We start from the raw sequence: 57047 nt of genomic DNA on the forward strand, positions 1-57047 counted from the left end.
GGATAATCCATCCATCACTCGTGATGTTTCGGGAGAAGGCGTGCAACAAGCCTTGTTGAAATTATTGGAAGGTACGGTTGTCAATGTTCCGCCAAAAGGAGGAAGAAAACATCCGGACCAGAAATTCGTAGAAGTCAATACACAAAATATTTTGTTTATTGCCGGGGGTGCTTTTGATGGCATCGAACGAATCATTTCAAAAAGATTGAACCGTCAGGCTGTTGGATACAGTACCTCAAAAAATGTGGACAATATTGACAAAGACAATTTACTGCAATACATCATTCCGAAAGACATCAAGGATTTTGGATTGATTCCTGAAATTATAGGTCGTTTGCCAGTGTTAACACACATGGATCCTTTGGACAGAGAAACCTTAAGAGCCATTTTGACGGAACCTAAAAATGCCTTGATCAAACAATATCAAAAATTATTTTTGATGGATGATGTTGAGTTTACGATTACCGAAGAAGCTTTGGATTTTGTTGTAGATAAAGCTTTGGAGTACAAATTAGGCGCTCGTGGATTACGTTCTTTATGTGAAGCTATCCTTACCGATGCGATGTATGATTTGCCAAGTTCTGACGAGAAAATTTTGACTATCGACAGAGAATATGCCCAACACACGCTCAGTAAAAATTTATTGAAACGATTGGAAATTGCTTCATAAATAACATTTTATAAAAAACAAAAAATCCTGCAATTGCAGGATTTTTTTATGAATTAAACAGATGAATTTTTATTGAATGATAAATTCTACACGTCGGTCAGCATCTAACTCAGTTATGGTGCAGTTTTCTTTGCAGTTAGACAATGATTGCGTTTCGCCTAACCCTTTTGCGTTAACTCTGGTGCCATCAATCCCGTTTTTAATAAGGTAAAGTTTGGTTTCCTGCGCTCTTTTTTCTGATAGTACTAAATTATATTTATCAGAACCTTTATTATCAGTATGTGCATTGATATTGATTTTCATTGCTGGATTTTCAGACAATACTTTCACGATTTTGTTCAAAGACAAAGTGGATTCTTTTTTTAGAGTTGATTTATCAAAATCAAAATAAATTTTCTCAATTGAAATAATCGTTTTGTTTTCTGTTACAACAATTAAAGGTTTGTCTTGATTTAAGGCAATGTCAATTCTTGAATCTCCTTTGTCAGAAGTAATAATCGGTTTTTCAAATTTTTCATAGCCATCCTTATTTGCAACGATGGTATATTTTTGTGAAGGCTCAATGTCAAAATTGAAAATACCATTTTCACCAACTGTTTGATCGTCAACTACCGTTCCTTCATCATCCAGTAAAGTGATTTTAGCATTTGGTAAAGCTATTTTACTTATAGTTTCATGAACAATTCCGCTTAGTTTTAAGTCGATTTCCACAAATTCAAATTTGTAAATATCAAATGATCCAACTGTATTTACTCTGTTAGAAGAAACGTAGCCATAGCTTTTTGAAGCCAAAATAAATGCAATTTCGTCACCAGCAGTATTGATGGTTTTGCCTAAATTTAAAGGAACAGTAAAGCCATTTTTTTTAATTTTTGAAAAAAACACATCCTGTCCACCAAAACCATTGTGGCCATTTGAAGAAAAATAAATGGTTTTTAAATTTCGAGAAATATATGGATGGGTCTCATTACCAGAAGTATTGATGTCTTTTCCTAAGTTGATTGGATTTTCAGGATCTCCAAATTCATTGATTTCAGCTACATATATATCATAACCACCAAAACCGCCTGGCATATTTGATGAAAAATACATTTTTTTTCCATCAGAAGTTACCACCGGGTTTTCGATTGAATAATTGACGCTGTTGAAAGCAACTGGTTCTTCATTTATCCATTTGCATCTGCAAACCGGGTCAAAATCAGATTTGTATAACTGATAGTTACTGGCGTTTTCTTTTTCACTTTTAGTGTAATAAATTATATTTTCATCAGGAGAAAAAGTCAATCCGCCTTGATTTCCATTGGATCTAATTAGTCTTGAAAAGAATAATGCTTTAGAGAGATTCCCATATTTATCTATATCCAAACAATACAAATTGGTGTAGGGTTCGTTGGTAGCATTGTCCCTTCCAGCGCCAATTTCTCCTGTTTTTCTTGACGAATACATGATATATTTGTTTTTGAAAAAGGCAGAACCTACTTCGGATAATTTGGTGTTAATGCCAGTATTAGATAAAATGAAATTTAAATTGCTTTCAATAACTCCTGGTTTTGTATCATTGAATGCAGTAGGGTTTTCATTATTTTGAAATGAGTCTTGGGCAAGTGCAGAAAGGCTTATAAGAAATACTAATACTACAGTAATATTTTTCATTAAATAAAAGTCAATAGAGGGTTAAATTTTTTACCGCACGAAAATATAGTATTGTTTGATTTTTAAACTATTTTTTAGACAAGTGACAATAATAGTCGACGAAATACATCTTTGTTGTAGATTTAACAGGATAAAATAACTTTTTTAATGATATTTGTTTTAAAAGTGGTTTTTTTAAAAAAAATGGAGTAACATAAAAAGAGCCTTTTCGCTAGAAAAAGGCTCTTTTTATTTAATGTACAATGAACTGAATTAATCAGGAAATGGGATAGGATTTTTTACACATCCCTTATTACGGTAGTTATTTCTTTTTCAGGAACTTGCATGCATCTTCTTCCCGGACCACATTTCATTCGGTGAGGACCGCAGGAGACCAAAATAGTAAGGACAAACGCAACTAAAAGTATTTTTTTCATTTTTTGCTATTTTATGCAAATCTGCATGTCCAATAACTGTTCCAAATAATCTCTTTGGTTCGACAATCTCGGAATTTTATGCTGACCTCCTAATTTATCCTGATTTTTTAACCAATCATAAAATAAGTTTGGCCTTGCAACATTCAATATTAACGGATTAAGTGTCATGTTGTTATAACGTTTGGCTTCATAGTCGGAATTTGCGGCTTGTAACATTTCATCAAGCACTTTTTGAAATGTGGCAATATCAGCCGGTTCTTTCTTAAACTCAATCACCCATTCGTGAGCGCCTTTTTCTTTGTCAACCATAAAAATGGGAGCTACAGTATAATCGACTACTTCGGCTTGGGTAATTTGACAGGTTTTGGCAATAGCCTGATCGGTGTTTTCAACCATTAATTCTTCACCAAAAACATTGATATGGTGTTTTGTTCTTCCGGTTACCCGAATTCTATAAGGATTTAAAGAAGTAAAACGAACGGTATCGCCGATCATGTAACGCCATAAGCCAGAATTTGTAGTAATTACGATAGCATAATTTTTATTCAATGCCACTTCCGATAATCGAATGGTTTTTTGATTTAGAGTCCCAAAAGTGTCCATCGGGATAAATTCATAAAAGATACCATAATCCAACATCAATAATAAATCATTCGAATCATTCTGATCCTGAATCGCGAAAAAACCTTCGGAAGCATTGTATATTTCATAGTATTTGAAATCTTTTTTGGGTAATATTTTTTGATATTGCTCTCTGTATGGATCAAAACTCACGCCGCCATGAAAATAAACTTCCAGGTTTGGCCAAACTTCCAGCAAATTTCCTTTGCCTGTTTCATCAAGAACTTTATTCATCAGTACCAGCATCCAGGAAGGTACGCCGGCAAAACTGGTTACATTTTCATTTTTGGTTTCATTGATAATGGCGGCTATTTTAGTTTCCCATTCACTCATCAGTGAAACTTTATTACTTGGGGTACTGCTATATTCTGCCCAAATCGGCATGTTTTCAATTAAAATAGCGGACAAGTCTCCAAAAAAGGTATTGTTGTCTTGGTAAATTTGTTTGCTTCCGCCAAGGCGTAGACTTTTACCAGTAAAAAGCTCCGAATTTTCGTTGTTATTCAAATACAAACACAATAAATCTTTACTTCCTTTATAGTGACAATCTTCTAACGCTTCATTACTGACAGGAATGAATTTGCTTTTAGCATTAGTGGTTCCGCTGGATTTAGCAAACCATTTTATAGGGGTACTCCAAAAAACATTTTGTTCTCCTTTGCGGGTTTGCTCAATCAAAGGCTCGAGATCTTCATAAGTGGAAATTGGAACCCTTTCTGAAAAAGTCCTATAGGATCTTATGGAAGCATATTCGTATTTTTTGCCAACAATCGTGTATTCTGAGGAACGTAATAAGTTCATCAGCAATTCTTCCTGTACTTCGTTTGGATATTTTAAAAACAATTCAATCTGATGAATGCGTTGTTTTAAAAACCATGAGGCAAAGGAATTGATTATTGATAGTGCCATAAATTAAATTCGGATTTTAGATTTAGGAATTGCGATTTGAAAAATCTGATTACAAAACCATAACTTTACAACTTCATCAAAAATAACAAAAATTTAAAGATATCCTAATTCTCAAATCCTAATTCTCAAATGACTTACGAAGGTGTACTTACAAAAATGCAAACGGAGTTTGAAAACCCTATTCAATATTATTTAATTTTCGAAAATAATTTTCTGAATATCAATCAGTTATTAAACAAAGAAATTGAAATTACTTTTTTAGGGTATCAATGTTTGAATTGTGGGAAAAAGAAGAAAATTTACCGTCAGGGATGTTGTTATGACTGTTTTTACAGTAGCGCATCGGTAGGGGACTGGATTATGAAACCTGAACTGAGCACGGCGCATCTTGGTATTCAGGATCGGGATTTGGCTTATGAGGAAAAAGTGCAGTTGCAGCCTCATATTGTCTATTTGGCTTTGTCAAGCGAAGTGAAAGTAGGGGTGACCCGAAAAACACAAGTGCCTACGCGTTGGATTGATCAGGGCGCAACCGAAGCTTTAGCGGTCGTAGAAGTTCCTAACAGGTATTTAGCCGGGATTACCGAAGTAGCGTTAAAAAATCATTATGCCGATAAAACCAATTGGCGAAAAATGCTTCAGAATGAGGTTGAGCAAGTAGATTTAATTCAAGAACGGCTGAAGTTGGAAAATTTAATTCCGGCTGAGGTTCAGGAATATTTTTATTTGCAAAAAAATGACGTTTATGTTATGGAATATCCGGTGTTGCAATACCCGAAAAAAATCAACAGTTTGAATTTAGAAAATACAACCAACTTCAAAGGTAAACTGATGGGGATTAAAGGACAATATTTAATCTTTGAAAACGGAACAGTTTTTAATATCCGGAATTATGAAGGGTATGTGGTGAAGATTGAGGTATAAAAAAAACGCCTAATTCATTTCTAAAATGGGTTAGGCGTTCTCTTTAATTTATTCTATAATATGGTTAAGGTGTCGGTGTCGGTGTCGGCTTCGGTTCTTCTTTTTTCTTTTTTCCAAACAATCCTTTTATCACATCTGCTGCCTGGGTTTTAATATCTTTTTCCGGTGCTGTAGGTGTTCCAGTTTTTGTAGTGTCTTTCGGATTGTTATTGTTCAGCAAATTGCCTAAAGCAGTGGTTCCCTGATTAATCAATTTGTCTTTTTGTTGTTTGACTAATTGTGTGGCCAGGTTGTTTACCGCTTGTTTCATATCAGTAGTAACTTTTGGGTTTTTAAAATTCCCCGTCAGGACAGCATTGATTGGAACATTTTCTACTTTTTTGGCATCTGCCGGACTTAATTTGGCAATGAATTTATTCACTTCTGGCCCCATATATTTGGCCGGGACATCAAATTTCACATTGTAATTCATACTTTGGTCAAAGCCATGAGAACCCCCGACATTAATTTTGATATCCTGATATTTGATATCAAAAGGCTTCACGTTTACTTTTCCGTCTGTAAAGGATATGGCTGCTTTTAAATCATTCAAATTCAATTTACTGAGGTCAATGAATTTTAAGTTGGAACTTAAAGCAGTTAATATTTGAGAATTCTGTGCATTTATAGTAGTAGAAAGCAATTGGCCTAATAAATCTCCTGTGATGGTTTTTAAATCAGGCGTCATTTCCTTAGCATCTAAATTCCCTGATAATTTGATGGTTGAGTTTAGCTTCCCATTAATTATTCCGGCAATGGGTGCAATTTTTTTCAGCATATCCAATTGAGTAAAAGTCTGGGCGATATCAACCGAATTTAAACCCAAATCCATATTGAAAACCGGTGTTTTCCCTTTTGTCGAAACATCGCCATTTACCCCGATTGTTCCTCCGAAGATGGATGTTTTTACATTTTGTAACGTTACTTTTTCATCTTTCACGATTAATTTTCCTGAAACATCTTTCAAAGTCAGATTGTCATAAATTACCGTATTGGCTTTTGCTGTAAGCGAACAATTCAGAAAAGCTGGGATTTTCATCGCTTCTTTAGTTTTCGTACCGCCTTTTGGTGCTTCCTCCGTGGTAATAAAATCAGAAACCAACAATTGATTCGATTGCATGTTGAAGTTTCCTTTTAGCTCTTGATCTTTAAACATAAAGCCATAGAAATTTTCCAAAATCCCTGTTACGTTCAAATCACTTTTACCAGTAGTAGCATTAAATTGTTGTAAATTCACGTGACTTGGATTGAATTGAACTAATGCCTGATTGATATGCAATGTTTTTCCGTTCACATCGGTATAATTAAACTGGGACAAACTCATCGTTCCTGAATTGTCAATATTCTCATACTGACTTTTTTCTACTGATTGCATGTCGAATTTCGTCACAACATCCGCATTCAAAATCCCTGTTAAAGTCTGATCCATTTTTATCGGATAGGCTTTTGATACATTCGCCAAATTGATGGTTCCTTTTAAAGCCGCATTTACCAAAGGATTTGCGGTAATGTTTCTAATATTGGCTTTTGCATTAAAAACATCCTGATCAATTTTGAATGATAATTGATCCAAATTCACATACGTGTCGTTCAGAATCCCCGTTTCATTGATGATTTTTGTATCAATAATGATATTTTGTACAGTCTTCGGTAAGTTCGGATATTTGAAGGAGGCATTATTGGAAGCTATGGCCACATTGAATTTAGGAACAGTGGTGTCCGAATATAATCCTTTTGCAAATCCGGAAACGGTGAAATCCCCAGTTGTTTTCACGTCTTTTAATTGTCCGGCATAAGTCGAAGGAATTAATCCTAAGAAGTTTTGGAACGATGATGTTGGTGTTTTGAATTTCAAATCATATTCCTGACCTGCGTCGACTAATTGAATAAATCCATCGAATTCCAATGGCAATTGGTTTACCAGCGCTTTATTTTCTTTAAAAGTGTATTTGCTTTTGTCTAAATCAATTCCCAAAATCGCATCCAATGTCAAGGGCACTTTGTTCATGTAATTGATTTTGTCCATGTCTAATGACATTTTTGCGGTAGATTTTGTAACCAAATCTAATTTGGAAGAAGCAAAATCACCCGTTCCCGAATGGTCTATGCTGTCAATCACCATTTTGATTTTCGAACTTTCGTCAAAATATTTAAAGGTGTAATTCTCGACATTGTATTCTTTGATTTTCAATGTTAACGGATCGCTTTTACCTCCTTTTTCGTCTTGGTCTTTTAAGGCAATATCAAAATTTCCAATCCCGTCTTTATTGTAAATGATATTAATCAGTCCGTTTTTAGAAGAAATCGCTTCAATATTCATCGGTTCCGTTTTACCTTTGAATAGTTCTTTGATAGACATTTTTAAATTCAACTCGCCCAAATAAACCAAAGTATCTCCTGCAAATGGCGCTTTGTTGATGATGCTCAATTTATCAATCGTGACATTGGCTTGGGGGAAACTTTTGAATAAACTCAAATCAGCATCGGCAAATGCAACCGTTGCGTCCAGATTTTTATTGATGGTTGCGGTGATTTTTGCTTTTATCTGATCTTTGAAAAAATAAGGAATAGCGAACAAGGATACCGTAAGCAGTAATATAAGGATTCCTAATATTTTAAAAATGGTCTTTATCATGGTTGTGAAATTTTGGACTATGGCTAATTTATCAAATAATAAGCCAACTTATCTAAAAAATAATAAATAAGTTGGCTTAAAATGAACATGTTCGGGTGTCTATTTTATATTAATTTCAAAAGGCATCAGCGTTTGTGCGCCTTTTTTGGCACTCATTCTTCGAATTTGCTCGATCACTCTATAGTTTTCTTCGCCAACTTCTTCTTTAATAAAACTTTCTTTCGATTTTATAAATGGAACGCCAAGATTGGACAATAAATCCATTAGATTTTTCTCGTATTCCGGGAAGTTTTGGGTTTTGTAATTTTTGATTTTAGCCAAACTTGCCGCTTGTTTCAATGCATCATCCATTCCGCCGATTTTATCCACTAGTCCAATTTTTATAGCTTCAGTACCAGACCAGACTCTTCCTTGTGCAATGGCGTCCACTTGTGCGAAAGTCATTTTTCTGCCATTGGCCACGCGATTCACGAAAGTGTTATAAATTCGTTCCACAGTTTCTTGCGTTACGGCTCTGAATTTGTCATCCAATGGTCTGAAAACACTGTAATCCGCTGCGTTTTCATGGGTGTTTACTTGTTCGACATCGATTCCGATTTTATCGGTCAATTGCGCGAAATTAGGCAATGTGCCAAAAACACCAATCGAACCCGTAATGGTATTGGCTTCGGCAAAAATAGTATTGGCATTACACGCAATATAATAACCGCCGGAAGCAGCTAAATTTCCCATAGAAACAACAACGGGTTTTGTTTTTTTAGTCAGTTCAATTTCTCTCCAAATCAAATCTGACGTCAGTGCATTTCCGCCCGGACTGTCAATTCGCAATACAATGGCTTTTACATTTTTGTCTTTTCGGGCTTCTTGTAAAGAACGACGCATCGAACCTTCGCCAATATAATTCACATCGCCTTCACCGCTTCCAATTTCGCCTTGCGCATAAATGATGGCGATTTTATTTTTGGTTTTGTGCGTTTTAGAGGTTGTAGCTACGTTTTCAGTATAATCTAAAATGCTTATTTTGTTGTAATCTTCATCTTTGTCGACCTTTAATATTTTTCTGATGTCATCGTGATAAACATCTTCGTAAACGATTTTGTCGACTAATTTTTGTGCTTTTGCCATTTCGGGTGTTCGGGCCAAAAGGCCGTTAGCGATAAGATTCAGATTGGCAACAGAAATATTTCTGCTTTTTGAAATGTCAGTTACCACCGAATTCCAAACGGAATTCAATAATGCCGAAATCTGCTCTCTATTTGCATCGCTCATTTTATTTTCAAGAAAGGGTTCCACTGCGCTTTTGTATTTTCCGTGACGAATCACTTCCATTTTTAGTCCTGATTTATCCTGGAAATCTTTGAAAAACAAAATCTCTGAAGACAATCCTTTAAATTCCAATTCCCCAACAGGATTAATGTAAATCGTATCGGCAACGGAATTCAAATAATATTCTTTTTGAGTATAAGTATTCGAGTAAGCCAAAACGAATTTCCCTGATTTTTTAAAATCCTCCAATTCATCTCTTAAGGCTTTGCTTTGCGCCATTCCTAAACGAGATTCATCATTTAAAATTGAAATTCCTTTGATTTGGTTATCTGTTTTTGCTTCGTTAATGGCACGAATTACATCGGATAAACCGTTATGATTCACTTCGAAATAATCGAAATCCTTGAAGTTGAATTTACCGGCATAATCATTTTTTATTTTTGACAAGTCCAGTTCAATAACCGAATTGTTTTCGACAGCAACGTTATCTGAACTTCCGCCAAAAATGGCTGCAATTAGTAGTATTCCAAAAAAGAATAACATACAAAACACAAATAATCCCACAATGGTGGCTAATACATTTCCTAAAAATTTCATATAATTTTTTTATAATAAGACTTACTATTGTTAAAAATGTTACTAATGACAATCAGAAATCGTGAAAAATAAATTTATCAACAGTCTTTGCAAATATACTTCTATTCTAAAATTCTTTTAGTTAATTTGTGGTTAATATGAAATCGCAAAATCAGGTCATTTTATCGATAGGAAGTAATCAGGGCGAAAGACTTGAAAACATAAAGCAATGTGTCGATTTGATACATCAGGAAATCGGGACTGTTATAAGGGTATCCAAGTTGTATGAGACGCCTTCCTGGGGTTTTGAAAGCGATGCGTTCTATAATGGTGCGGTTGCGATTCATACGAACAAATCTCCGCAAGAAGTACTGTCGGCGATTCTCAAAATTGAAAAAAAACTAGGAAGAGTCCGGAAAAACCAACTGGGTTATCAGGCACGAACGATTGATATTGACATATTAAGTTTTAATGATGAAATAATTGAAACCGAAAACCTCCAGATTCCGCATCCGCAAATGCAAAACAGGTTGTTTGTTTTGTTGCCGATGATGGACTTGCAGTTGGATATTATTCATCCGATTTTGAACAAAACGATTTCAGATTTAATCAGGGAATGTCAGGATAAAAGTGAGTGTAAAGTAATATCTGATTTGAAATCGCCATTAGATAAATTTCATTTAGAACAATTCAATTATATTGCCATTGAAGGGAACATTGGCGCGGGAAAAACCACGTTGGCGACAAATATTGCAGAAGATTTTAATGCGAAAATTGTATTGGAACGATTTGCGGATAATCCGTTTTTACCCAAATTTTACAAAGATCAAAACCGGTATGCCTTTTCGTTGGAAATGTCTTTTCTGGCCGACAGATACCAGCAGTTATCAGACGATTTGGCGCAATTTGATTTGTTTAAAGATTTTGTGGTGGGAGATTATCACATTTTTAAATCCTTGATTTTTGCCAAAGTTACCCTGCCTGATGATGAATTTCGGTTGTATAGAAAGCTGTTTGAAATCATCTACAAAGAAATGCCAAAACCCGATTTGTATGTCTATTTGTATCAAAATACGGAAAGGTTATTGCAAAACATCAAGCAAAGAGGCCGGTCCTACGAACAGGAAATTCCGGCGGAATATCTGGACAAAATCAATAAAGGTTATCTGGATTATATCAAATCGCAAATTGGATTAAATGTTTTAATCATTGATGTTTCTGATTTGGATTTTGTTAAAAACCAGAGTGATTACCTTTTTATTTTAGAAGAGATTCAAAAAAAATCAGCCAAATAAATAATTCGGAAAAATAAGATTGTAATAATTTTTTAAAACTTCATTTTAGCAAATAAATCCCAAATTACGATACCGGCACTTACCGAAATATTCAATGAATGTTTCGTTCCCAATTGCGGAATCTCGATACAGCCATCGCATAATTCTACAGCTTTTTGAGAAACGCCAAATACTTCATTTCCAAAAACCAAAGCGTACTTTTTAGTAGTGTCAACTTCGAAATCCTGAAGCAAAACCGCACTTTGTACTTGTTCAATTGCTAAAACAGTGACCTTGTCTTTTTGTAGATTTTCAATCACTTCCAAAACATCTTTGTGATGTTCCCAAGCTACAGTTTCAGTTGCTCCCAAAGCAGTTTTATGGATTTCCTTGTTTGGAGGTGTTGCCGTAATACCACACAAATATATTTTTTCAATCAAAAAAGCATCCGCTGTTCTGAAAACCGAACCGATATTGTGCAAACTTCTTATATCATCAAGAATAATGATAATTGGGGTCTTTGGTGCTTCTTTAAAATCTTCAATAGATTTTCTTTCTAATTCACTGTTTTCGAGCTTTCGCATATTTTTTTGATAAAATAATTTTATAAAAAAAGCTTCCTAAATTATAGGAAGCTTTGATGTATTTATAGGATAAAGTACTAGCTTTTTGGAGTCGCAGGACTTGCATCAGCTGCAACAGTACCTTTAATAGTTAATGTTTTAGTTGGCTCAACTGCATTGGAAGTCAAAGTCACTGTTTTTGTAAATGCACCAACTCTGTCAGTAGCATATTTCACACCAATGATAGCTTTTGCTCCAGGAGCAATCGGCTCTTTTGGATATGTTGGAACTGTACAACCACAAGAACCAGTAGCGTTAGTAATAATTAATGGTTTGTTTCCGTTGTTTACAAAAACAAATTCACGTTTTCCATCAGCATTGTGTGCAATTGTTCCGTAATCAATAGTTTCAGATTCGAAAACCATTCCAGCTCCTTCTACTTTTGGAGTCGCAATTTTTGCTTCCACCGCTTTTTTTGTTGCTTTTTTTGCAGTTTGCGCATTAGAAGTAGTTACTCCTAAAACTGTAAGCGCTACTAATAAAAATATTTTTTTCATTGTGTTTATTTTAAATGATATAGCAAATCTATATAAAAAAAAGAAATCAAAATATAAATTTGTCTTAAAATTAAATTAATTTTTCTATTGTTCTTTATTCATTATAAAATATTTAAATTCGCTGTCATAATTTTTTTACTCATTTTTTAAACAGAAAAACCTTGGCAGCCAAAGAAAATTTACCCAAAGAAACGCCGTTAATGAAGCAATACAATGAAATCAAAAGGAAATATCCTGATGCATGTTTGTTGTTTAGAGTGGGGGATTTTTACGAAACTTTTGGTGAAGATGCGGTTCGTGCTTCTAAGATTCTGGGGATTACCTTGACCAAACGTGGTGCAGGCTCTGAAACCGAAACTGCTTTGGCCGGATTTCCGCACCATTCCATAAATACCTATTTACCAAAATTAGTAAAAGCAGGACTTCGCGTGGCTATTTGCGATCAGCTCGAAGATCCGAAGATGACCAAAACCATTGTTAAACGAGGCGTAACCGAATTAGTAACTCCCGGCGTTTCGATGAACGATGAGGTATTGCAGTCTAAGTCAAATAATTTTCTGGCGTCAATCTATTTTGGCAAGAAAAATATTGGAATTTCTTTTTTGGATGTTTCTACCGGAGAATTTTTGACAGCGCAGGGTAATGAAGAGTACATCGATAAATTGTTGCAAAACTTCAATCCGAGTGAAGTTTTAATTCCGAAGAATAATAAGAATGATTTCAGAGAAATTTTCGGAGAGGATTATCATAATTTTTATCTCGAAGATTGGATTTACAAAGAAGATTATGCATTTGAAACCTTAACGAATCATTTTCAAACCACATCCTTAAAAGGTTTCGGAATTGAAGAATTGCTCGAAGGCATTATAGCCTCGGGGGCGATTTTATATTATTTATCCGAAACACAGCACAATAGAGTGCAGCATATCACGGCCATTCAGCGTATTGCCGAAGATGCTTATGTCTGGATGGATCGGTTTACGATTAGGAATTTGGAATTATATCACAGCTATAATCCGAACGCAGTTACACTATTGGACGTTATCGACAGAACGCTTTCGCCAATGGGTGGTCGTTTACTGAAACGTTGGCTGGCATTGCCATTGAAAGACATTCATAAAATTAGAAATCGCCATGAGGTCGTTTCCTATTTAAAAGAGAATAAGGATGTTTTAAAAAATATTCAACATCAAATTAAACAGATTTCTGATTTAGAACGGTTGATTTCTAAAATTGCTGCCGGAAAAGTATCGCCTCGTGAAGTGGTTTATTTGAAAGAATCCCTGGATGCGATTATTCCGATAAAGACTTTAGCATTGGCCAGCCCGCAGGAAGCCATGAAAATTATTGGCGACAGTTTACACAGTTGTGAATTGTTGCGAGAAAAAATTAAAACCACATTAAATCAGGATGCGCCGGTTGCTATTGCAAAAGGAAACGCGATTGCCAAAGGAATTAACGAAGAACTGGATGATTTGAGATCCATTTCAACCTCCGGAAAAGAATATCTCGAAGGAATTGAAAAAAGAGAATCCGAAAGAACTGGAATTACTTCTTTGAAAATCTCTTTCAATAATGTTTTTGGATATTATATAGAAGTAAGGAATACGCATAAAGATAAAGTTCCGACTGAATGGATTCGTAAGCAAACCTTAGTCAACGCAGAACGCTACATTACAGAAGAACTTAAAGAATACGAAACCAAAATCCTTGGCGCCGAAGAAAAAATCCATAAACTGGAATTAGAATTATTTGAGCAATTGGTTGCCTGGATTACTACTTATATCAAACCAGTACAGTTGAACGCTAATTTAGTCGCGCAATTGGATTGTTTGACCTCCTTTGCACAATTGGCAATTGAGAATAAATATGTGTGCCCGGAATTAGATGAAACATTTGAGTTGGAAATTAAAAACGGAAGACACCCGGTTATCGAAAAACAATTGCCGGTTGGAACACCATACATAGCCAACGATGTCTTTTTGGATCGGGAAACGCAGCAATTGATTATGATTACCGGTCCAAATATGTCTGGGAAGTCGGCTATTCTAAGGCAAACGGCATTAATTGTGCTCTTAGCGCAGATGGGAAGTTTTGTCCCTGCGGATAGCGTTAGAATCGGGATTATCGATAAAATTTTCACCAGAGTAGGCGCGTCGGATAATATTTCGATGGGCGAATCTACTTTTATGGTCGAAATGAATGAGACGGCTTCGATTTTGAATAACATTTCCGATAGAAGTTTGGTGTTATTAGATGAAATCGGTAGAGGAACCAGTACCTATGACGGAATTTCTATCGCTTGGGCCATTGCGGAGTTTTTACATGAACATCCGTCGAGACCTAAAACATTGTTCGCAACACATTATCATGAGTTAAATGAAATGACAGATTTGCTGCCAAGAATTCAAAACTACAACGTTTCGGTAAAAGAACTGAAAGACACCGTGCTTTTCATTAGAAAGTTAGTCAAAGGCGGAAGCGCACACAGTTTTGGAATTCATGTGGCAAAAATGGCCGGAATGCCACAAACCGTTATTCTGAAAGCTCAAAAGTTGTTGAAGAAATTAGAAAAAGACCATTCCAGTGAGGCTTTAAGCGGAATTAAATCAGGAAAAGACGAAATGCAAATGAGTTTCTTTAATCTCGATGATCCTTTATTGGAAGAAATCAAAGAGGAGATTTTAAATTTGGATATCAATACGCTGACGCCAATTGAAGCCATGATGAAGCTCAATGAAATCAAAAGAATGTTAACAAAGAAATAATTTTTTTTCAGATTAAAGGTTACGTTATCAGAAGGTTAAATTTTTAGTGTAATTTTTTTGTAAAAAAGGCTTGTATAATTGAATTAATGTATTAAATTTGCCACCGCAATACGGAACAAGTATCGCAGCTCTTTCTAAAAATTGAAATGCGAAAATAGCTCAGTTGGTAGAGCGCGACCTTGCCAAGGTCGAGGTCGCGGGTTCGAGCCCCGTTTTTCGCTCAAACACCAAATTACTCGGATGGTTGGATTTAATTAATTTTTTATAAAAATTATCCAAACATTTAAAAAGATAATGCTCGGATGGTGAAATTGGTAGACACGCTGGACTTAAAATCCAGTGAACAGCAATGTTCGTGCGGGTTCAAGTCCCGCTCTGAGTACTAAAAAGCTTCAAACTATGTTTGGAGCTTTTTTTATTTTGTAATAAATCTATTCAAATTTTATAACATTAATTAAAACGCTTAAAGGGGGTAATTTTTTTGGCGTAAACTAAAAAACATCATTACGGTATGGTTTTAATGATACAATTCATTTCAAGTAAATTATGGGCGCTTTTGTAATTAGTAAAAGATATAACGACGAGTATAAATTTGTTTTTACTTCTAGAAAGGGAAAGATTGTTTTTACAAGTTTGAGTTATGAACTTAAGTTTGAATGTGAAGAAGATATTGAAAAGTTTAAAGGCGATATAGGATCAGCTGACTTTTTAAAATTTAAGTCCTCTAGTGGGAAGTTCTTTTTTAAATTGATGTTTGGGGATTGTCATTTTGCAACAAGCAGGAAGTACACTACTTCGTTGCGGCTAAAGAAAGGAATAGATGAAATTGTTAAATATGCTTCAATAGCGGAAATATTGGATTTTTCAGAGGACGACTTTATTTTCCCGGATTAAATCTTTAAAATTAATTTATATAATAAAAAGAGCGCCATCAAAATTTTGATGGCGCTCTTTTTTATATCTGAATCCGCTTTTTAAAAGAAGAGGATATTTTTGATCATTAAAAAAGCCATCTCGCTTGCGCGGATGGCTTTAAAATTTTTAGAATAAATTCTAATTATTTTTTTGCAGCTTCAGTAGCAGTTGCAGCAGCATCAGTAGCAGTTGCAGCAGCATCAGTAGCTTCAGTAGCAGCTGAATCAGCAACAACAGCAGCTTCTTCAGTAGCTTCTACATTAGCTTCAGTAGCTTCTACAGCAGTTTCGTCAGTAGTTGTTTCAGCTTGTTTACAAGATACAACTGTCAATGCAGCGATAACTGCTAAACTTAAAAATACTTTTTTCATCTTACTTAATTATAAAAGGTTAATTATTAATTCGATGCAAAGATATAAATTTTTTAATATGTAAAATTATTTTTTAATTTTTTTTTCAAAAATAATAATCTATTGCAACGTCACTGGTGATTACAATTACTATGCCAAAAACATAAAAACATTTAAAAATTCAACTGTTTTATTTCTGACACCTTATAAATGGCTATTTTTTTCTGAAACGTTTCTTTTTCAATGTCTTACTCTTTTTTGGATGAACTAATTTTAACTCATTAATTAAGTTTTTTGCGCCAGCATATTTATCCATAATAAATAAAACATAACGAATGTCAACCATTACGTTTCTGCAGATGCTTGGGTCATAATAAATGTCGCTCATCGTTCCTTCCCAAACCCTGTCGAAGTTCAAACCGATAAGGTTTCCCTTTGCATCAATTGCCGGACTCCCTGAGTTTCCTCCCGTAGTGTGATTGGTTCCGATAAAGCAAACCGGCATTTTGCCGTTTTCACCGTATGGACCATAATCTTTGGTATTGTACAAGTCTATCAATTTTGAAGGAACATCGAATTCATAATCACCCGGAATGTATTTTTCCATAACACCGTCTAAATACGTTACCGGTGTGTATAACGTAGCATCTTTTGGCGCATACCCTTTTACTTTTCCGTAAGTAACACGTAAAGTACTGTTGGCATCCGGAAATATTCGGGAATCTTTATTCAATTCCAATTGCGCTTTCATATAGGTGCGTTGCAAAGCGGTAATCCTTAAATTGATTTCGTCGTATTTTGGAGCTACTTCTTTGTTGTATTTGTCTGCTAGTTCTTTTACGAGTTGGTATCCTTTGTCATTGTTTAAATTAGCTAAAACAGTTTTGGTATCGCCAGTCAGCAATTCTTTCAAACCGCTATAATTTACTAATTTGGATTTATCGTAGATGTCTGCGGTCAATTTTTTAGCATTTACATTTGATAAACTCGCAGGTAAAAATTGTTTCGGAGATTTTGTAGCATACAATTCAATCAATTGCTCAAAAACATTTCTGTCTACAGTTGCATTAAAATCTTTATAGAATTCGTCCAAACCGGTTGCTAGGTTGTTTTTTCTATCGGTAAAAGATTGTTCTCCTTTAGTGTTGTAAACTTGTTCTAATTGGTATAATTTGAAGCCAACGCTCAATAATTCGGTGTTTTTCTGAACCACTTCCATAAAATAATCCCTGGCTGAAGCATAAGGAGCGATTTCGGCATAATTTTTTTCAAAATCAGAAAGTAAATTACCGTATTCCGCTTGTTTTCCTGCCTTGATGACTTTTTGTTGGAATGCTTTTTCAGCTTCTCTTTTAATGGCAACGGCATTTGATTTCTTTAAACCTTGCGTTTCGCCAATCCATTTTTTCCAATAATTCGCAATTCCTGCGTATTTTGAGGCGTATTGAATTTTAATCGCATTGTCTTTTCTCATAAAACCATCAGCCACTTTCAAAGCGCGGTCTCTGATTTCGATTTTTGCAGGATTCAATTCCTTTACGATTTGCTCAATTGCCACTGCTGGCAAGTATTCATTCGTTTTTCCAGGGTAACCAAAAACTAATGTAAAGTCATCTTCAGCTACTCCGTCTAATGAAATAGGCAAGAAGTGTTTTGGTGTATAAGGCACGTTATCTTTTGAATAAGCTGCAGGATGGTTGTTCTTGTCAGCATAAATTCTGAACAAAGAAAAATCTCCGGTATGACGCGGCCAAACCCAATTGTCTGTATCCGAACCAAATTTCCCAATAGCCGATGGCGGAGCACCTACCAAACGGACATCTTTAAAGGTTTCTGTTAAGAAAAGCATGTATTGATTCCCTTCAAAAAAGGTGCGGATTTTATTTTCCTGCCAGCTTTCTTTAGGCAAGGAATTGGACAAAGAAGTAATGTTTTCCTGAATTTTCTTTTGTTTTTCAGCTTCCGAAGTTAATGAGGCTACACCGTTTAAAACCTGAGTCGTTACATCTTCTATTTTTACGATAAAAGTCACCACTAAATTTTCATTAGGCAATTCTTCTTCCATTTTATAGGCCCAAAAACCATTGGTCAGATAATCGTTTTCTACTGAAGAATGCGACTGAATTTGACTAAAACCGCAATGATGGTTGGTTAAAATCAAGCCTTTAGGAGAAATTACTTCCGAGGTACAACCTCCGTTAAAATGCGGAACGGCATCTTTTAAACTGGAATGATTTACATCGTAAATGTCTTTCGCTGACATTTTCATGCCCAGGCTTTTCATTTCTTTTTCATTCATTCCCTCCAAAAGCGAAGGAATCCACATACCGCCTTGTTGGGCCTGAGTTTGAACGACAAATAGTAAAAGGAGTACTCTTAAAAATTTCATAGTTGTAATTTAATTGGGGTTTTTATTTAACAGTATATTTCATCAATTTTCGGTGATGGAATATAAAATCGCTGGCAATATACAATTTTTGAGCGTTTTCGTTGTGATTTTCGACTTCAAGATAGAGTACTTTTAACTTTAATTTAAGAGCTTCGGTTTTGACAAAATCAATCGCTTTTTTGCCAATTCCTTTTCCGCGCGCTTTTTCTGAAAGATACAATTCGTCTAAAATGCCAATTTTTCCCTGGTATTCAAACATGAAACTAAAGGTTAAAATGACGTAGCCTACCGGAATTTTGTTTTCCAAAATCAACCAGGCTTTTCCGAGGTTTTCATTTTCAATAAATTCGAAAAACAATTTTTTTGAAACTTCCGTGTCAATAGGATAATTGTCAATAGCATAGAAATCGTGCTGCATCTGAACAATGATTTCAATATCCGAATTTTCTAAAGGTTTAAAGGTTGTCATTTAAAATATGTTTCAAAATAGTAGTTGTCGCATTTTTATTCATCTGCACGAAAGTGCTGCAAACATGTCCTTTTTCATATCGAATGTCTTCATTTTGAATCAGATTTTCAAAAGTTTCATTCAATTCCTTTTGATTCGAAATCGAAATGCAACCTTCCATATTGACCAAAGCCATTGCTTCCGCAAAATGAGAAAAGTTTGGACCAATGACAATCGGAACACCAAAAGTGGCGGGTTCTAAAATATTATGTACGCCCGGGTTTCCGAAACCACCGCCCACATAAGCGATATCGGCATAGCTGTAAATTTTGGTCAAAATTCCAACTGTGTCAATGATGAAAACATCAAAATCTGATAAATTTTCATTTTCTTTTTCCGAAAACAAAACTGTTTTTTTAGTAATGCTGTTTTTCAGTTGCTGAATTTGCTCCGTTTTTATATTGTGTGGTGCAATAATAAATTTCACTTTATGAGGTGTCGAATTGATAAAATCAATAAGTAGATTTTCATCTTTCGGCCAGGAACTTCCCACAACAATCGTCAAAGTATCATTTTTGAAATCGGCAATAAAATCCAATGTATTGTTTTTTTCTAAAATTGCGGCAACCCGGTCAAAACGGGTATCGCCCGAAACGGTAACATTTGTTTTCCCAAGTTGCAGGAGTAACTCTTTTGATTTTGAATTTTGCACAAAAAAATGACTGAAAGTGTTTAAAGCTTTTCTGTAAAACCCGCCATACCATTTAAAGAACAGTTGATTTTCTCTAAAAATTCCTGAAATCAGATAGGTTGGAATTTGACCTTTTTTCAATTCATTCAAATAATTCGGCCAATATTCATATTTGATAAAAAAGGCCATTTCAGGATGAACGATTTCTACGAATTTGTGCGCATTCCTTTTCGTATCCAATGGCAAATAAACAGTTACATCGGCAACGGTATTGTGCTTGCGAACTTCAAAACCCGATGGAGAGAAGAAAGTCAAAACAATTTTATGGTTGGGAAATCTTTCTTTGATTTTTTCAATCACTGGCAAACCCTGCTCATATTCACCCAAAGAAGCGGCATGAAACCAAATCGTTTGGTCTGAAGATTTGATTTTTTCAGTTAAAGTCGTGAAAATTGTTTTCCGGCCATCAACAAAAAGTTTCATTTTCGGACTGAAAAGAGCCAACAATTTTAGGATTTGCGAGGCGAAAATCACCATTAGATTGTACAGAAAAAACATAGGCGTTGAATTGGTTGCTAAATTACACTTTCTTTATATAAATTTGATTGGTGTTAATTCATTAATTGATTATTTTTGCTTTTAGTTTGAAGATAAAGTCGGTTTTCCTAAGCCTTAAACCTTAAACTTTAAACTTTAAATTTTTAACAAAAAGTAGATGAAAAAAATCCAAATGGTCGACCTGAAAGGCCAATACGAACGTATCAAAGAAACCGTAAACCATTCTATTCAAGAAGTTTTGGATACGAATACCTATATTAATGGACCGCAAGTTCACCAATTTCAAAAATCATTAGAAGAATACCTCGATGTAAAACACGTTATTCCATGTGCCAACGGAACGGATGCGTTGCAAATTGCCATGATGGGATTGGATTTAAAACCCGGTGATGAGGTAATCACTGCTGATTTTACTTTTGCAGCAACCGTTGAAGTGATTGCGTTATTGCAATTGACACCAGTTTTGGTCGATGTAGAAATCGATACTTTTAATATTTCTATTGAAGCCATTAAAAATGCGATTACACCAAAAACCAAAGCGATTGTTCCGGTTCATTTATTTGGTAAAGCTGCCAATATGGATGCGATTATGGAAATTGCCAAGGAGCATAATTTATATGTTATTGAGGATAATGCACAGGCTATTGGGGCCAATTATATTTCAAGAAATAAAGTAAAAAGAAAAGTTGGAACCATTGGACATGTAGCTTCGACTTCCTTTTTTCCTTCTAAAAATTTAGGATGTTATGGAGATGGTGGCGCTATATTTACCAATGATGACGCCTTGGCTCATAAACTTCGTGGGATTGTAAACCACGGAATGTATGTGCGTTATCATCACGATATTGTAGGTGTGAATTCGAGATTGGACAGCATTCAGGCAGCAGTCTTAAATGCGAAGTTGCCACTTTTAGACACCTATAATGAAGCAAGAAAAAGAGCCGCCCGAAAATATAATGATGCTTTTGCAGCACACGCCAATATAGTAGTTCCGGCATTTGATTTAAACGGTGACGATCATGTTTTTCATCAATATACTTTAAGAATTATTGATGCCGATAGATTCGGTTTGATGGAATATTTATTAGATAAAGGCATTCCTTGTGCTATTTATTATCCAATTCCATTGCATTTGCAAAAAGCATATTTAGATTCAAGATATAAAGAAGAAAATTTTCCGGTAACCAATCAATTGGTAAAAGAAGTGATTTCATTGCCTATGCATACCGAATTGGATGATGAGCAAATTAAATTTATTACGGATAGCGTTTTAGAATTCTTGAACAGATAATTTAAAACTCACCGATTAAAGAATGCACAAATAAGCGTATCATGAAAATATTAGTTACAGGCGGTTTAGGTTTTATAGGTTCGCATACCGTTGTCGAATTGCAAAATGAAGGTTTTGAAGTTGTAATCATCGATAATCTTTCTAATTCTTCGGAGGAAGTTTTAAAAGGAATTGTTGCCATTACGGGAAAATCACCCGTTTTTGAAAAATTAGATTTAAGAGAAAAAGGGTCTGTTCAGGATTTCTTCCAAAGGCATACTGATATTGCAGGAGTCATTCATTTTGCCGCTAGCAAAGCAGTAGGCGAAAGTGTCGAAAATCCGTTATTGTATTATGAAAACAACATCAATACGTTAGTTTACATTTTACATGAATTACAACAAAAACCGGAAGCCAACTTTATTTTCAGTTCGTCTTGTACCGTTTACGGCCAAGCCGAAAAAATGCCGATTACCGAAGACGCCTCCATTCAGATAGCGATGTCGCCTTATGGAAACACGAAACAAATTGGTGAAGAAATCATTACCGATGTGACCAAGGTAACCAATATCAATGCTATTTTATTGCGTTATTTCAACCCGATTGGAGCGCATTCATCGGCTGAAATTGGGGAACTGCCTATTGGAGTACCACAAAATTTAGTGCCGTTTATTACCCAAACCGGTTTTGGTTTGCGAAAAGAATTGTCGGTTTACGGCGATGATTATCCTACTCCAGACGGAACATGCATCCGGGATTATATTCACGTTGTTGATTTGGCGAAAGCCCATGTGGTGGCTTTACAGCGTCTATTGAATAAAAAGAATGCCGCTAAAGTCGAAACTTTTAATCTGGGAACCGGAACCGGAAGTTCAGTTTTGGAAGTAATTCATACTTTCGAGAAAGTAAGCGGACAAAAATTACCCTATAAAATTGTGGACAGGAGAGAAGGCGATATTACTTCGGCTTATGCCAATACCGATAAAGCCAATACCATTTTGGGCTGGAGTGCTCAATCTACTTTAGAGGAATCGCTGGCTAGTGCTTGGAAATGGGAACAGAAGATTCGTTCTTAAGAATTTACAATTTTCATAGAAATAAGAAATCCCAAATGGTCAAACTGATGATTTGGGATTTCTAAATTTAAATAGCCTTATAAAAAATGAACCAAAGTCCGGATTATAAATTACTGTTTTGTTTAATTACTGTTGCGATTGTTTGGGGAACCACTTTTTTCGGAATTCGAATTGCTGTCGAAACTATCCCGCCTTGGTTTGTGACTTCCATAAGACAAGGAATTGCCGCTTTGATTGTTTTTATGATTCTACTGTATAAAAAAGAATTCGTTTGGATTGGCTGGGAAAATTTTAAACAACAACTGATTCCATCCATTTTGATGATTGTAATTGCCAATGGTTTTACCACCATTGCAGAACAAACCCTGCCAAGTGGACTGACTTCAATATTGAGTGCATTGTCTCCGTTGGTAATATTTATCGGAAGCATTATATTTGGTCTGCAACAACCCAGTTTAAAAGGATTTGTCGGAGTTATCATTGGTTTCTTGGGTGTTCTTTTTATTTTCAGGGAAGGTTTGGGTGATATTTTGGATCCCAATTATATGAAAGGTATTCTCTTTATTGGAATGGCCATATTAGGTTGGGCTTTAGGGACTATTTATTCTAAAAAACATGTTCATAAAACAACAAGTATTGCGCTGAATTTATTTTATCAATTTATGATTTCTACAGTTATTCAATTGGTGTTGGCGTTTGTTTTTTCTGAAAACATTAACGTAAGTCTTTGGAGTGCGACAAGTATTCTGGCGGTGATTTATCTGGCTGTTTTTGGATCTGTAATTGCATTTTTCTGTTATTATTATGCGTTAAAAAGAGTATCAGCCGTTCAGGTTTCTATACTTTCTTATTTCAATACTATAATTGCCGTTTTCTTGGGATGGCTGCTGCTAAATGAAGTGGTTACTTTTGATTTTATTATAGCTACAAGTTTAATAATTACGGGTGTTTTTATTACAAATTACAAGAAAAATCGAAAGCCGATTGATGATTAAAAGTTCAATAATAATTAAAAAATCCCAAATTGTCGAAATAATAGTTTGGGATTTTTGCTGCTTTTAAATTACTCGGAACTTCAGTTTTTGAAGTTGAGTCGTTTAATGGTCATTACAGATTTTATTTCATAAAAAAGCTAAAAGCTGTATTTCGTCGGCTTTTTTGGTTTTATATCGATAATAAAACCAAAGTAAACTTTCCCACGTAATTGGAAGCATAAATGATAAATCTTCCAAAGTATGAAAAAAATTATACCCTTGTTAATTGCTTTAGTCAGTTTAACGTCTTCACAGGCACAAGTCGGAATTGGAACAACCAATATTGGAAACGGCGTGCAATTGCAAATTGAAAGCAATTCAAAAGGATTACTGATTCCAAGAGTGGCTTTAACTTCAACTGCGACTGAGGCACCGGTTGGACCTTCGCCTATTGCCATTGGAGTTTTAATTTATAATACAGCCAATAATGGTTCTGACGGAACAGCTGTAACTCCGGGATTTTATTATTGGACAGGAACAATTTGGACCTCTTTGAAAGGAACATCAGGACAAAATTGGTCATTATCCGGAAACACAGGAACTACACCAGGTACCAATTATTTAGGAACTTCCGATAATACGAACCTTCAAATTAAAACGAACAATGCTTTGCGTATGACTGTTGAAAATGACGGTCAGGTTATAGTAGGAAGTAATACCACACCATTAGCCAATACTTTAATGAGTGTTTATCCAGCCAGCGGACAAGTGGGTTTGTTTGTTTCGAGTACTAATTCGCAAAGAACCATTCGGGCATTATCTGCCTCAAATTCACAATTTGTGATTGATGGAGGAAATTTAGATGCTACCGGAGGTAATGGTGTTATAGGAATCAGTGCTAATCCGGTTGCGAATACCAGTTCAACGGTTGTTGGTGTAAGAGGAGTTGCTGGAAGAACTACTTTTACCGAACTTGCCGGAGAAGCAGTTGGGGTTGCCGCTTCCGGTACTACGGGATTACATGTTCGTGGAGTTGGTAAAAATACAACAGTAGATTTTAATGCAGCTTATTTTGAATATGATGAGGACGATGATTTGAATACCAGTTCAGGCCCTTTTGCCAGAATAGCAGGAAAAGATGTGAATTATTTTACAGGAGGAACAGCGGCTAGACGAGATGTAGTCTATGGCGGGTATTTTGATGCGAATACTTCGGCTACGGATTATGTTTTTGTAGGAGCAAAAAACAATGGAACTTCTTATAAAGTTTTAGGAGGTGGTTCTGTATCCACAATGATTGAAGATAAAGAAGGAAACAACAGAATTCTTCATGCTACAGAAACACCGGAAATTCTTTTTGAAGATTTTGGTATAGGCAAATTACAAAATGGAGAAGCCAGAATTACATTAGATCCATTATTATCCGATCATATTTTTGTGGATGAAAAACACCCAATGAAAGTTTTTATCCAATTGGAAGGCGATTGCAACGGGGTGTATGTTACTTTAAAATCTAAAGAAGGTTTTACTGTAAAAGAACTGAAAAACGGAAGATCGAATGTTTCCTTTTCATGGAATATTGTGGCTAACCGAGCTGATGAAAAAGAAGCCAATGGGAATATAGCTTCTAAACACGTGGATGTTCGTTTCCCAATCGGCCCAAAAAGGCTGGAACAAGCCAAGCAAAAAGAAGCAAAATATGATATTGATATGAAAGAGGATGTTGTGAAATAAGAAATTTAAGATGACAAAACCCCAAATTATCGTGAGATGATTTGGGGTTTTGTTTTATATGCTTAAATTTTCTCTTTTGAAATTAAGCCGAAATCGTCTCCACTTCTTTATTGGTTTTATTCACCAATCCAACCAACACTTTTCCTGGCCCTACTTCCGTAAATGAAGTCGCGCCATCGGCAATCATTTGTTGTACCGATTGTGTCCATTTTACCGGAGCCGTCAATTGAATGATTAAGTTTTTCTTGATTTCCGTAGGGTCAGAAACTGCGCTAGCCGTTACGTTTTGATATACCGGACAAATCGGAGTAGAGAAAGTCGTTGCTTCAATCGCGGCGGCCAATTCTTCTCTTGCCGGTTCCATCATCGGCGAGTGAAAAGCCCCTCCAACAGGTAATAACAAGGCACGTTTTGCACCGGCGGCTTTCATGGCTTCACAGGCTTTTTCCACTGCCGTGAATTCTCCTGAAATCACCAATTGCCCCGGACAGTTATAATTGGCAGCAACAACAATTCCATCAATCGAAGCACAAACGTCTTCCACAATATTGTCAGCCAATCCTAAAACCGCTGCCATGGTTGAAGGTTTGATTTCGCAGGCTTTTTGCATCGCCATCGCCCGTTTTGAAACCAATTTCAATCCATCTTCAAACGATAAAGCGCCATTGGCCACCAAAGCCGAAAATTCTCCCAAGGAATGTCCCGCCACCATTTCCGGTTTGAAACTGCCTCCCAACGTTTTTGCTAAAATCACCGAATGTAAAAAAACAGCTGGCTGCGTTACTTTGGTTTCTTTCAATTCCTCTGCCGTACCTTCAAACATGATATCGGTGATGCGGAAACCTAATATTTCATTTGCTTTTTCAAATAATGCTGCCGCCATTTCTGACGATTCATATAAGTCTTTGCCCATTCCTGTGAACTGTGCGCCTTGACCTGGAAATACGTATGCCTTCATATTTTTAATTTAAAGATTGAATGATTGAAAAATTAGTCTCAATCGAAAGGCAAAAATAGTATTTTTTTAGGATTTATTCGAAAAGATAAAAGACAGGTATAAAAGCAAAACCCCACACTTCATTTCGAAGTATAGGGTTTGCATTCAACCAAAAACCAATATTATGAAATTATTTATTGTTTTATTAATTGCAATTCGATGTTTAGTCGAACATCTTCACTCACTAAAACACCGCCGGTTTCTAAGGCAGAGTTCCAATTCAATCCCCAGTCTTTACGGTTTATTTTTCCTGAAATGGTCAATCCTGCTTTGGTGTTTCCCCAAGGATCCGTCATCAGTCCACTGAAATCTACCGGAAATTTAACGAATTTTTTCACGCCATGAATTTCCAAATCACCGGCTAATTCATAATTTTCACCATCCACTTTCGTGAAAGAAGAGGCTTTGAAGAATAGTTTCGGATAATTTTCCACATCAAAAAAGTCAGCACTTTTTAAATGAGTATCCCTGTCTGCATTTCGGGTATTAATAGAATTGATGTCGGCTGAAAATTCAATAGCTGCATTCTCGAAGTTATCATCTTCCCAGGTGATTGTAGCATCATATTTTTCGAAATTACCGGATACATTAGTAAACATCATGTGTTTTACTTTAAAACCTATTTCTGAGTGTGTTGGGTCTATAGCCCATTTTGTTGTTGGCATAATTATTTTTGTTGTTTGTTTTTTAATTTTTTCTATGCTCGTATTATTAAATTGCCATTGGAACTTCCATCAATAGAAACTCTGCATCAGAAGTCGCTTTGATATTTACGGAATCAATATCCCAAATTCCAAAACCGTCTCGGGTGTTTAATTCTTGTCCGTTTACCGTGATATCTCCTTTAAGAACAAATACATATAAACCGTTTCCTTTTTTCTTGATTGCATATGGTGCTTCCATATTTGCATCAAAATTCCCTAAATGAAACCAAGCGTCCTGATGAATCCAAACACCCGCATCTTCCGGATTTGGTGAAAGAATTTGTTGTAATTTGTTTTTTCGGTCTTCGGGATTTAAAGTAATTTGTTGGTATCTCGGTTCAACATTTCTTTTGTTTGGGAAAAGCCAAATCTGGAGTAGTTTTGTTTGTTGGTCCTCATTAGGATTAAATTCACTGTGTCTAATCCCGGTTCCGGCACTCATCACTTGCACATCACCATTTTTTATGGTTTCGGAATTTCCCATACTGTCTTTATGAGCCAAATCGCCTTCCAGCGGAATGGTGATGATTTCCATATTGTCATGTGGGTGTTCGCCAAATCCCATTCCTGCAGCAATGGTGTCATCGTTTAAAACCCTTAGCACTCCAAAATGATTCCTGTCAGGATTATTATAACTGGCAAAACTAAAAGTATGATAAGCGTTAAGCCAGCCATGATTTGCGTTTCCACGAGTATTCGCTTTATGTAATACAGTATTTTCCATAATATTTTATATTTGTGTTTGGAATGGAATTTTTTAATAAATCCTTCCGATTCCTAACTGTTATTTTGATATAGCAAAGATACAACCGATTGATTTGTAAGATACTTAACCTAGATTAAGAAATGAAAAATCCGACAGATTACAAGATCTGTCGGATTTAATTTTTTTTGCTGTTTGGGATTATTATTTTTTGAGCATCCTTGCTTTCATTTTACTGAAAAATTCTGGTGTAACCCCAATATACGAAGCAATTTGCTTTTGTGGAAGGCAATGTACTAAATCAGCATATTTTTTGGAAAACTTATCATAACGCGCTTCCGCGGTGAAAGTCAAATTATCAATTAATCGTTGCTGGTTGGCCACTAAAGAATTTTCGATGAGAATCCTGAAAAAACGTTCTATTTTTGGAATATCATGATACAACTGTTCCTGATTTTCTTTTGAAAGCAAAAAAACTTCTGCATCTTCGTTGACTTCGATATACAATTGTCCGGGGCGTTGCGAAAGATAACTGTACATATCTGCAATCCACCAACCCGGGCAGGCAAAACTTACCACATGTTCGACACCATTTTCATCAATGGTGTAGCTCCGTAAAATGCCTTTAGTCACAAAAAATGAATACGTGCAAACTTCTCCTTCTTTCAACAGAATGGTCTTAGCTTTATAGCTTTTGGTTTCTGTTAAAGATAGAAAATGGGTTTGCTCTTCCGGTGTTAATGAAACATGCTTGGCAATATTTTCGAGGAGTAAATTCAAGAATTATTTTTTGGCCGCTTTTTTTTCTGGAAGTAACTGGAACGAAGTTGCTTTAAAACGATTGTCTACAATTGTACCTGCAACTTCCGCTTTTCTAACTACCGAGCAAAAACCATCTTCCGCGTGAGCATCACCATGAGAATCTAGGGAAGTTCCATCTACAAAATAAGATTTTCCGTCAATGCGAACAGCTAAATCACACCCTTTTGCTTTCATTCCAAATTGACATTGTCCGCAAGAGGCATCTACAATTTGCGTTTTTATTTCTTTTTTATCTTGGGCATTTGCTAAAACTGCTATGAACAAGAATACTACGGATATTAAGTTTTTCATTTTTATTATTTTAAGAATTTACGTTTACTAAGATAGCCGTTTTTTTGGCACGTTCCACAATTTCTTCAATTGGAGTTTCTAATTTGTCATTGGTTAAAACAACTCCCATTCTTCTATAAGGTCTTGAAGTTGGTTTGCCAAAAATCCTAAAATCGGTTTTGGGTAAAGCGGCAACCTTTTCGATTCCTGTATAGGTTGGATGATTTGAATTTTCAGAAGCTAAAATTACGGCACTGGCTCCCGCTTTTTCTAAAGTGATTTCCGCAATCGGTAAACTCAGAATCGCACGTAAATGCAATTCAAATTCGTTGAAATTTTGTGTATTGGCCAAAGTTACCATTCCGGTATCATGTGGGCGAGGAGATAATTCAGAAAAATAAACGCCTTCATCCGTCAGGAAAAATTCCACACCAAAAAGTCCTGCGCCTCCTAAGGCTTCGGTTACTTTTTCGGCCATGTCCTGTGCTTCGAATAAGTCTTTGTCGGAAACTCTTGCAGGCTGCCAGCTTTCCTGATAATCGCCGCGTTCTTGTCGGTGACCAATTGGTGCGCAGAATAAGGTTGGATTATTATTTTGGGTAACGGTTAATAAAGTTATTTCCGAATTGAATTTTACAAACGCTTCAACAATCACTTCAACAACATCACCACGAGAACCTTCAACGGCATAATTCCATGCTTTTTCAATATCGGCTTCGGTTTTTATGGTCGATTGTCCTTTTCCGGACGAAGACATTAAGGGTTTTACCACGCAGGGCATTCCGACTGCTTCGACTCCTTTTTGTAATTCTATGGCAGTGGTAGCATAACGGTAATCGGCGGTTTTTAATCCTAATTCTTTGGCGGCTAAATCACGGATGGCTTTTCTGTTCATCGTGAAGTTCGCTGCTTTCGCAGAGGGAACTACGGTGATGCCTTGTTTTTCGTAATCGTAAAAACGTTCGGTACGGATGGCTTCAATTTCGGGAACGATGAAATCGGGTTGGTGTTTGGCGACAATTCGGTCTAATTCGGCGCCATCTAGCATGTTGATGATTTCGAAACCGTGGGCCACTTGCATGGCTGGAGCGTTTTCATAACTGTCGACCGCAATTACGGTTTGTCCGATGCGTTGTGCGGCGATTGCAAATTCTTTTCCTAGTTCGCCTGAACCTAAGAGTAGTATTTTTGACATTGTTTTATGTTTGTAGTTAGTGTTTGTAGTTAGTGTTTGTTGGTTTGCGTGAGGGATTGCAGTGGAAATCCTTTTTTATCGCACGGAGCGATAGCGGAGTGTGATAAAAAAGATTGCAACGGAAAGCCCGACCCTTGCGGTCACGCCCAAATATAAATAAAAAAGCCCCAAGAAATCTTGAGGCGTTAATTTTTTAGGCTGGAACTTCCGTGGTCGTCACAGCTTCCTTAATTCGGCGTAATGCTTCAGTAAGTAAATCTTCGCTGGTGGCATAGGAGAAACGGATGCAATCCGGATTTCCGAATGCGTCTCCTGTTACGGTAGCCACATTGGCTTCTGCCAAAAGATACATGGAGAAGTCATTGGCATCTTTGATGAGCGTTCCTCTTAATGTTTTTCCAAAGTAGGAGGAAACATCAGGAAATACATAAAATGCGCCTTCCGGAACGTTGATTTTTATTCCTGGAATTTCTTTTAAAAGTCCTACCACTAAATCACGACGACTGTGAAATGCATCGACCATGTGTTTCAAAACTGCAGGATCTGCATCGACAGCAGCAATGGTAGCGCGTTGTGCGATACTGTTGGGGCCGCTGGTTACTTGCCCTTGCATTTTAGTACAGGCTTTTGCGATTTCTTCCGTGGCACCGATATATCCAATTCTCCAGCCGGTCATGGCGAAGGCTTTGGAAACTCCATTTACAGTAATCGTTCTTTCCAACATTCCAGGAATAGAGGCAATGCTGCAGAAAGTTCCGGAGAAATTGATGTGTTCGTAGATTTCGTCTGAAACGATGTATATGTTTGGATGCTTTTCTAAAACTTTAGCCAAAGCAGTTAATTCTTCTCTGTTGTATACCGAACCGCTTGGATTGCAAGGAGAACTGAACCACATCATTTTTGTTTTTGGCGTGATGGCCGCTTCCAATTGTTCAGGTGTGATTTTGAAATCGCTGTCGATTGAAGTTGGTACTTCTACTGGAATTCCATCGGCCATTTTGATAATTTCGAAATAACTAACCCAATAAGGTGCAGGTAAAATTACTTCATCACCCGGATTAATTATTACTTGCGCAATGTTGTACAGTGATTGTTTTGCTCCGGTTGAAACTACGATTTGAGATGGTTTATAATCTAAATTGTTATCTCTTTTGAACTTTCGGCAGATGGCTTCTTTTAATTCCAAATACCCTTCAACTGGTGTGTACGTGCTGTAGTTTTCGTCGATTGCTTTTTTAGCCGCTTCTTTTACGAAGTCCGGCGTATTGAAATCGGGCTCCCCCAAACTTAAACTGATAATGTCTCTTCCTTGGGCTTTTAATTCTCTTGCCAAGGCAGCCATGGCAAGCGTTTGTGAAGTTGATAAGTTGTTAATTCTATCCGAAAGTGGGTTCATTTTATGATGGGTTGTAGTTAGTTTTTATGAAAAGCAATAACTTAAATCGTTGCAATTATGCGCTAAGTGCCGGATTTGTTCCTAAGTCTTTTAAATGTTTGAAATGTGCAATAACGGCACTGGTCATTGTTTTGTATTCGTAATAAGGTAAATTACATTCTTGGGCTGTTTCCTTTACGATTTTTGCAATTTTACCATAATGAACATGACTGATATTTGGAAAAATATGGTGCTCAATCTGATGGTTTAAACCTCCGGTATACCAGTTGACAATCCAGTTTTTTGGAGCAAAATTCGTCGTGGTGTACAATTGATGGATAGCCCAGGTATTGTCCATTTCTCCTAATTCGTTCGGAGAAGGATTGGTAGTTTCTTCCACGACATGTGCCAATTGGAATACAATGCTTAAAATTAATCCTGCGGTATAATGCATGATAAAAAATCCGATAAGGACTTTCCACCAAGTGATTCCCAATACCATTGGAAGTACAATCCAAATAGAGAAATAAATGATTTTTGTGATGATTAAAGTAGTCCAAAGAATCTTTGATTTTTTGGCTTCTCCGTAGGATAATTTTCTTTTCAGATAATTTCTCATCTGTTTGAAATCGGTAGTTATAGACCAGTTGAAAGTCAATAAACCATATAAGAAAACGGAATAATAATGTTGAAATCTATGAAAACTATACCATTTGGCGTCTTTGGTAAAACGGATTACTCTTCCGGCATCCAAATCTTCGTCGTGACCGGGAATATTGGTATAAGTATGATGTAAGACATTGTGTTGAACCTGCCAATTGTAAACATTTCCTGCCAAAATATAAATGCTGGATCCCATGATTTTGTTCAGCCATGGTTTTGAAGAATAAGAACCGTGATTCCCATCATGCATGACATTCATTCCAACGCCAGCCATTCCGATTCCGATGAAAATACTTGAAACAATATATAACCAAAAAGGCATGTCTAAAGTTAGAATCAAGAAATAGGGGGTTAAGAAAAGACAAAACATCACGATAGTTTTCAAATGAAGTTTCCAGTTTCCGGTTTTTTTGATATTGTTGTCTTTGAAATAATCATTCACGCGAGAATTCAACGTTCTAAAAAATTTCAACGAGTCTTGTCTTGAAAAAGTTGGGGCATTCGGATTCATAATAATTCTGGTATTGAAATGGTTTCAAAGATAATTATTATTAAATTTTCTGAACCCAAAAAACAGTTAAATATTTTCATCTTAAAAATCATTACTTTTGTCGAAAATTAAGAAGATGGAAGAAATCATTAAGTATTTCCCTAATTTAACGGAGATTCAGCAAAAACAGTTCCAAAAATTAGAAGCATTATACCACGATTGGAACTCAAAAATCAATGTGATTTCCCGTAAAGACATTGATGAGTTGTATGTTAAGCACGTTTTACATTCTTTGGCTATTGCCAAAATCACAAAATTCGAACCTGGAACTTACGTTTTGGATGTTGGTACAGGTGGAGGATTTCCAGGAATCCCATTGGCGATACTTTTTCCGGAAACCCGATTTTATCTGATTGACGTTATCCTGAAAAAAATCAATGTAGTCAAAGCCGTTGCCGAAGCATTAGAACTGAAAAATGTAAAAGCCGAGCAAATGCGCGCCGAAAGTGTAAAAGGCGATTTTGATTTTATCGTAAGTAGAGCGGTTACGAATATGCCGGATTTTGTATCCTGGATAAAAGATAAAATAAAAAAGCAAAACAAACATGAATTGAAAAATGGAATTTTATATCTAAAAGGCGGTGATTTGACTGAGGAATTACAAGATTTTCCTAAAGCAACAGAGTATAACATTTCCGATTTTTTTGACAACGAATTTTTCGAAACCAAAAAAGTGGTGCACGTACCTTTGAAGTTTAAGGCTTAAAATTTGTTCAAATTTCAAAGTTTTAGCTTTTATAAAAAAAAACCACAAGTATTCAAACTAATTTGAATGCTTGTGGTTTTTTAATTCTAAGTCTAAACTTTAGACTATTCTCCTAAAAACGGATATCTGTAATTTTCCGGAGTAACAAATGTTTCTTTGATGGTTCTTGGCGAAGCCCAACGCAATAAGTTCAATGCTGAACCTGCTTTGTCATTGGTTCCCGAAGCTCTTGCGCCACCGAAAGGCTGCATTCCCACAACGGCTCCGGTTGGTTTGTCATTGATATAGAAATTTCCGGCAGCATTTTGCAACGCAACTGTGGCTTGCTCAATGGCATAACGGTCCTGGCTAAAAATGGCGCCTGTTAAAGCATATTCAGAAGTAGCGTCTACTAATTTTAATGTTTCTTCCCATTGGGCATCTTCATAAACATAAATAGTCATTACCGGTCCGAATAATTCGGTTTCCATTGTCGAGTATTTTGGGTTTGTAGTCACGATAATGGTTGGTTCTATAAAGTAACCAACGGATTTGTCATAATTTCCTCCAACAATAATTTCGGCATCCGTATCTTTTTTGGCCTGGTCGATAAAGCTTGCCAATTTATCAAAAGAACCTTCGTGAATAACCGCTGTGATGAAGTTTCCAAAATCTTCCGGAGAACCCATTTTCATAGATTTCACATCGGTGATCAATTGTTTTTTTACCGCTGGCCACATGCTTTGAGGAATGTAAGATCTTGAAGCGGCAGAACATTTTTGACCTTGAAATTCGAAAGCACCACGAGTGATTCCGGTTACCACTTGTTTTACATTTGCACTTGGATGCGCTATGATAAAATCTTTTCCACCAGTTTCCCCAACAATTCTTGGGTAAGTTTTATAGTGGTGAATGTTGGTTCCGATTTTTGCCCAAATATCTTTGAATACATGAGTAGAGCCTGTAAAGTGGATTCCAGCAAAATCACGACTTGCCAAAACAGTATCGGTAATCATTAAGGCGTCACCAAAAACTACGTTGATAACCCCGTCAGGAACACCTGCTTCTTTGAACACGTCAATAATTATTTTTGCAGAAAACACCTGGCTGTCGCTTGGTTTCCAAACTACAACATTACCCATCATCGCAGCACTTGCCGGAAGATTGGCTGCAATTGCAGTAAAGTTAAATGGGGTAATGGCATATACGAAACCTTCCAAAGGACGGTATTCCAATCGGTTCCAAACAGTAGAATCCGAATTCGGCTGATCGTTATAAATTTGCGTCATGAATTCTACATTGAAACGTAAAAAGTCAATCAATTCGCAAGAAGCATCAATTTCTGCCTGATGAATACTCTTAGATTGAGCAATCATGGTTGCTGCATTAATTTTGGCTCTGTATGGGCCAGCGATTAATTCGGCAGCTTTTAGGAAAATAGCTGCCCGTTGTTCCCAGGCCATGTTAGCCCAAGCGGTTCTGCTTTCTAAAGCATTGGCAATGGCTTTTTCTACATGAGATTTTTCGGCTAAATGATAGGTTCCAACAATATGTTTGTGATCATGAGGCGCAGTCATGTTTTTGGTATTCCCAGTTCTGATTTCTTCGCTGCCAATGTATAAAGGAACGTCGATTTTGGAATTCCACATTTCTTTGTAAGTTGCAAGAACGGCAGCTTTTTCAGGTGAGTTTGGGGCGTATAATTTTACGGGTTCGTTTACCGCTTTTGGTACATGAAAAAATCCTTTTAGCATGATATTTAAGTTTTTATGAATGATCAAATTTTCGTGATGCGAAGATACGAAATGATAATTTGAAAATATAAAAAATTGGGAATTTGATAACTTATGAAAATGAAAAAGAGAATTTTTGGAATTTAATTCAGTGCAAAAGGGGCACTCAGTCTAAACGTTGGGACTACGACTCTAAAATTTCGGGTAGAGGTGAAATTAATCATATTAAAATAACCGGACATAGCGCCAAATGGGGAAGATAATAAACAACCGGAACTATAGGTATGGGTTTCGCCTGGCTTGAGGACCGGTTTTTTTCCTATAACGCCTTCGCCATCCACAATTTCAACATGATTTAGAGAATCGAAAATTTCCCAATGACGAGAAATTAATTGAACGGAATCTTTACTGTGATTTTCAATAGTAACCTCGTAACTAAAGGCAAAGTGAATCTTGTAGTTTTTGAAGTAAGTGCCTTCAAAACTAGTCAAAACGGAAATCTTAATGCCTCTTGTAATCTGTGAAACCATACTATTATTTCAAAATGGTATTTTTACCTAACGTCAAATTTACAAATTTTAGCAATCAGAAATACTTTTGACCCATAAAAAATTATTAATTCGTGATGTCCACCGAACTGGCCACTCCTTTTCCGATAACTCTGTCGTATCGCTGATTGTTTTCTCTGTAATAAACAATGGCAAAATAGTTATTTTCCGTTTGATAAAAATTTCCGTCAATGGCCTTTTCGGAATCTATATTTCCTTTATTGTCAGCAACAACATATTGGTAATTAGTAAATCCCTGTTTAATCATTATTGCTTTTTCATAAATGCCTTTGGCTTCATTATAATCCATTTTATTTTCTGGAATTAATGCAAAATTATTAAACATTCCATTAATATAAATGTTCTTTTTTTCAAAAAATGCTGGGGCAGAAAGACTGAAAAATACCCAGGTATAATCGGCTTCAATTTCGTTTTTTTCTGCATTGATATTGCGGACAATGAAATTTCCATTGGTGTCGGGAAAATAAGTATATGGGTTGTTTGCCCGCGCATTGTTAGTATATAAATGCGTATTGTAAACATTGTTGTCCGAATCAATACGCGCCACATTATTTGTTGCGGCTCTTACATCTTTATTTTCAAAATATAAGAATTCGTTTCCACCCCAAAATTGTGTTTCTGTGTCATATTTATAAATCAGATCATTGCCAATGGTGTACATCGGTTTTATATTTGAAATGGCAGTGTTCAACTGACCGTTTTGAAGCAATAAAACCTTAACGTTTTGTAACGGGCTTTGAAATAAAATGGTATTTGATTTTATTGTAAAATCTAAATTCTGTTTGAAATTGATAACACTCAAATCTCTCGCTCTTTTTATTTGCATCGGAACCGAAACCAAATTTTCAAAAAGAATAAATTTTCTGGAGAAAACAACTTCTTTATCTTCATTTAAGATTTTTATGATATAATTCCCGCTCACCAGAAATTGTGTATTTCGGTTTGGAAAGGGCAATTTATAATGAGAATATAGTTGTAAAGTATTGAAGGAGTTGGAATAATCCTGAATGCGTTGCCCGTCAAATCCTCGTAAATATTCATTTTTTGATAAATCTGATGGTTTCCAGTCGTAATTGCAATGGATTAATTCGTAGTAATAATTGGCTTCATTGCCAAAAAGATCATCAAATTCAATTTGGAAAGGATCATTTAATCCAAAAAGCGGAATGCTATTTTGTCCGTTTTGAACAAAAGTCACCGTTTTAATATTATATGGAGGCGCAATTTCGGTTTCTACTTGTGCAAAAGCAGAAAAAGAAATCAAGACAAGAATTAATTTTAACAGAAAATGATTTGACATATTTATAGATTTTCACTTTGGTAAATATAACGAATTATCGTAACCTAAATTATGCCAAAGATTTAGCCCATCGCAAATAATTCTTATTTAAAACAAACGGGAATAATTTCACCTTTGGCCAAACAATATTTTTCGACTAATTCGGGACTGATTTTTTTGGTATAATCTTCTTCAATTACGGTAAAGCCAATGCTATGCAATTTATCAAAATAATCTCTTCCGTAAATGCGAACATGGTCGTATTGCCCGAAGATTTTGGCGCGTTCTTTCTGGTCTGTAATGGTGTCATCAGAAAATGTTGTGGCTCTTGATAAGTCTTGCGGAATCTGGAAAATTCCCATGCCGCCGGGTTTTAACACGCGATACAATTCCTGCATGGCTTTGGTGTCGTCCGGAATATGTTCCAAAACGTGATTGCACAAAATAATATCATACAAATTGTCATCAAAAGGCAAATTGCAAATGTCCGCTTTCACATCGGCCAAAGGCGAAAATAGATCGGTAGTGGTATAGTCCAGATTTTTTTGATTTCGGAACAATTTATAAAATGCCTGTTCCGGAGCAAAATGCAATACTTTCTTTTTTTCTGTTGAAGTAAAGAAATCAGTTTCATTTTTTAAATACAACCACAATAATCGATGTCTTTCCAATGAAAGTGTGCTTGGCGAAAGCACATTATTTCGTTGTGTTCCGTAACCATAAGGCAAGAACATGCTGAAACTTTTCCCGTCAATCGGGTCAGTGAATTTATTTCCTTTTAAGACAAAAGCTAAAATAGGGCGAGCCACATAACTCAGCCTGATTAGTAAAGGTCTTGGAATAGTATTGAGGATAAATTTAAAAACTTTCTTCATTATAGTACTAAAGGTTGTCTTCTGAATTCATCTTCTTCATTACTCACAATTCCTAAAGCCTCGTATACATAAGCAAAAGTTGAAAGCAATTCTGGTTTTCCGTCAATGATGGCCACATCATGTTCATAATGTGCCGAAGGTTTACCATCAGCAGTCAGGATTGTCCAACCGTCTTTAAGTTGTTTGATGTTTTTGGTTCCCATGTTAATCATCGGTTCGATGGCAACCACCATTCCTTCTACGAAAAGTTTTCCGCGACCTCGTTTTCCGTAGTTGGGCATTTCCGGGTCTTCGTGCATTTTTTGACCCAAACCGTGTCCTACTAATTCACGAACGACACCATAACCGTGACTTTCGGTATATTTTTGAATCGCATTACCTACGTCTTCCACACGATTTCCAATTTTGAATTCACGGATTCCGATATATAAGGACTCTTTGGTAATTTGTAATAATTTTTTAGTTTCCGGAGCTACTTCGCCAATTTCAAAAGAATAAGCGTGATCGCCATGGTATCCGTTTTTATAAGCACCGCAATCTACCGAAATAACATCGCCGCTTTCTAAGGGTTTGTCATTCGGAATTCCGTGAACCACTTGTGCATTCGGACTCATACAAAGGGAGTTTGGGAAACCATATAATCCAAGGAAGCTTGGGACAGCACCGTGATCTCTGATGAATTCTTCGGCTAATTTGTCTAAATATAAAGTAGTCACGCCAGGTTTTATTTCCCTGGCAATCATTCCTAATGTTTTGGAGACTATTAAGGCACTTTCGCGCATTAATTCTATTTCTTCACGAGTTTTTTGGATAATCATAAGGCGTATTTTTCTGATTGCAAAAATACAACATTCTATTGATAATTCTTTAATTGAAATTCCAACATGAGTTTTGTCATATTTTTGTATCTTTTGAAGAATTAATTTTGTCTTAAAATTATAGAGGTATGAGTAAATATGTTTCAGCAGCCGAGGCTGTCAAAATTGTAAAATCAGACGATAGAATATATGTGCAAGCTGCTGCGGCTGCGCCAACGGTTTTGACCAAAGCTTTAGCAGAACGGGCTTCCGAATTGAAAAATGTTGAGGTTTGTCATTTACATACCGAAGGAGATGCACCCTATGCCAATCCGGAACTTTCAGAAAGTTTTCATGTCAATTCTTTTTTCATCGGTAAAAATGTAAGGCATACTTTAGCCGCAGGAAATGGTTCTTACACGCCTGTTTTCCTGAGTGAATTGCCTTATTTGTTTAGAAAAAAAGTAGTTTCGCTTGATGTTGTGTTTATTCATGTTTCGCCGCCGGACATTCACGGGTATTGTTCGCTTGGAGTTTCTGTAGAAGCCACTTTAGCAGCTATAGAAAGTGCAAAGACAGTTGTTGCACAAGTGAATCCGCGAATGCCACGAACTTTTGGTGACGGAATCCTTCATGTATCCGAAATCGATTATTTGGTTGAAGTTGATTTACCAATATTTGGTCATGAAATGGAGGTTATTTCTCCAATAGAAGATAAAATTGGAAGTTTTGTAGCCAGTTTGATTGAAGACGAAAGTACCTTACAAATGGGAATTGGTTCTATCCCGAATGCCGCTTTAACCAAACTATCAAATCATAAAAACTTAGGATTGCATACCGAAATGTTTTCGGATGGTGTAATCGATTTAATTGAGAAAGATGTGATTAATTGTAATTTTAAAGGGGTTAATCGTGGTCGTGCTTTGGCGACTTTTTTAATTGGTTCGCAACGATTGTATGATTTTGTAAATGATAATCCGTTTGTAGAAATGAGAGAATCATCCTATGTAAATGACACATCTAAGATTAGAAAAAATCCAAAAATGGTAGCTATCAATTCCGCTATCGAAGTCGATGTTACGGGACAAGTTTGTGCCGATTCTATTGGTGCCAGAATGTATTCGGGAGTAGGGGGCCAGATGGATTTTATCCGAGGCGCTTCTTTGAGCGACGGTGGAAAAGCGATTATTGCCTTGCCTTCAATTACTAAAAATGGAGAAAGTAGAATTGTTCCTTTTTTAAAGCAAGGGGCTGGGGTAGTAACAACGCGTTCCCATGTTCAATATATTATTACCGAAAACGGAATTGCCGATTTGTACGGTAAGACTTTAAAACAACGAGCAGTCGAGATGGTCAAAATTGCACATCCAAACCATCAGGAATGGATTGACAAAACGTATTTTGAAATGACAAATTGTAAATAAAAAAAGCTCCAATTTGGAGCTTTTTTGTTTTTTTACTTTTCGTAAGCATGTTTATAGGGTTGACCAGAAAGGATTTTCAGTAAGTCCTTTTCTAAAGTTTCAATAGGAGTTTCTACAATTCGGTTAATTTCTTTTTCATTTTTGTAGATAATAAAAGTTGGGACATTAGTAATATTCAATCGTGCTTCAAGATGTTCCGGAGTTGTTTTACTTCGGTCTACCGTGATTAATATTGCCTTTTTTAAATCAAAATTAATTTGTTTTAAAATCTTATAAAAACGGGGAACTTGATTCTGGCTGTCTTCACACCAGGTTCCCATGACTATTTTTATTGTAATATCCTCCGGTAAATTTTTTAATTTAATAATCGTTTCCGAATCTGGATTGTAATTTTCATAACCCGGAGTAAACCAAACGTCACAAGGAGCTTGTTGTAAATCGTTCATTGTTTTTTCGCCTGTTAAAAATTCAGGTGCAATTGGTTTTGGTTCTTGATTCTCCATAGGTTTTTCAGGTGTTTTTTCAGTTGGTGTTCCCACTACTTTTTGAGTGGATTTACATCCGATAAAGGCAAATAGTAAACTGGCAATTAGTATTTTTTTCATTTTAAACTTATAAAATTAACGAATGTCTGTTCATGACTTCCGGTTTTTCAATTCCCATTAAATCCAAAACAGTAGGAGCGATATCTCCTAACACTCCATCCTGGACAGGGATTAAATCTTTGTCGACTAATATAAACGGAACCGGATTTGTGGTGTGGGCCGTGTTTGGACTTCCGTCAGGATTGATCATGGTTTCACAATTTCCGTGATCGGCAATTACGATTGTAGTGTAATTATTCGCCAAAGCGGTTTTGACTACTCTTTCGACACATTTATCCACAGCTTCGCAAGCTTTTATAGCGGCTTCCATAACTCCGGTATGCCCTACCATATCGCCATTGGCAAAATTCAAACACACAAAATCCACTTCGCCTTTTTCGAGTTCCGGAACTAAAGCATCTGTTAATTCAAAGGCGCTCATTTCGGGTTTCAAGTCATAGGTGGCGACTTTTGGCGAAAATCTTAAAATTCTGGTTTCGCCAATAAAAGGTTCTTCTCTTCCGCCGGAAAAGAAAAAAGTTACGTGTGGATATTTCTCGGTTTCGGCTATTCGGATTTGCTTTTTATGGTTTTTTTCTAAAACTTCTCCGAGGGTTTCCGTGATATTGTCTTTTTCATAAATTACATGCATTCCTTTAAATGTACTGTCATAATTGGTCATGGTAACATAATACAAATTCAATTTGTGCATGTTGTGTTCGTGACAATCCATTTGGGTTAACACTTCTGTCAGTTGTCGACCTCTGTCGGTTCTGAAATTGAAGAATATCACCACATCATTTTCCTGAATGGTGGCTAACGGTTTGTCATTATCATCAACCATAATAATCGGTTGGATAAACTCGTCGGTAATCTCTTTAAGATAATCGTCCTGAATACTATCCACTGTATTTTTAGAATGTGCTCCGATTCCGTTCACTAGCAAATCATAAGCCAGTTTGATTCTTTCCCAACGTCGGTCGCGATCCATGGCATAATATCTTCCGATTACGGATGCTAATTTTACGGTGGTATTTTTGATGTGATTTTCTAAAGCCGAGATAAAAAACACACCTGATTTTGGATCTACATCACGGCCATCGGTGAAGGCATGAATGAAAACTTTTTCTAATCCGAATTCCTGAGTGGCATCAACCAATCCTTTTAGGTGTTCTATATGTGAATGTACACCGCCATCGGAAACCAATCCCAGCAAATGAACATTTTTGTTGTTGTCTTTTGCATATTGAAATGCATCAACCAATACTTTTTCCCGATTTAAAGTTTTGTTTTGAACGGCAAGATTTATTTTAGGCAAATCCTGGTAGATAATGCGTCCGGCGCCCAAATTCATGTGGCCTACTTCGGAATTTCCCATTTGTCCTTCAGGTAAACCTACGTTGAGCCCATCGGTTCGGAGCTGTGCATTGGGATAGATTCGGTACAAACTATTTATGAAAGGAATATTTGCATTGTCCGGAGCAGATACTTTCGGGTCTGGCGATTTTCCCCAGCCGTCGAGAATCATTAAAATCACTTTTTTATTCATGGTCTTATTTTTTAGCCCTGATGGCAGCGGCAGCCTTTTGCGTAAAAAACTAATTTTTTCTTAGCGGAAAAGAGCGACCCAAGGAAGCTCCTTTTGTGCTTTAGAAAAATAGATTTTTTGCAAAAGCTATAGCGGATAGCAGGTTTAGGCTTCAAATTTAAGGAATTATAACCAATTTTTGGCCTGATTGTAATCGATAAAATATTTTACGCTTACGGAAAAGACATGGCTTAAGGCATCATTGTTAAGCAAATTGGTCACGTTTTTCTCAAAATCTTTGTTGATATCAGTTTCGTAATTAAAGGCATTGTTTCGGTACAAAACGGATATTTGACTTCCGGGAGCAAACCACCAGGAATACGATAAATCTAAATTCCAGGAGTTGAGGTTTTTGTTTTTATTTTCGATAGGCGTATTACCGGAATAATCAATAAGTCTGCCGTTTTGTTCCAATGTCAGAAAGTTTTTGTTTTCTGAAAAAGACCAATATTGGCGCACCGAAAGATTGAAATTCATTCGGCTGTTAATCGAGTATTTTCCGGAAATCGAGTTGGAGTAAGTAATTACATTCCTGTTGCCAAAGACAATCATATCATTTGATGTTGCAGGATTATTATCCATATCAATGTCATCTGTGTTTACATACCCTTTGTTGTTGTTTTGGCGAAAAAAGTTAAAATTATAATTCATCGAAAACTTATCATTGAATCTAAATCTCGGGCCAAGGGAAAAACCATAAGAATTCCTGCCAGTTTCGTTAAAAATAGCATAAGACGGATTAAAATCGATAGCAAACTTGTTGTTGTAATTGGATGAAAAATAAAACCACCCACCCATTTTTGTTGGCGTAATTACATATCTGTTTTCGGCTCTTGGTTCGTAATAATTGTATGATTCCAATGGATTATAATCGATTCCGAATCCAAAATAATGATTTTTCTTATTGTTCAAATTTACGTTTACGTTAATATTGCTTCCTTGGATTTTTCCTGTTTCTTTTTGAAATTGGGAAAATACATTAATATTGGTATTAAAGGAATTGAAATACTTGGTTGGATTTAGGATTCTATAATTTGTATTACCATATAAGACATAATAATTGGTTTCGAAATTAATTCCAAGGTCATTGTTGTCATAATCCTTTGTTACCAAATCGCCACCAAAACTGTAGCGGTATTTTCCGCTGGTTTCGGCAAAATTCAATGTAGAGGAAACTCCTTTTTTGTCCTCGATAGCGTTAACGTAACTGTATTTAAGATTTCCGCTGACATTGTAGGTGTTTTTCTTGGTGTTTAAATCCCAAACCAAAGCAGAAACATTCGCGTCACGAAATTCTCCGTTTCGCGTCACATTTGTATTTACAAATGAAACTGACGAATTTTTACGGAAACGTTGGTCCAAAACTAACACATTATAATTGGTCAAAGGTTCTATTTCAACTCTTCGTGATTCTTGAGTGTCGGTATTGCGGACGATTACTGTTGTTTTCTCTGTTACCGCATTCAAAATTCCAATTCCTAATCCATCCTTTGTTCTGCCTGAAACTTTTAAAGCATTGATTAGACTTATATTATTTGGATATTCTTCAACTACTTCATCGGTAGCTGTTTCTGGATAGGTTGATGGACTTCCGCCGATTCTTCGGGAATATAATAGGTTTCCTTTATTGAACAAATCCGTTCCTTCGGTAAAAAAGGCGCGGTTCTCGTTGAATTGCTGTTCAAAAGGGCCTAAGTTTAAGATTTGATCATCGTATTTTGTTTGTCCAAAATCAGGAACAAGAATCATATCGAGCGTGAAGGCATCATTAATTCCGTATTTAATGTCTAATCCGCCTTTGAGTGTTCCTTTGGTTTTTTCTTGGCCTGCATTCAAATAAAAAGAAGAATACGGCATCAGGAAAAGCCTTGTGGGCGTTTTAATATTCTCGATTCCTTCCAGAGTTCCTGTTTGTTGTGTGAAAGTCCCAATTTTTGAATCAATAAAGTTCCAGGAATACTTTTGGCGATCCCGTTTTATTTCCCTGAAAAAGTTGACACCCCAGGTTTGTTTATTCTCCCCGGAAAAGCGCAAGGCAGCATAAGGAATACGCATTTCGACAACCCAGCCAAATTTGGTGATGGTGGCTTTACTTTTCCAAATGGCATCCCAAGAGTAATCTTCCCCATTTGTATCTGTCGCTAAACAATCTGATTGCCCGTCGGCAGCGGTAACAAAAAATCGAAAATCCTGTTGTCCGTCGTTAAATCCGTTTATAAAAATTCCAAAAAAATCGCAGGCTCCGAAGTTATCGCGTTGCACAATTTCTTTTAGAATTTTTTCAGGTTCGTCATCATATAATAAAGCACCAACATATATGGCATCATTATCATATACAACTTTCACTTCGGTTTTTTTATTTTCTGCAATGGGTTTCCCGTTATCGGGTTCGAACATGACAAAATCGGTGGCAATAGGAACGGTTTTCCAAATTTCTTCATCCAGATTTCCATCGATCGTAATATCGCCGGGAGTGGACATGGTTTTTAATATCTTTTTCTGACCATAGCTGATGGAGCAGAAAAGGATAAAGCTGAGCATTAAAATTTTTTTCATTTGATTGATTGATGATTGATGGGGCAAAATTATCTATAAAACCAGCAATCACAATTATTTTATAATTTTATTAAGAAAATGTGGCATGGTTCTTATTAATAGTCTTCCGAAATATTTATTGTTACAATTTTCAGAAAGTATTTTCAGTCAGAGTGATAGTTAGTCTCATTGTAACCAATTCATAAACATCATTTTAAATGTTAAAAAGCTGAATTTATTTATTCAAAAAAACATTTTTAAATTATTTAACGCCTTGTTGAGCAATAAATCTGTCAAAGTACCCGTTATCCGTATAGTATTGAAAGATTTAGTTTTAGATTTAAACCAGAATAAAGCTTATTTAATAGCATAGAAATCTAAAAAATATCGATAAAGTGTTAAATTTTACCGATAAAAGGCATAAAAATTCCTGATGTTATTATTATTTTTATATTTTTGACTTAAATAAAACAACCACACAATGCATACATTTTCAATTATTTACAAAATCCTTCCCGTTTTAGTTTTCTTTTTATCATCATTTTCATCAAATGATGCGCATCTAAAACACACAGCAAAACCAAAATTAATCGCGAGTACTACTAAATCCAATTTCGAAATGAAAGTGGAAGCAATATATAGTAAGTTACACTCCAATAATTTTGCATTGCCAAAACTGGAAAGTTTCTCCAAAGCTTTAGAAGGATTTTATGATTTGAAAGAAAAAGGATTGATTCAAAAAAATGTTTTAACCTTAATTGATTTTAGTTTATCATCTAACGTTAAAAGACTTTGGGTAATCGATTTGACTACCAACACCATTTTATACCATTCTCTAGTGGCACACGGAAGAAATACAGGGGATGAATTTGCAAATAGCTTTTCGAATTCTGCACAATCTTTCAAAAGCAGTCTGGGTTTCTACGCTACAGGAGAAATTTATAGCGGAAAACACGGCATGTCTTTAAGACTAGACGGTTTAGAAAGAGGCGTAAATGACAACGCAAGAGGAAGAGGCGTGGTAATGCATGCAGCGGATTATGTTTCTAATTCATTTGTTAAAAACCATAGCAGATTAGGAAGAAGCCAAGGTTGTCCTGCTTTACCGGCAGAATTATCAAAAGATATCATCAATACGATTAAAAACAAATCGTGTTTGTTTATCTATCATCCGTCAAGAAGCGCAAAATCAGCTTCTAAATTAGTTTCTTAATTTAGGTTACAATTTTTTAGAGAAGATAAAAATAGGGTAATGGTTTAATTTAACCATTACCCTATTTTTTTAAATTGTATATAATGCTCACCGACATCTGCAATATCAAAAGAGTCTCCAATAATTTGATAGCCTAATTTTTCATAAAATCCCACAGCAACAATTCGGGCATTAAACCAAATCATCGCTCCGTTTTGCCCTTTAATATAATTTTCGGCATGTCTGACCAATGTTTCCCCAAAGCCTTTCTTCTGATGATCCTCTAAAACAGCCATCCCACGAATTTGAAATTGGCTTTCTTCGTCAAATAACTTGTTTTGCGCTTTAAATATCGAAATCACACCTATTAGGTTGTTTTCTTGAAAGAATCCAAAATGTCTCGTGGTTTCTAAATCATCGCCATCAAAATGACAGCTTTCTATCGGTTTACCTGCTCGCAGGACTGGATGTCTTACCGAAAATGTTTCGATTGAAGGAATTTCTCTGATGTTTTGCATTATTTTAAAATTATTTTTTTGGTGTGAATAAAGAGATAACAATTTAGTATTAAATTATTTATGCTCTAAATACACTGTTTTAAATGAGGCTTCACGCATAAGTTTGTTATTTTTATTGAAAAAAACTTGCATCTAAGCTGAATTATTATTTATATTTGCACCGTTGTTAATGCGAAAGTAGCTCAGTTGGTAGAGCTCCAGCCTTCCAAGCTGGTTGTCGCGAGTTCGAGCCTCGTCTTTCGCTCTTTATAAAAACCGAAACATTTGTTTCGGTTTTTTTTTTTTGTTATAAACCCGTCAGATTTTTCAATCCTGCCGGGTTTTATTATTTAATAAAACTCAAATCACTTCCGCTTTCTAATTCTTCAGGGATTTGGTTTTGTCTAAAAAGGCTTGCCGCCAGATTTCCTTTTAAGGTTATTTTTTCGTCTTTCACCTCTAGCCAGCTTCCTTCACGCAATCCTAAAACGGGCAAAGTATTAAACTGATGGAATTCTTTAATCCGGGTTTCACGCGTTTCACCCATATGTGTCGATTGTGAATCAGCATCAATATAATGTACATTTAAATTAAAGGGAATCAATCCCAAAGTCTGAAAGCTCGGCGGATAAATAATAGGCATGTCATTCGTAGTTTGCATCGTAAGTCCGCAAATGTTGCTTCCGGCACTTGTTCCCAAATAAGGCGTTCCTTTTTTTACAGTTTCGGCAAGAACAGTCATGGCCTTGTTTTTATACAATTGGCTGACCAGTAAAAATGTATTACCGCCGCCAGTGAAAATACCTTCAGCATTTTCGATAGCCTCTGTTGGGTTTTCAAATTCGTGAATTCCTTTGACTGCTATGTTTATTTTGGCGAAAGCCGAACGTACCTTTTCGGTATATTCATCATGCGAAATACCACTTGGTCTGGCATACGGAATGAAAAGCAGTGTTTTGCAATTTTCGAAATGAGGAACCAATTCGGGTAAAATATATTCCAGATAGTCCCCACCGTGGACAGTTGAAGTGCTGGCAATAATACAATTTTTCATTTTTTTCGGATAAATGGGATTACGTCAAAATTACGGTATTTTTTAAATGACAGTTCTAAAATCGGACTACTTTATTTATTAACACAATTTTACCAAGTCGTTAATATTTAATTTGGAAGGCATTAGGATACTTTTACAACTCAAACCAATTTGGTTTTGAGTATGATTTATGAAAAAATTTGTAGTTGCGTTTTTAATTTTAATTTTCGGATCCCATACTTTGTGGTCGCAAGAAGAGGTTCGTAAAACAATACAAGGAAAAGTAACGGCAGAAGCTGCTGACTTGGAAGGGATTTATGTAGTTAATTTGAAAACCGAAAAAACAGTAATCACAAAAAATGGCGGTTATTTTACTATTCCGGCTGTTGAAGGAGATACTTTAATGTTTACTGCGGTTGAGTTCAAAGGGAAAAGAATGGTGATTACAAAAGCTGATTTAGAAAAAGATTTGGTTTTTATCAAAATGGAAATGATAGTGAATCAATTGAAAGAAGTCATGATTTTTCAACACAAAAATATTAATGCGGTGTCATTAGGGATTATTCCAAAAGGGCAAAAATCATATACACCGGCAGAAAGAAAACTCAAAGCCGCAAACGGACTTGATTTTGCCGGAAACTCAGATGGAACTTCGGGTGTTGCATTTTCTGCGGATCCATTGTTGAATTTGCTTTCCGGAAAAACAGCAATGCTGAAAAAAGAACTCGAAGTGGAACGAAAAGAGTTTTGGATGGAAAAAATTAATCAAATGTTTGATGAAAATTATTTTGTCCAAAAACTAAAAATACCAGTTGATTATGTCAAAGGGTTTGAGTATTATATTGTTGAAAATAATAGATTCATAGAAACACTAAAATCTAAAAATAAATCAATGACTAATTTTTTGATGGGAGAATTGGCAGTACAATATAACGAAATGATAGCTTGTGAACTCGAATAATACTTTACTGTTGGTTTTGTTTTTGCTGACTCAAATTGCCTTTGGGCAAACGGACGGCGAGAAGTTAATTCATGGAAAAATTTTCGCTGATTCTACTTCTGTCGATAGAATTGATGTGGTGAATTTAGTAAACGAAAAAGTAACCAGAACCGATAAAAATGGAGACTTTTTTATTTTAGCGAAAGCCGGTGATGTATTGGTTTTTTCGGCTATAAATTTAGATTTCAAACGTAAAGTAATTGAAGAAGAAGATTTAAAATTGGATGTAGTCATTATAAATATGACTCCTAAAATCGAGGAACTCAACGAAGTAATTGTAAAAAACAAATCCACTGAAGGGATAAGTATTATAAGTGGACAAAAAAGCTATACTCCTGCCGAAAGAAAATTATACACTGCAAAATCAGGAATTTTAGATCGGCCAATAAACTGGATATCAGGACGAACCGCCATGCTGGAAAAAGAGGTCGTGGTAGAACGAAAAGAACGATTATTGTCTAAAATAGAAATACTTTATGAAGATAAATATTATATAGAAACCCTGAAAATCCCCTCTCATTACATTAGAGATTTTCAATATTATAGCATAGAAGACGCTAGTTTTGTTGCCGCTTTAAAAGCCAAAAATAAAGGCATGATGCGTTTTTTGATTGGAAAATTGGCAGTAACTTATAACCAAATCATTGCAAATGAAAAGTAAGTTTGAAATCCTTATTTTGTGTTTGTTTTGTCAATTTTGTTTTAGTCAGGCATCAGACAGAAAACCATTGCATGGGCAGGTTGTAAACGATTCGATTCAGTTAGAGAACGGCTCTGTTTATAATATAAATTCGAAGAAAAGAACATTCATCAGTCCGGATGGTTTTTTTGATTTGATGGCAAAAGAAAAAGACACGTTGCTTTTTTCAGGTTTTGCATTTAAATCTAAATCAATAGTTCTTTCAGAAAAAGATTTTACCGCGACACTTTTAATCGTAAAACTACAAGCCTTTACAAATCAGTTAGAAGAGGTAATTGTTTCTAAAAAGCGAAATGTAGGTCCTGTTTTTGATTTAAAAGCAATTGCAGACATGGAATTTTTTGATGATGAAAAATCTTCTCCCAAAAACAGATTAATGCCGCCAGATGGAAGTATTGAAAATGGAGTAAACTTTGTCCGGCTCTTTTCGGATATAGTTGGATTAATTAAAGGGGAGAGCAAAAAGGAAAAAGAATTTGTCTCGGATAAAAATTTCATTGAAGTTACTAAACAAGCAATCAAACAAGTCTTTTTTACCAATACATTGAAGCTGAAAGAGGACGAAATTGGACTTTTTCTTATCTTTTGTGAGAATGATTCCAAATCAAGAACACTCTTAACATCTGAATCCGAATTTGAATTGATTGATTTTCTAATTACGAAAAGCAAGGAATTTAAAAGTTTAACTACATTTGAAAAATGAAAAAGATAATCTCATATACCTTGTTAGGCCTAGTTTTTTTGACATTAACCTCATTTGGTGTTCATAAATTTTACGTGTCCATTTATCAGATTAATTATGCTCCCGAGAAGAAAATGCTTCAAATCACGTCGCGCATTTTTATTGATGATCTGAATGATGTTTTGTTTAGAAACTTCAACAAAAAAACGCATTTGGGTGAACAAAATGAATCTCCGGAAGATATTATTTTAATGAAAAAATACATTTCTGATCATTTTTCCATAAAGGTAAATGGTCAGCAAAAAGCCATCAATTATTTGAGTAAAGAACTCGAAGGCAATGTGGTTATTTGTTATTATAACATCAAAGATATTTCAAAAATTAAGACCTTAGAGATTCAAAATACCGTTTTAATCGATTTGAATTCAGAACAGCAAAACATTATCCAGACTACGATTTCCGGAAAAAAACAAAATTTATTGTTGACTGATGGAGAAATTAAAGGGTTTTTAAAATACTAGCAAATTAATTTACTTCAATAAAAATAATTACTTTTAACACCCGAAAGTTATTTTGTCATTTATATATCTCAATTTATGAAAAAGATTGCATCCGTTTTCCTCTTATTTTTTACATTGATTTCTGTCGCAACTTTTGCACAGGAAATAAAAGAGACCACGAAACCAAAAGAATCAGGACACGAAGACGTTAACAAATTCAGACAAATGTATGATTTGTTAGCTACGCCAAATATGTACAGAACCGCTTCGGGTGCTCCTGGTCCTGAATATTATCAGCAACAGGTAGATTACAAAATGGATATCGAGCTGGATGATAAAAACACAAAGTTGTACGGTGTTGAAACCATTACTTATCATAATAATGCCAAAGAATCTTTGGATTATTTATGGGTTCAATTGGATCAAAATCAAAAAGCAAAAACCTCGAAATCACCATTGGTGGTAAACGAAAAAATGAATCAGTCATTTGGGCTTGATGATTTTTCCAGAAAATACATGGAAGAAAAATTCGATGGTGGTTTTAAAATTGAATATGTAAAAGATGCCAATGGTAAAGCATTGCCTTTTACAACGAATCAAACCATGATGCGTATCGATTTGCCAAAACCATTAAAGCACGGAGCGACCATTTCTTTTTCTATAAAATGGTGGTATAATATCAATAATTATATGGTTGAAGGCGGTCGTTCAGGATACGAACATTTCCCGAAAGACAAAAATAATCTATATGTAATCGCCCAATTCTATCCAAGAATGGCAGTTTACAATGATGTTGAAGGCTGGCAAAACATGCAGTTTTGGGGTAATGGAGAATTTGCGTTGCCTTTCGGAAACTTCGAAGTGAATATTACTGTTCCGGCAGATCACGTGATGGAAGCAACCGGAGTTTTACAAAACAGAAGTGACGTCTTTACCGCAGAACAAGTGAAAAGATATGCTTTAGCCGAAAAATCATTCGAAAAGCCTGTAATAATTGTTACGCAAGCCGAAGCAACAGTAGCTGAAAAATCGTTTTCCGACAAGAAGAAAACATGGAAATATAAAGCGGAAAACGTAAGAGATTTTGGAATTGCCACCTCAAGAAAATTTATTTTTGATGCGATGGCCGTACAATTAGGAGGCAAAACCGTGATGGCAACTTCATTATATCCGAAAGAAGGAAATCCATTATGGGAACAATACTCGACAAGAGCAGTGGCACATACTTTAAAAAGTTATTCAAGCCATACTTTTGATTATCCTTATCCGAAAGCAGTTTCAGTTAACGCACAAGACCAGGGAATGGAATATCCAATGATTTGCTGGAATTTTGGTCGTCCTGATGAAGACGGAAAATATTCTGACCGGGTAAAATATGGTATGTTGGGTGTGATTATTCACGAAGTGGGACATAACTTCTTTCCAATGATTGTCAATTCAGATGAGCGTCAATGGACCTGGATGGACGAAGGATTGAATACTTTTATGGAATATTTAGCAGAAATCGAATGGGAAGCCACATTTCCTGTAGATCGCGGTCCTGCCAAAATGATTGTTCCTTACATGAGCGGCGACCAGAAAGGATTAGAGCCTATTATGTCGAATTCTGAAAGTCTTCGTCAGTTTGGGAATAACGCTTACGGAAAACCTGCGGCAGCTTTAAATATTTTGAGAGAAACCATCATGGGTAGAGAATTGTTTGATTTTGCTTTCAAAACCTTTGCAAACCGATGGAAATTCAAACATCCAACACCAGAAGATTTCTTTAGAACCATGGAAGATGCTTCGGCAGTCGATTTGGATTGGTTTTTCAGAGGTTGGTTTTACACCACTGATTTTAATGATATTGGAATAAAAGAAGTAAAAAGATATTTTGTAAGCAGTGAAACTCCAAAAGAAGCTGTCGATAAAAAACCAACCCGAAGAAGAAGACCTGCTCCGGCTGGACCTTTAGTCTATATGATTGCCGAAGGAAGCGCCGATTTTAAACCTGAAATGGACAAAGCATTCGATACGTCAGCCGTTCAAACTTTAGCCGACTATCTTCAGGCGAATTTTTCTTCAGACGAAAGAGCAAAATTAACCACGCCAAAGCATTTTTATCAAGTGACCTTCAATAAACCCGGAGGATTGGTAATGCCGATTATTGTTGAAATTACTTTTGAAGACGGAACCAAAGAAAATCATACTTTCCCGGCACAAATTTGGAATATGAATGACTCTGAAGTATCCCGCACTTTCGCCACTCAAAAAGCGATTTCAAAAATAGTGGTTGATCCAAAAGAAGAAACTGCCGATATTGATACTTCAAATAATATCTGGCCAAAAGGAGAAGTGAAATCTAAATTTGATTAACAATTAATTATTATTTTTTAAAAAATTGCTTCTCAAAAACTTTGTAACTTTGCAACAAAATAAATTGATATGTTTGGAATTGGCGGAGGGGAATTAATTTTCATCCTATTTGTAGTACTAATGCTTTTCGGGTCTGACAAAATTCCTGAAATCGCACGTACCATGGGAAAAGCAATGGCACAATTAAAAAATGCAACAAACGACATTAAAAGCGAAATCCAAAAAGGGGCCGAAGCCAATGGTTTCGACACGAAAACCCTGACGAGTTTCACTGGTGATATAACCTCAGAAATCAACAAAGCAAAAGACAGTCTTCTGGGCGATACAACAGCCCAAATCGAGAAAGCAAAAGAAGAAATTGACGACATTACAGGCCCTATAAAACGTCAGATGTAATGTTGGAAAAAATATTAGCTCTCGATACCGAATTATTTATTTACCTAAACAGTCTGGGTTCCGAAACCTATGACGGGCTTTGGTTATTAATTACCAAACAAATCAATTGGATTCCACTTTTCATACTGTTGGCCTATCTTATTTTTAAAAAATTAGGAACAAAACAAGCCTTACTTCTACTGCTATTTGTAGCCCTTTTGGTTACAGTAACAGACCAGGCGACCAACTTTTCCAAAAACGCAACCCAAAGACTGCGGCCTTGCAATAATCCGGAAATAAATTCCTTTATCAGAGTAGTGCAGCAAAGGGATTCATTCAGTTTTTTCTCCGGTCACGCCGCAAATACAATGGCTGTTGCCACGTTTTTATTTCTAATAATGAAACGCTATTTTAAATACTTCGGAGTATTGTTTTTGTGGCCATTAATCTTTGCTTACAGCAGAATATACCTCGGATTGCATTATCCAATAGATATAATTAGCGGGTATTTGTTTGGCGCAATTCTTGGTTTTTTGATGTATAAATTGCATCAGGCAGCACAAAAAAAATATTTCCCGGAAAGAACATAAGGAGCGAAAAGCTTGGGATTTTTCAATAAATCATATTCCTGCTGTACGCTATATCTTTTTCTTTTTAAATAAAAAAGAAAAAGGATGCCGCTGACATCAGGGCTAAAAGACGAATCATTTTAACTTCCGAATTGTCTGGACTAAAGAACCCTACTCACCGTCAATCCATCGCGAATAGGCAATAAAACAGTTTCTACTCTTGGATCGCTATTCAATAATTGGTTGTATTCCAAAAGCACTTTCGTACTCAAATCATTGGGATGCAAAGGTTCTAAAACTTTACCGCTCCACAATACATTGTCCGAAAGGATAATTCCGCCTTTGTTCATTTTCGGAACCATCAATTCAAAATAGTTGAGGTAGTTTTCTTTGTCAGCATCAATAAAAACCAAATCGAATTTCACATCAAGTGTCGGGATAATGTCAATCGCTTCACCCAAATGTTGTACAATTTGACTTCCCCAAGGCGATTTGTCAAAATATTTTCGCTGAAAATCAACCAACTCTTCTTTAATGTCAATGGTATGAAGCATTCCATTCTCCTGCATGCCTTCGCAAAGACACAAAGCCGCATAACCCGTATAAGTGCCAATTTCAAGAATATTTACCGGACGAATCAATTTAGACAACATACTCAAAACACGCCCTTGAAAATGACCGCTCAACATTCTGGGCAACAAAATTTTCTGGTACGTTTCTTTGTTCAGAGCAGCTAGTAATGCAGGTTCTTTTTGAGAATGCTGTTCGATATAATCTTCTAGGTCTTGGGAAATGAAGTGCATTGTTCTAAATTTTTCACAAAATTACAAATAACCAAATTCACAAATAACCAAAACCTCAAAATACTTGCTAACTTTGCACCATGCAAATCGAGAAAAAAGACATACGGGCATTATCAAAAGAACAATTACGTGATTTTTTTGTTGCCAATAACGACAAAGCCTTTCGGGGCAATCAAGTCTATGAATGGTTGTGGAGCAAAGGTGCACACAGTTTTGAAGATATGACCAATGTTTCGAAAGAAACCCGTGCCATGCTGGAAACCAGCTTTGTTATCAATCACATCAAAGTCGATACGATGCAACGCAGTGAAGACGGAACGGTGAAAAATGCCGTTCGTTTGCATGATGGTTTGGTGGTCGAATCGGTTTTGATTCCAACTAATACCAGAACCACTGCTTGTGTTTCCAGCCAGGTTGGCTGTAGCTTAGACTGTAACTTCTGTGCCACAGCACGATTAAAAAGAATGCGAAATTTGGAGCCGGGAGAAATCTACGATCAGGTTTTAGCTATAGATAAAGAAAGTCGATTGTATTACAATCATCCTTTATCGAATATTGTTTTCATGGGAATGGGCGAGCCGTTAATGAATTATAACAATGTTTTGAAAGCAATCGACATGATAACTTCACCGGAAGGTTTAGGAATGTCGCCAAAAAGAATTATGGTTTCGACTTCGGGAGTGCCCAAAATGATAAAAAAACTCGCCGATGATGAAGTGAAATTCAAACTCGCTGTTTCTTTACATTCAGCCATCGATGAAATCCGTTCCAGAATTATGCCGTTTAGCGCTAATTTTCCTTTAGCAGATTTGAGGGAGTCATTAGAATATTGGTACAGAAAAACAAAAAGTAAAATATCCTACGAGTATGTGGTTTGGGAAGGAATTAACGATAATAAAGAGTCTATTGATGCCTTGGTCAAATTCTGTAAATATGTTCCTTGCAAAGTGAATCTTATTGAATATAATCCAATTGATGATGGAGAATTTCAACAAGCATCCCCAGAAGCAATAGACGCCTACATAAAAGCGCTTGAAACAAGTGGGATTGTAGTTAAAGTAAGGAGAAGTCGAGGGAAAGACATTGATGCGGCCTGCGGGCAATTAGCAAATAAAGAAGTATAAAAAAACGTCCTGATTCTTCAGGACGTTTTTTTATGAATCAATATATATCTTAGTTTCCTAAAGTAATTGTATTTGTAACACCGTTGATGGTAACAGTGGCTACATTATCACAAACGCCATTTCCATAATCTAACACGGCAGTTACATTGTTTCTTACAATTGTAATTGCCCCGCTAACGATATAATTGCAATTCATACGAACTGTCAAAGGTGTTGTAATTGTAGACGTTTGAACGGCTGCGTTTGGTAAAGTGGTAGTCCAATTTCCGGTAATTACAAATACATTGTCTATCCAAACCAATGGCGTGTCAAAACCTTCAACCATTTCTCTGACACGAGTTCCAACGCGAGTATAAACATTTCCGTTCGGATAAGTTACGCTCATATCAATAGTCATGTTGGCAACAGGATGGATGGCTTGGTTTGCAGTTGTGCTTTGCAAAGATCTTACAATAGTTTTGTTTCCTTGGATCAGTTTCGCATTGTGATAGAAATCTATAAAACTATAGGTTATAGTATGTGAGGGTTGATTGAAATCAGTGCTTCCGCTCACAATTATTATTCCTGTTAAAATATTTCCGTTTGGCATGGCACAACCGGTAGTTCCAAAATCAATTGTTCTGGTCCAGGTATTTCCCGAAACGACCGTTGTTAAGGTTGCGCAAGCAGGGAGAATACTTTGCGGAGCATCTCCGGAATTTTCTTGAACATTATATTGGTCTTCAACAATTTTTGAGACATCATCAGTAATTTCATCAATTTTTGCATTTACATTCGCTTCATCAGCAGATAAAGTGGAAGAATTTCCTGCATCATCTTTAGTGTCACAACTGTTAAAAGTTAATAAAAAAAGCAACATTCCGAATAATAAAATTTTTGTTTTCATAATTTATTAATTTTTTAAGTTTAATTTAAGACTAATTTAAGCATAAAAGGTTTAATGTCAATAAAATAAATTACAAATTTTAACTTTTGCAACTTTACTCCTTAATATTGTATCTTTGAAAAATCAATGAAAATCACAGAGCAAATAAAACAGCCCATCCTTCAGGAAATGGAACTTTTTGAAAAGAAGTTTCATGAATCGATGACTTCAAATGTGGCGCTGCTCAACCGAATCACCTATTATATCGTTAATCGAAAAGGAAAACAAATGCGTCCGATGTTTGTTTTTCTGACTGCCAAAATGCTTTCCGACGACGGCACGGCAAATGAGAGAACCTATCGAGGAGCTTCAGTGATTGAGTTGATTCACACTGCAACTTTAGTCCACGATGATGTGGTTGATGACAGTAATCGCAGAAGAGGTTTTTTCTCGATTAATGCACTTTGGAAAAATAAAATAGCCGTTTTAGTTGGTGATTATTTATTATCTAAAGGACTGTTGCTATCTATTGATAACGGAGATTTCGATTTATTGAGAATTATTTCGGTGGCGGTTCGTGAAATGAGCGAAGGCGAGCTACTCCAAATCGAAAAAGCACGAAGATTAGACATTACCGAAGACATTTATTACGAAATTATCCGAAAGAAAACAGCTACATTAATTGCGGCTTGTTGTGCCCTTGGTGCAAAATCAGTTATTGAAGATGAT

At 35.9% G+C, this 57047-nt stretch carries 51 protein-coding genes and 3 tRNA genes; 24 read left to right on the top strand and 30 right to left on the bottom strand.

What is annotated here, in order from left to right:
- On the top strand, positions 1–670 hold a 670-nt coding region (locus tag VI621_RS07465; protein WP_324217755.1), incomplete at its 5' end, for an AAA family ATPase.
- 69 nt (positions 671–739) lie between these two features.
- Here VI621_RS07465 and VI621_RS07470 read toward each other — a convergent pair.
- Both VI621_RS07470 and VI621_RS07475 read right to left on the bottom strand, forming a co-directional pair.
- Positions 740–2323 (bottom strand): OmpA family protein, encoded by a 1584-nt coding sequence (locus VI621_RS07470; protein WP_324217756.1) that lies wholly within the window; start codon positions 2321–2323, stop codon positions 740–742.
- A gap of 422 nt (positions 2324–2745) precedes the next feature.
- Positions 2746–4269, bottom strand: coding sequence for a GH3 auxin-responsive promoter family protein (locus VI621_RS07475; protein ID WP_324217757.1), 1524 nt, complete (start codon positions 4267–4269; stop codon positions 2746–2748).
- Between the two features lie 129 nt (positions 4270–4398).
- Between VI621_RS07475 and VI621_RS07480 the strand changes: the two genes are divergently transcribed.
- Positions 4399–5193 carry a DUF2797 domain-containing protein gene (locus VI621_RS07480; protein ID WP_324217758.1) on the top strand — a complete coding sequence of 265 codons (795 nt, stop codon included), beginning with the start codon at positions 4399–4401 and terminating at the stop codon, positions 5191–5193.
- A gap of 64 nt (positions 5194–5257) precedes the next feature.
- Here the strand turns inward: VI621_RS07480 and VI621_RS07485 are convergent, their stop codons facing one another.
- Complete coding sequence (locus VI621_RS07485; protein ID WP_324217759.1) at positions 5258–7867, bottom strand: AsmA-like C-terminal region-containing protein; 2610 nt, start codon at positions 7865–7867, stop codon at positions 5258–5260.
- A gap of 99 nt (positions 7868–7966) precedes the next feature.
- A complete protein-coding gene (sppA, locus tag VI621_RS07490) occupies positions 7967–9730 on the bottom strand; it encodes a signal peptide peptidase SppA (RefSeq protein WP_324217760.1) in 1764 nt (587 codons plus the stop codon).
- Positions 9731–9867: 137 nt separating this feature from the next.
- Here sppA and folK point away from each other — a divergent pair, with 137 nt between their 5' ends.
- A complete protein-coding gene (gene folK, locus VI621_RS07495) occupies positions 9868–11004 on the top strand; it encodes a 2-amino-4-hydroxy-6-hydroxymethyldihydropteridine diphosphokinase (protein ID WP_324217761.1) in 1137 nt (378 codons plus the stop codon).
- Between the two features lie 32 nt (positions 11005–11036).
- Here folK and VI621_RS07500 read toward each other — a convergent pair whose 3' ends face one another.
- Positions 11037–11567, bottom strand: a complete 531-nt coding sequence (locus tag VI621_RS07500; RefSeq protein WP_324217762.1) for an RNA methyltransferase — start codon at positions 11565–11567, stop codon at positions 11037–11039.
- Positions 11568–11644: 77 nt separating this feature from the next.
- Positions 11645–12103 (bottom strand): DUF1573 domain-containing protein, encoded by a 459-nt coding sequence (locus VI621_RS07505; protein ID WP_324217763.1) that lies wholly within the window; start codon positions 12101–12103, stop codon positions 11645–11647.
- 161 nt (positions 12104–12264) lie between these two features.
- On the opposite strand from VI621_RS07505, the gene mutS reads away from it, so the two are divergent.
- The 4 genes from mutS to VI621_RS07525 all read left to right on the top strand — a co-directional run bounded on the left by mutS (position 12265) and on the right by VI621_RS07525 (position 15765).
- Positions 12265–14871: a DNA mismatch repair protein MutS gene (gene mutS, locus VI621_RS07510; RefSeq protein ID WP_324217764.1), complete on the top strand. Its 2607-nt coding sequence runs from the start codon at positions 12265–12267 to the stop codon at positions 14869–14871.
- A 148-nt stretch (positions 14872–15019) separates the two neighbouring features.
- Positions 15020–15092, top strand: a tRNA-Gly gene (locus tag VI621_RS07515).
- A gap of 75 nt (positions 15093–15167) precedes the next feature.
- Positions 15168–15253, top strand: a tRNA-Leu gene (locus VI621_RS07520).
- A 164-nt stretch (positions 15254–15417) separates the two neighbouring features.
- Complete coding sequence (locus VI621_RS07525; RefSeq protein WP_324217765.1) at positions 15418–15765, top strand: DUF1508 domain-containing protein; 348 nt, start codon at positions 15418–15420, stop codon at positions 15763–15765.
- A 163-nt stretch (positions 15766–15928) separates the two neighbouring features.
- Here VI621_RS07525 and VI621_RS07530 read toward each other — a convergent pair whose 3' ends face one another.
- From VI621_RS07530 to VI621_RS07545, 4 genes are all read right to left on the bottom strand, one after another.
- Positions 15929–16156 (bottom strand): hypothetical protein, encoded by a 228-nt coding sequence (locus VI621_RS07530; RefSeq protein WP_324217766.1) that lies wholly within the window; start codon positions 16154–16156, stop codon positions 15929–15931.
- Positions 16157–16349: 193 nt separating this feature from the next.
- Positions 16350–18524: a S46 family peptidase gene (locus VI621_RS07535; RefSeq protein ID WP_324217767.1), complete on the bottom strand. Its 2175-nt coding sequence runs from the start codon at positions 18522–18524 to the stop codon at positions 16350–16352.
- 22 nt (positions 18525–18546) lie between these two features.
- A complete protein-coding gene (locus VI621_RS07540) occupies positions 18547–18993 on the bottom strand; it encodes a GNAT family N-acetyltransferase (protein WP_324217768.1) in 447 nt (148 codons plus the stop codon).
- Positions 18980–20221, bottom strand: coding sequence for a 3-deoxy-D-manno-octulosonic acid transferase (locus VI621_RS07545; RefSeq protein ID WP_324217769.1), 1242 nt, complete (start codon positions 20219–20221; stop codon positions 18980–18982). The genes VI621_RS07540 and VI621_RS07545 overlap by 14 nt, the downstream gene beginning before the upstream one ends.
- Before the next feature lie 157 nt (positions 20222–20378).
- Here VI621_RS07545 and VI621_RS07550 point away from each other — a divergent pair, with 157 nt between their 5' ends.
- The 4 genes from VI621_RS07550 to VI621_RS07565 all read left to right on the top strand — a co-directional run bounded on the left by VI621_RS07550 (position 20379) and on the right by VI621_RS07565 (position 25275).
- Positions 20379–21512: a DegT/DnrJ/EryC1/StrS family aminotransferase gene (locus tag VI621_RS07550; RefSeq protein WP_324217770.1), complete on the top strand. Its 1134-nt coding sequence runs from the start codon at positions 20379–20381 to the stop codon at positions 21510–21512.
- Between the two features lie 41 nt (positions 21513–21553).
- Positions 21554–22567, top strand: a complete 1014-nt coding sequence (gene galE, locus VI621_RS07555; protein WP_324217771.1) for a UDP-glucose 4-epimerase GalE — start codon at positions 21554–21556, stop codon at positions 22565–22567.
- 86 nt (positions 22568–22653) lie between these two features.
- Complete coding sequence (locus VI621_RS07560; RefSeq protein ID WP_324217772.1) at positions 22654–23562, top strand: DMT family transporter; 909 nt, start codon at positions 22654–22656, stop codon at positions 23560–23562.
- A 240-nt stretch (positions 23563–23802) separates the two neighbouring features.
- On the top strand, positions 23803–25275 hold the full coding sequence (locus VI621_RS07565) for a hypothetical protein (RefSeq protein ID WP_324217773.1): 1473 nt from the start codon (positions 23803–23805) through the stop codon (positions 25273–25275).
- An 82-nt stretch (positions 25276–25357) separates the two neighbouring features.
- Here the strand turns inward: VI621_RS07565 and fabD are convergent, their stop codons facing one another.
- From fabD to VI621_RS07605, 8 genes are all read right to left on the bottom strand, one after another.
- Positions 25358–26233 (bottom strand): ACP S-malonyltransferase, encoded by an 876-nt coding sequence (fabD, locus tag VI621_RS07570; RefSeq protein WP_324217774.1) that lies wholly within the window; start codon positions 26231–26233, stop codon positions 25358–25360.
- Positions 26234–26406: 173 nt separating this feature from the next.
- Entirely contained in the window at positions 26407–26937 is a 531-nt protein-coding gene (locus VI621_RS07575) for a YceI family protein (RefSeq protein ID WP_324217775.1), read from the bottom strand.
- A 46-nt stretch (positions 26938–26983) separates the two neighbouring features.
- Positions 26984–27700: a pirin family protein gene (locus tag VI621_RS07580; RefSeq protein WP_324217776.1), complete on the bottom strand. Its 717-nt coding sequence runs from the start codon at positions 27698–27700 to the stop codon at positions 26984–26986.
- A 183-nt stretch (positions 27701–27883) separates the two neighbouring features.
- Positions 27884–28459 (bottom strand): Crp/Fnr family transcriptional regulator, encoded by a 576-nt coding sequence (locus VI621_RS07585; RefSeq protein WP_324217777.1) that lies wholly within the window; start codon positions 28457–28459, stop codon positions 27884–27886.
- A 3-nt stretch (positions 28460–28462) separates the two neighbouring features.
- Positions 28463–28792, bottom strand: a complete 330-nt coding sequence (locus VI621_RS07590; RefSeq protein ID WP_324217778.1) for a DUF6370 family protein — start codon at positions 28790–28792, stop codon at positions 28463–28465.
- 10 nt (positions 28793–28802) lie between these two features.
- Positions 28803–29966, bottom strand: coding sequence for a formate-dependent phosphoribosylglycinamide formyltransferase (purT, locus tag VI621_RS07595; protein ID WP_324217779.1), 1164 nt, complete (start codon positions 29964–29966; stop codon positions 28803–28805).
- A 193-nt stretch (positions 29967–30159) separates the two neighbouring features.
- Entirely contained in the window at positions 30160–31362 is a 1203-nt protein-coding gene (locus VI621_RS07600; protein ID WP_324217780.1) for a pyridoxal phosphate-dependent aminotransferase, read from the bottom strand.
- Positions 31363–31417: 55 nt separating this feature from the next.
- Positions 31418–32515, bottom strand: a complete 1098-nt coding sequence (locus tag VI621_RS07605; RefSeq protein ID WP_324217781.1) for an acyl-CoA desaturase — start codon at positions 32513–32515, stop codon at positions 31418–31420.
- A gap of 115 nt (positions 32516–32630) precedes the next feature.
- Between VI621_RS07605 and rsmG the strand changes: the two genes are divergently transcribed.
- Positions 32631–33260 carry a 16S rRNA (guanine(527)-N(7))-methyltransferase RsmG gene (gene rsmG, locus VI621_RS07610; protein ID WP_324217782.1) on the top strand — a complete coding sequence of 210 codons (630 nt, stop codon included), beginning with the start codon at positions 32631–32633 and terminating at the stop codon, positions 33258–33260.
- A gap of 104 nt (positions 33261–33364) precedes the next feature.
- On the opposite strand, the gene pruA is transcribed toward rsmG, so the two are convergent.
- From pruA to map, 5 genes are all read right to left on the bottom strand, one after another.
- Complete coding sequence (pruA, locus tag VI621_RS07615; RefSeq protein ID WP_324217783.1) at positions 33365–34993, bottom strand: L-glutamate gamma-semialdehyde dehydrogenase; 1629 nt, start codon at positions 34991–34993, stop codon at positions 33365–33367.
- Positions 34994–35115: 122 nt separating this feature from the next.
- Entirely contained in the window at positions 35116–35502 is a 387-nt protein-coding gene (apaG, locus tag VI621_RS07620) for a Co2+/Mg2+ efflux protein ApaG (RefSeq protein ID WP_324217784.1), read from the bottom strand.
- Between the two features lie 85 nt (positions 35503–35587).
- A complete protein-coding gene (locus VI621_RS07625) occupies positions 35588–36841 on the bottom strand; it encodes a DUF5103 domain-containing protein (RefSeq protein WP_324217785.1) in 1254 nt (417 codons plus the stop codon).
- 83 nt (positions 36842–36924) lie between these two features.
- Positions 36925–37695, bottom strand: a complete 771-nt coding sequence (locus VI621_RS07630; protein WP_324217786.1) for a class I SAM-dependent methyltransferase — start codon at positions 37693–37695, stop codon at positions 36925–36927.
- On the bottom strand, positions 37695–38513 hold the full coding sequence (gene map / locus VI621_RS07635; RefSeq protein ID WP_324217787.1) for a type I methionyl aminopeptidase: 819 nt from the start codon (positions 38511–38513) through the stop codon (positions 37695–37697). The genes VI621_RS07630 and map overlap by 1 nt, the downstream gene beginning before the upstream one ends.
- Positions 38514–38641: 128 nt before the next feature.
- Here map and VI621_RS07640 point away from each other — a divergent pair, with 128 nt between their 5' ends.
- Complete coding sequence (locus VI621_RS07640; protein WP_324217788.1) at positions 38642–39916, top strand: acetyl-CoA hydrolase/transferase family protein; 1275 nt, start codon at positions 38642–38644, stop codon at positions 39914–39916.
- A gap of 32 nt (positions 39917–39948) precedes the next feature.
- On the opposite strand, the gene VI621_RS07645 is transcribed toward VI621_RS07640, so the two are convergent.
- The 3 genes from VI621_RS07645 to VI621_RS07655 all read right to left on the bottom strand — a co-directional run bounded on the left by VI621_RS07645 (position 39949) and on the right by VI621_RS07655 (position 44644).
- Entirely contained in the window at positions 39949–40521 is a 573-nt protein-coding gene (locus VI621_RS07645) for a thioredoxin family protein (RefSeq protein ID WP_324217789.1), read from the bottom strand.
- A 7-nt stretch (positions 40522–40528) separates the two neighbouring features.
- Entirely contained in the window at positions 40529–42049 is a 1521-nt protein-coding gene (gene gpmI, locus VI621_RS07650; protein ID WP_324217790.1) for a 2,3-bisphosphoglycerate-independent phosphoglycerate mutase, read from the bottom strand.
- Between the two features lie 165 nt (positions 42050–42214).
- Positions 42215–44644 (bottom strand): DUF5916 domain-containing protein, encoded by a 2430-nt coding sequence (locus VI621_RS07655; protein ID WP_324217791.1) that lies wholly within the window; start codon positions 44642–44644, stop codon positions 42215–42217.
- A gap of 475 nt (positions 44645–45119) precedes the next feature.
- Between VI621_RS07655 and VI621_RS07660 the strand changes: the two genes are divergently transcribed.
- Positions 45120–45836 (top strand): murein L,D-transpeptidase catalytic domain family protein, encoded by a 717-nt coding sequence (locus VI621_RS07660; protein WP_324217805.1) that lies wholly within the window; start codon positions 45120–45122, stop codon positions 45834–45836.
- Positions 45837–45892: 56 nt separating this feature from the next.
- Here the strand turns inward: VI621_RS07660 and VI621_RS07665 are convergent, their stop codons facing one another.
- Complete coding sequence (locus VI621_RS07665) at positions 45893–46333, bottom strand: GNAT family N-acetyltransferase (RefSeq protein ID WP_324217792.1); 441 nt, start codon at positions 46331–46333, stop codon at positions 45893–45895.
- Between the two features lie 171 nt (positions 46334–46504).
- Between VI621_RS07665 and VI621_RS07670 the strand changes: the two genes are divergently transcribed.
- A tRNA-Gly gene (locus VI621_RS07670) sits at positions 46505–46577 on the top strand.
- Positions 46578–46658: 81 nt separating this feature from the next.
- On the opposite strand, the gene pepE is transcribed toward VI621_RS07670, so the two are convergent.
- Positions 46659–47366 (bottom strand): dipeptidase PepE, encoded by a 708-nt coding sequence (gene pepE, locus VI621_RS07675; protein WP_324217793.1) that lies wholly within the window; start codon positions 47364–47366, stop codon positions 46659–46661.
- Positions 47367–47535: 169 nt separating this feature from the next.
- On the opposite strand from pepE, the gene VI621_RS07680 reads away from it, so the two are divergent.
- The 7 genes from VI621_RS07680 (at position 47536) to VI621_RS07710 (ending at position 53547) form a co-directional block, all read left to right on the top strand.
- Positions 47536–48306: a hypothetical protein gene (locus VI621_RS07680; RefSeq protein ID WP_324217794.1), complete on the top strand. Its 771-nt coding sequence runs from the start codon at positions 47536–47538 to the stop codon at positions 48304–48306.
- Entirely contained in the window at positions 48293–49006 is a 714-nt protein-coding gene (locus tag VI621_RS07685; RefSeq protein ID WP_324217795.1) for a hypothetical protein, read from the top strand. The genes VI621_RS07680 and VI621_RS07685 overlap by 14 nt, the downstream gene beginning before the upstream one ends.
- On the top strand, positions 48996–49748 hold the full coding sequence (locus VI621_RS07690; protein ID WP_324217796.1) for a hypothetical protein: 753 nt from the start codon (positions 48996–48998) through the stop codon (positions 49746–49748). Before VI621_RS07685 ends, VI621_RS07690 begins: the two co-directional genes overlap by 11 nt.
- On the top strand, positions 49745–50248 hold the full coding sequence (locus tag VI621_RS07695) for a DUF6702 family protein (RefSeq protein WP_324217797.1): 504 nt from the start codon (positions 49745–49747) through the stop codon (positions 50246–50248). Before VI621_RS07690 ends, VI621_RS07695 begins: the two co-directional genes overlap by 4 nt.
- Before the next feature lie 75 nt (positions 50249–50323).
- Positions 50324–52582 carry a M1 family metallopeptidase gene (locus VI621_RS07700; protein ID WP_324217798.1) on the top strand — a complete coding sequence of 753 codons (2259 nt, stop codon included), beginning with the start codon at positions 50324–50326 and terminating at the stop codon, positions 52580–52582.
- Between the two features lie 69 nt (positions 52583–52651).
- Positions 52652–52978, top strand: a complete 327-nt coding sequence (locus VI621_RS07705; protein ID WP_324217799.1) for a twin-arginine translocase TatA/TatE family subunit — start codon at positions 52652–52654, stop codon at positions 52976–52978.
- Positions 52978–53547: a phosphatase PAP2 family protein gene (locus VI621_RS07710; protein ID WP_324217800.1), complete on the top strand. Its 570-nt coding sequence runs from the start codon at positions 52978–52980 to the stop codon at positions 53545–53547. The genes VI621_RS07705 and VI621_RS07710 overlap by 1 nt, the downstream gene beginning before the upstream one ends.
- Positions 53548–53687: 140 nt before the next feature.
- On the opposite strand, the gene VI621_RS07715 is transcribed toward VI621_RS07710, so the two are convergent.
- Positions 53688–54329 (bottom strand): O-methyltransferase, encoded by a 642-nt coding sequence (locus VI621_RS07715; protein ID WP_324217801.1) that lies wholly within the window; start codon positions 54327–54329, stop codon positions 53688–53690.
- An 80-nt stretch (positions 54330–54409) separates the two neighbouring features.
- On the opposite strand from VI621_RS07715, the gene rlmN reads away from it, so the two are divergent.
- Positions 54410–55453, top strand: a complete 1044-nt coding sequence (rlmN, locus tag VI621_RS07720) for a 23S rRNA (adenine(2503)-C(2))-methyltransferase RlmN (RefSeq protein WP_324217802.1) — start codon at positions 54410–54412, stop codon at positions 55451–55453.
- Positions 55454–55502: 49 nt separating this feature from the next.
- Here rlmN and VI621_RS07725 read toward each other — a convergent pair whose 3' ends face one another.
- Positions 55503–56339 carry a hypothetical protein gene (locus VI621_RS07725; protein WP_324217803.1) on the bottom strand — a complete coding sequence of 279 codons (837 nt, stop codon included), beginning with the start codon at positions 56337–56339 and terminating at the stop codon, positions 55503–55505.
- 126 nt (positions 56340–56465) lie between these two features.
- Here VI621_RS07725 and VI621_RS07730 point away from each other — a divergent pair.
- A partial coding sequence (locus VI621_RS07730; protein WP_324217804.1) for a polyprenyl synthetase family protein occupies positions 56466–57047 on the top strand: 582 nt, incomplete at its 3' end.

It is taken from the genome of Flavobacterium sp., assembly GCF_035292545.1.
Classification (GTDB): Bacteria; Bacteroidota; Bacteroidia; order Flavobacteriales; family Flavobacteriaceae; genus Flavobacterium.

Coding starts and splice junctions, on each gene's coding strand:
- VI621_RS07470 (WP_324217756.1), bottom strand. CDS start 2,323: ATGAAAAATATTACTGTAGTATTAGTATTTCTTATAAGCCTTTCTGCA.
- VI621_RS07475 (WP_324217757.1), bottom strand. CDS start 4,269: ATGGCACTATCAATAATCAATTCCTTTGCCTCATGGTTTTTAAAACAA.
- VI621_RS07480 (WP_324217758.1), top strand. CDS start 4,399: ATGACTTACGAAGGTGTACTTACAAAAATGCAAACGGAGTTTGAAAAC.
- VI621_RS07485 (WP_324217759.1), bottom strand. CDS start 7,867: ATGATAAAGACCATTTTTAAAATATTAGGAATCCTTATATTACTGCTT.
- sppA (WP_324217760.1), bottom strand. CDS start 9,730: ATGAAATTTTTAGGAAATGTATTAGCCACCATTGTGGGATTATTTGTG.
- folK (WP_324217761.1), top strand. CDS start 9,868: ATGAAATCGCAAAATCAGGTCATTTTATCGATAGGAAGTAATCAGGGC.
- VI621_RS07500 (WP_324217762.1), bottom strand. CDS start 11,567: ATGCGAAAGCTCGAAAACAGTGAATTAGAAAGAAAATCTATTGAAGAT.
- VI621_RS07505 (WP_324217763.1), bottom strand. CDS start 12,103: ATGAAAAAAATATTTTTATTAGTAGCGCTTACAGTTTTAGGAGTAACT.
- VI621_RS07525 (WP_324217765.1), top strand. CDS start 15,418: ATGGGCGCTTTTGTAATTAGTAAAAGATATAACGACGAGTATAAATTT.
- VI621_RS07530 (WP_324217766.1), bottom strand. CDS start 16,156: ATGAAAAAAGTATTTTTAAGTTTAGCAGTTATCGCTGCATTGACAGTT.
- VI621_RS07535 (WP_324217767.1), bottom strand. CDS start 18,524: ATGAAATTTTTAAGAGTACTCCTTTTACTATTTGTCGTTCAAACTCAG.
- VI621_RS07540 (WP_324217768.1), bottom strand. CDS start 18,993: ATGACAACCTTTAAACCTTTAGAAAATTCGGATATTGAAATCATTGTT.
- VI621_RS07545 (WP_324217769.1), bottom strand. CDS start 20,221: ATGTTTTTTCTGTACAATCTAATGGTGATTTTCGCCTCGCAAATCCTA.
- VI621_RS07550 (WP_324217770.1), top strand. CDS start 20,379: ATGAAAAAAATCCAAATGGTCGACCTGAAAGGCCAATACGAACGTATC.
- galE (WP_324217771.1), top strand. CDS start 21,554: ATGAAAATATTAGTTACAGGCGGTTTAGGTTTTATAGGTTCGCATACC.
- VI621_RS07560 (WP_324217772.1), top strand. CDS start 22,654: ATGAACCAAAGTCCGGATTATAAATTACTGTTTTGTTTAATTACTGTT.
- VI621_RS07565 (WP_324217773.1), top strand. CDS start 23,803: ATGAAAAAAATTATACCCTTGTTAATTGCTTTAGTCAGTTTAACGTCT.
- fabD (WP_324217774.1), bottom strand. CDS start 26,233: ATGAAGGCATACGTATTTCCAGGTCAAGGCGCACAGTTCACAGGAATG.
- VI621_RS07575 (WP_324217775.1), bottom strand. CDS start 26,937: ATGCCAACAACAAAATGGGCTATAGACCCAACACACTCAGAAATAGGT.
- VI621_RS07580 (WP_324217776.1), bottom strand. CDS start 27,700: ATGGAAAATACTGTATTACATAAAGCGAATACTCGTGGAAACGCAAAT.
- VI621_RS07590 (WP_324217778.1), bottom strand. CDS start 28,792: ATGAAAAACTTAATATCCGTAGTATTCTTGTTCATAGCAGTTTTAGCA.
- purT (WP_324217779.1), bottom strand. CDS start 29,966: ATGTCAAAAATACTACTCTTAGGTTCAGGCGAACTAGGAAAAGAATTT.
- VI621_RS07600 (WP_324217780.1), bottom strand. CDS start 31,362: ATGAACCCACTTTCGGATAGAATTAACAACTTATCAACTTCACAAACG.
- VI621_RS07605 (WP_324217781.1), bottom strand. CDS start 32,515: ATGAATCCGAATGCCCCAACTTTTTCAAGACAAGACTCGTTGAAATTT.
- rsmG (WP_324217782.1), top strand. CDS start 32,631: ATGGAAGAAATCATTAAGTATTTCCCTAATTTAACGGAGATTCAGCAA.
- pruA (WP_324217783.1), bottom strand. CDS start 34,993: ATGCTAAAAGGATTTTTTCATGTACCAAAAGCGGTAAACGAACCCGTA.
- apaG (WP_324217784.1), bottom strand. CDS start 35,502: ATGGTTTCACAGATTACAAGAGGCATTAAGATTTCCGTTTTGACTAGT.
- VI621_RS07625 (WP_324217785.1), bottom strand. CDS start 36,841: ATGTCAAATCATTTTCTGTTAAAATTAATTCTTGTCTTGATTTCTTTT.
- VI621_RS07630 (WP_324217786.1), bottom strand. CDS start 37,695: ATGAAGAAAGTTTTTAAATTTATCCTCAATACTATTCCAAGACCTTTA.
- map (WP_324217787.1), bottom strand. CDS start 38,513: ATGATTATCCAAAAAACTCGTGAAGAAATAGAATTAATGCGCGAAAGT.
- VI621_RS07640 (WP_324217788.1), top strand. CDS start 38,642: ATGAGTAAATATGTTTCAGCAGCCGAGGCTGTCAAAATTGTAAAATCA.
- VI621_RS07645 (WP_324217789.1), bottom strand. CDS start 40,521: ATGAAAAAAATACTAATTGCCAGTTTACTATTTGCCTTTATCGGATGT.
- gpmI (WP_324217790.1), bottom strand. CDS start 42,049: ATGAATAAAAAAGTGATTTTAATGATTCTCGACGGCTGGGGAAAATCG.
- VI621_RS07655 (WP_324217791.1), bottom strand. CDS start 44,644: ATGAAAAAAATTTTAATGCTCAGCTTTATCCTTTTCTGCTCCATCAGC.
- VI621_RS07665 (WP_324217792.1), bottom strand. CDS start 46,333: ATGCAAAACATCAGAGAAATTCCTTCAATCGAAACATTTTCGGTAAGA.
- pepE (WP_324217793.1), bottom strand. CDS start 47,366: ATGAAAAATTGTATTATTGCCAGCACTTCAACTGTCCACGGTGGGGAC.
- VI621_RS07680 (WP_324217794.1), top strand. CDS start 47,536: ATGAAAAAATTTGTAGTTGCGTTTTTAATTTTAATTTTCGGATCCCAT.
- VI621_RS07690 (WP_324217796.1), top strand. CDS start 48,996: ATGAAAAGTAAGTTTGAAATCCTTATTTTGTGTTTGTTTTGTCAATTT.
- VI621_RS07695 (WP_324217797.1), top strand. CDS start 49,745: ATGAAAAAGATAATCTCATATACCTTGTTAGGCCTAGTTTTTTTGACA.
- VI621_RS07700 (WP_324217798.1), top strand. CDS start 50,324: ATGAAAAAGATTGCATCCGTTTTCCTCTTATTTTTTACATTGATTTCT.
- VI621_RS07705 (WP_324217799.1), top strand. CDS start 52,652: ATGTTTGGAATTGGCGGAGGGGAATTAATTTTCATCCTATTTGTAGTA.
- VI621_RS07710 (WP_324217800.1), top strand. CDS start 52,978: ATGTTGGAAAAAATATTAGCTCTCGATACCGAATTATTTATTTACCTA.
- VI621_RS07715 (WP_324217801.1), bottom strand. CDS start 54,329: ATGCACTTCATTTCCCAAGACCTAGAAGATTATATCGAACAGCATTCT.
- rlmN (WP_324217802.1), top strand. CDS start 54,410: ATGCAAATCGAGAAAAAAGACATACGGGCATTATCAAAAGAACAATTA.
- VI621_RS07725 (WP_324217803.1), bottom strand. CDS start 56,339: ATGAAAACAAAAATTTTATTATTCGGAATGTTGCTTTTTTTATTAACT.